We start from the raw sequence: 57,671 nt of genomic DNA on the forward strand, positions 1-57,671 counted from the left end.
GCGTCTTAGTCTCCCATTCCCCCTCAAATCCTGGGAATCTCAAATTAGGAACCTTAAAACCGAAGCTATCTGGGTGATTAAATCTCCTTAATTGTCTTTCTTTGACATTCTAAAAATTTAAAACAATATGAATAAACAAAAAAGACTTTCAGAAGTAGCTGAATTATGGAAATTAGACAAAAAACAATACGTTAAAAAATCCAGTTTCTCAGCTTATACACTTCTGATTGAAAATCATTTATTACCAACCTTTGGAGAACAATACGAAATAGAAGAAGCCGATGTTCAGAAGTTTGTCCTCCAAAAGTTAGAAGCAGGCTTAAGTCATAAAACAATTAAAGACATATTGATTGTTTTAAAAATGGTCTTGAAGTTTGGAGCAAAAAATAAATGGTTAAGCTATACCCCCTTTGACATACAATTCCCCACCGAACGTGACAAACAAAATTTAGAAGTATTGAGTAGAGCCGATCAGAAAAAAATAATGAACTACATCCAAGAACACTTTACCTTTAAAAACCTCGGCGTTTATATCTGTTTAAGCGCCGGAATACGCATCGGAGAAGTATGTGCCCTAACTTGGGAAGACATTGATACAGATAATGGTGTTATAAGCATTAATAGAACTATTCAACGCATTTATGTAATAGAAAACGGAGTGAGAAAAACAGAGCTCATATTAGATACCCCAAAAACAAAAAACTCTATCCGTGAAATTCCTATCAGTAAAGACTTACTAAGAATACTTAAACCTTTTAAGAAAATCGTTAATTCAACTTTTTTCGTATTAACAAACGACGCTAAACCTACCGAACCACGTACATACCGCAGTTATTATAAAAAATTAATGAGTGAACTTAATATGCCTGAATTAAAATTCCATGGCTTAAGACATAGTTTTGCTACAAGATGTATTGAAAGCAACTGTGATTATAAAACAGTTAGTGTCCTTTTAGGGCATTCCAATATAAGCACAACGCTTAATTTATATGTTCATCCCAATATGGAACAAAAGAAAAAAGCGATAGAACAAATGTTCAAAAATTTAAGATAAAATAAATATGATTATGGATTAGGAGAAATGAAGACAAATCTCTTTATTTTGTTAAATTTGTTTACAAATCAAATATTCACGTTTTAAACTCCTAATTCATAATTATTTTGAGCAAGCAGTCTGAACAGTTTTTAGAAGAGCAGTTATTAGTCCAATTACAGAAATTGGGCTATAAATATATTTCTATTAATGACGAAAAATCTTTAATAGGTAACTTAAAATCTCAATTAGAAAAACACAATCGCATTCAGTTTAGCGATAGCGAGTTCGAAAAGGTTTTAAACATACTTACGAAAGGCTCTGTATTTGAAAAAGCAAAGACATTGCGAGAAATGAAACACCATATCATAAAAGATAATGGTGAAAATCTATATTTTGAATTTTTAAATACAGAACACTGGTGTCAAAATGAATATCAGGTTACAAATCAAGTTACACAAGAAGGAAAATATGTCAATCGATACGATGTTACAATATTGATAAACGGTCTACCTCTTGTTCAAATTGAGTTAAAAAGAAGGGGCCTTGAATTAAAAGAAGCTTTTAATCAAATAAACAGATACCAAAAACACAGCTATGGTTCTGGTAAAGCATTATTTCAATATGTACAACTATTTATTATAAGCAACGGAATAAACACCAAATATTACAGTAATTTTGGAACTCACACTCCTGAATTCCTACAAACATTTCATTGGACAGACGAGTTAAATAATCCATTAAACAATGTTTTAAATGGCTTTACTGATCGTTTTTTAGAACCTTGCCACGTCAGTAAAATGATTTGTAAATATATCGTACTCAATGAAACTGATAAACGTTTGATGGTACTTCGTCCCTATCAATACTATGCAGTAGAGAGTATTATAAAAAAAGTAACTGAAAATGAGATTCTAAATGGTTATAACATTGAGAAAAATGGATATATCTGGCATACCACAGGAAGTGGAAAAACCTTAACGAGTTTTAAAGCCAGTCAAATTTTATCCAAAATACCAGCTATAAAGAAAGTAGTATTTGTTGTTGACCGTAAAGATTTAGATTATCAAACAAATCAAGAATACGACAAGTTTAGCAAAGGTTCTGTAAGTTCTGCTACTAACACAGATGATTTGATTAAAAAATTCATTGACCCTAATGTACATATCATTGTAACCACAATACAGAAATTAAATAATGCCATTTCGGGTAGAAATGTATCAAAAATGAAATCCATCAAAGCGTTGCGAATGGTATTTATTTTTGATGAATGTCACCGTTCTCAATTTGGAGATACACACAGAAACATTGTTCAATATTTTACAAACATTCAACTATTTGGTTTTACAGGAACACCAATATTAGCTGAGAATGCTAATGGAGAAAAAACAACTGCAAGTCTTTTTGGAAATTGCTTACATAAATATGTAATTACTGATGCTATTCGCGATGAAAATGTATTGAAATTTTCTGTCGAGTATATACAAACGTTTAAAAAGAAAGAGCATATCATTGATTTAAAAGTTGAACAAATTAATGAAACAGAAGTTTATGAAGCTCCTCAACGTAAAGAGGCTATCGTTGATTATATTGTCCAATACCACAACCAAAAAACACAAAACAAAAAGTTTTGTGCAATGATGTGTGTACAAGACATTGATTCTGTAATTCAGTATTATGAAATTTTTAAAAAGAAGAAAAAAGAAGGAGAACACAATCTAAAGATTGCTACTATTTTTAGTTTTGCTCAGAATGAAGAAGAAATGGAAGAACAAGTTGTAAACCAACTAAATATTGCTGCAGAGGCTCCTTCTGAATATAAAATAAATTACGTACCTCATCGCCGAGAACTATTAGAAAATTACGTTGAAGACTTTAACGAACAATTTGGCGAAAAACAAAATATAAAAGACACAGAAGGTTTTTATAACTATTACAATGCAGTAGCTAAAAAGTCCAAACAAAATGAAACTGATATTCTCTTAGTAGCAAATATGTTTTTAACTGGGTTTGACAGTAAATACCTAAATACATTATATGTTGATAAAAACCTACAATATCACGGACTTATACAAGCTTTTAGTCGTACCAATAGAACGTTAGACAAAAATAAAACACAAGGAAATATTGTGTGTTTTAGAAATCTAAAAGAAAAAACAGATCAGGCAATTGCACTATTTAGCAACAAAGAAGCGATTGATGAAATTATTGTAGAACCTTATGAAATCTATGTTGACAAGTTTAATGAGGCAACTCAAAAACTTATTGAAATTGTTCCTGAAGTTGACGCAGTAGATGGTTTATATTCTGAAGAAGAACGATTAAAATTTATCTTAGCATTTCGTGCATTGATTCGACTGCACAAAAAAATGACTCACTTCACAGAATTTAACTGGGAAGACTTAGAGATAGAAGAACAATTATTTGCTGACTACACAAGTAAATACTTAGATTTAAAAGAAAAATTAAATAAGGATACAGCTACACCTGAAAAAACATCAATTCTAAATGATATTGACTTTGAATTAGAATTAATAAGACGAGATACAATTAATGTTACTTACATCCTTCAACTATTAATTACATTCAAATCAAAGCAAACTACCAAAGACAAAGAAGCTATTGAAAAGGAAATATCTAATTTATTAAATACAGAAGTTTCTTTGAGGAGTAAACGAGAATTAATTGAAAAATTTATTCAAGAGAATTTACCTTTGATTGAAGATACAGATACAATTACAGAAGAATTTGATAAGTTTTGGGTTAAAGAACAACAATCTGCCCTTGAAAATTTAGTTGAAACGGAAAACTTGTATAAAGATCAAACTGAAAAACTAATAGAGAACTTCCTATTTTCTGAACGAGAACCTCTAAGAGACGACTTACTTAGTTTAAGAAAAGAAGGCAAACCGAGTGTACTTAAATTCAAAGAAACAGGAGACCGTATATTAGGAAAAATAATAGGATTTGTAGATACTTTTATAAATGGTTTTACAGGACATTAAACTCAATGCATTCAGATAAAAAAACAGTATTATAATGGTTATAAAAAGTGATTAATAATGTCTTTTTATAACCATATTATATTAATCAACTATTTCTAACACTGAAACATAATCTTTCTTACCATCTTAAAGAAAAATATTTTGTTTACTCCCTATTTATTATGTGATTCTACCTAATAAAAGCCTACCTACATACAAACACCCTAAATTCTGAATATCAATAACATACAAATAATATTCGCTTCTTTCTTTGGAACGGCTTTGCAATAGTGCAAGAATCCTTCGCAAAACACCCTCATTTTCCGAAGAAGTACTAAACAGTGGTGTATTCGTTCCCGATAAAAACACAAATAAGAATAACAACATTATCGCTTGTTCATATTCTGTTGCCTTTCAAAAAAATAAATTACTAAGAAATTAAAAAAAGCCCTTCAATTTTCATTGAAAGGCTTTTGTAATTTTATGATGTACTAACAATTAACCATCGATGCAAACACCATCGTCAAACTGTCCGTTAGCCATTTCTATCGTTAAAAAATGTCCGCCAAATAAATCTCCTCCTTCATACATAAACTCAACCGCTGTATCTCCCGTGAAATACAATGAAATTAAATTAAGCCCCTGCATAAATGCTTCATCCGTAATAGATCCGTCTTCGTTATAAGCATCGTAAAGCTCATCTACAATTAATCTCTTCCCTCTCTGATCAAATGCCTGTAAATCACTTACAATCGTATTTACATCGGCTAACAATCCGTCTAAATTGTCATCCATATTGTGAATAGCAATGGTGATCTCCTCTTCTCCGTGGGCTAAGTCCATTTGTAATACGTCTTGATCGTAATCTGCTACTTCAAAATCCTTTGCTGTAATTGTCATAAATAATATATTTTATTAATTAGCGTTCTGTATCTCTTACGCATACAAATATACTTCTAATACAAAAGAGAGAAACAGTAGTTTTATCTTTTCTCACAAAAAAAACGACAAATCCAATGTAGCGTTACAATGTGCCTCTTGTGTATTGCTTTTATAAATTGTACTTTAACTATATCTAAAAACAATAAATAGTATGGAAAAAACAATCAAAATACTTTTAGCTGTTATCTTGTTGCTCTGCTTACTTCCCTTGCCGTATGGTTTCTTTGAATTAGTTCGTTTTATTGCATTCATCGGTTTTGGGTATTTAGCCTTTATGGCCAACAAGAGAAATAATCAGAATGAAATGATTCTCTTTGGTGCTTTGGCATTGCTATTTCAACCGTTCTTTAAAATTGCCCTGGGTAGAACGCTGTGGAATATTGTAGATGTAGTAGTGGCCGTAGGTTTGTTGTTTACGATGAACAAGAAGAACATCTTTAAAAAGTAAATTATAGGGTATAAAAAAATCCTTTTAGAAAACGCTCTAAAAGGATTTTTTTATAAATAGTAGTTATGGATTATTGTTTAACGCCGATTAAACGAATTACGGCTGCTTCGCCAAGGTGAAATTGCCCTTCTTGTAATGTTACTACTTGCTCTTCGGCTAAGGTAAAGGTGAAGTCTTGAAAGTCTTCTTTTAACTCAGCAAGGTCAAATAACATACTTACTTCTCCCGGGCCACCAACAGCGGGATTCTGCTCTTGTTTGGCTTTGTGCTGTTTGCTAAAGCCCTCTAAGATTAGCGTACCTCCTTTTTTTACAGCTTGTGCCAATTTGCGGTGATACATGCGTCTGTATTCTTCTGGAAAGTGGGCAAAGATTAACCCCAATGTGTCAAACTCTCTTCTGTCAAGATCAATTTCTTTGACAGTAGATACTAAGTAGTTAATCACTACTCCCCTGTCTTGTGCTAACTGCAAGGCTTTCTTTTGTCCTTCTACACTCATATCAAATGCGGAAACAGTCCACCCTTGTTGAGCTGCAAATACAGCGTTTCGCCCTTCTCCTTCTGCAGCTAATAATACTGTGCCTACTTGTGGCAACTCGCTTAGCGCTTGTTCAAAAAAGCGATTAGGCGTTGTGCCATACGCGTAAACTTCTTCTTTATATCGGTTGTCCCAAAAATTGCTCATCGTTTATTTGTTTACGCTTTTTGCTACATTTTGCCAAGAACCTCCATTGATTACTTGCTCGTATCCGTTGTTGTTTAACACCTGCTTTGCTTGTCCACTGCGCATTCCACTACGGCAGAATACAACAATTGCTTTGTCTTTTGGCAATTTGTTTAATTGTCTTTCTAAAGTGTCTAACGGAATATTGATTGCTCCGGTTACAGAACCATCGTTAAATTCCCCTTGTGTGCGTACATCTACTAATAATGCTCCGCCTTTGATGTATTGTTCTAATTCGTCATTTGAACCAAAACCTGCTACTTTTTTAATAAAATCAAACATTGTGCTACAATTTTAGATTGCAAAAATACACTCACCTATTCCTATAGAGTGTAACTTAGGTTACACAGAACGGAAGTTTCACAGCATTTTGGCTGCTTAAGCGGAAAAAGGCAATGGCATTTTACAGAAAAAAATAAAAAACATACTTTTGCAAAAAATACACGAATGAATATCAAGTTAATTGCCATAGGAAAAACGGATAGTAAACCGCTACAGACATTAATGGATGAATACACTAAACGCCTGTCGTTTTACGTCAAGTTTGACTTGGAGGTTATTCCGGATATCAAAAATTCGAAGAATATGTCGGAGGCTCAACAAAAACAAAAGGAAGGGGAACTTATTTTATCTAAAATAACGCCTACTGATTTCTTGGTTTTGTTGGATGAAAATGGAAAGGAATTTAGCAGTGTTGGCTTTTCTGAAGAATTGCAAAAAAGAATGAATGCAGGGATTAAAACCTTGGTGTTTGTCATTGGTGGACCTTATGGTTTCTCTGAAGATGTGTACAAAAATGCAAAGGGAAAGATATCGCTTTCTCGCATGACGTTTTCTCACCAAATGATTCGCTTGTTTATCATAGAACAGATTTATCGCGGGTTTACAATTTTGCGCAATGAACCGTATCACCATCAATAAAAAAAAGCCTGTTTTTCAACAGGCTTTTATATTTTTAGTAGATTAAATCTGTCTTAGCAAATTTGTCTTGTACTTCTTTTTCAACTAAGAAAATACGCGTTTGTAGGTATTGTTCAAATGTCAGGTCTTTATTGAATCCTAACTGAACGCTGTCGCGGTCTTGAATTGCTTGTACTAATTGGTCTTTAGACACTGCATTTCCTTCAAACAAAATAGTGTTTGCATCTTTTACATACACCACGTTTGCCATCGTTGTTGGTCCTACGAATCCGTAGTCTAACTCCTTAATTGGAAAGAATGACAAGTGTTTGCTCACCGTATCCGCATAGCTTAAAAACACACCTTTTTCATCTTTGTGCATGTTTTCTTCGTTGTACTTGTGGTCTTTGATGCGCTTAATCTCCGTCAATACGTCTTTTACATTCAAATCGCGTTGCACAGAAACGATGTAATTTGTACCGCTAATTCTGTTGGCTTCGATTAATTCAAAGCTCTTACCTTCTTCTCCTGTTTCAAAATAAATAGGCGAATGGTCTTCCACTCCCTCTTCTACTGTAAAACCTGCACGAGGAATGTGCATTTCTTTTCGATTGCAACTGCCTAATAGTATCAAAGCAGGAATTAGCAATAATAGCTTTTTCATTTAATTATCTGTTTTAATATTTCTCTTGTTTGTACTGCTTCCTTAACATCGTGAACGCGCAAAATATTGGCTCCTTTTTGTAGCGCAATGGTGTTTAATACGGTAGTTCCGTTTAACGCCTCTTGTGCTGTGATGTCTAACAGTTTATAAATCATTGACTTTCTCGATATCCCAACTAATAGCGGTAGGTCAAACGAAGATAGTAATTCCATCTTACCCATTAGTTCGTAATTCTGCTCTAAGGTTTTTGCAAACCCAAAACCGGGGTCTAAAATGATGTCGTTAATCTTGTGTTCACGGGCTTTAGCAACGCGTTCTGCAAAGTATAGCTTTACTTCTTTGACCAAATCACTATAGGCAGTCAGCGATTGCATGGTTTGTGGGGTTCCGCGCATGTGCATCATAATATAAGGCACTTGCAACTGTCCTACTGTTTCAAGCATTGCCTCGTCTAAGTGGCCTGCTGCAATATCATTTACTATTGCCGCACCTGCTTCTACTGTTGCCTTTGCTACTGCTGCTCTGAATGTGTCTATGGATAAATGGGTAGTTGGAAACTCCTTTTGCAACATCGCTACAATCGGAACGATGCGCTGTATTTCTTCTTGTTCACTGACAAACTCAGCACTTGGTTTACTTGAATAAGCGCCTACATCAATAAAGTCTGCCCCTTGCGCAATCATTTCTTCTGCGTGTTTTAGAAATGCCGCATCGGACTTGTACTTTCCTCCGTCATAAAAAGAATTGGGAGTGATGTTTAGAATCCCCATTATTTTTGGAGAACTCAAATCAACCAATTCTCCTTTACAATTTATTGTCATTCCGCTCAATACCTTACTTTTTTTCGTATTTTTATATATTATTACGCTCCAAAAACACTTTCCCTCTTTCAAAGGGTTAGTATTATTACTATTTTTGGAAAAATATTACACAAATATAATTCAAATGAATACTACTTCTACTCAATTTGACCAAGTAATTGCCATCTGCAGGGATTTATACCAGAAAAAAATGCACGATTATGGATGTGCTTGGCGAATTTTACGTTTACCTTCTTTGACGGATCAAATATTTATTAAAGCACAACGCATTAGAAGTATTCAAGAAAATGAAGTGCGCAAAGTGGATGAGGGTGAAATGCCAGAGTTTATTGGTATTATCAACTATTGCGTTATGGCACTTATCAATTTAGAGAAAGGCGTAGCAACGCAACCTGACTTGTCAAGTGAGGAGGCAATTAAATTGTACGATGAGAAAATTGCGGAGACAAAGGCGTTAATGGAAAACAAGAATCACGATTATGGTGAGGCTTGGAGAGAAATGCGCGTGAGCTCTTTAACGGATTTAATCTTGCAAAAATTATTGCGCGTTAAACAAATTGAAGATAACAAAGGAAAGACATTAGTGTCTGAAGGAATTGCTGCGAATTACCAGGATATGCTTAATTATTCTGTGTTTGCTTTAATTCACTTAGACGTTGCTAATCAATAATAACGTTTTTTAAACAATCATTAAATTATGAAAATCATTGCTCAACTATCGCGCATATTTGTAGGTGTTTTATTCATCTTGTCAGGATTAGTTAAGTTAAATGACCCAATGGGGTTTTCTTATAAATTGGAAGAATACTTCTCTGAGGCTGTTTTAAACTTACCTTTTCTAATTCCTTATGCTGTTGCTTTAGCCGTTGTATTGGTTATTGCTGAAGTGGTATTAGGGGTGGCTTTATTGGTAGGATACAAGCGCAAGTGGACTTTGACTTTGCTTTTTTTAATGATTATATTCTTTACATTCCTAACTTTTTACTCTGCTTATTACAACAAAGTAACTGATTGTGGATGTTTTGGAGATGCAATTGCACTAACGCCTTGGGGCTCGTTTACCAAAGATGTGGTGTTGTTAGTCTTGCTTTTAATCATCTTAAGAGATAGAGAGGTGGTACAACCTTTATTCCCTGGTAAAACAAATGGTACTCTTGTATTCGCTTCATTGGTATTGAGTGGTTTTATGGGGTATTGGGTGTTAAATCACTTGCCTTTGAAAGACTTTAGAGCATATAAAGTAGGTACTGACATCATGAAGGGAATGGAGATTCCGGAAGACGCACCGCGTGCGGTTTACGAGATGTCATTCTACTATGACGTAAACGGTGAGGAACGCAAGTTTAGCGATAAAGAATTAACTAAACTGCCTGAAGGAGCTAAGTTTATCAGAAGAGAAGACAAACTTATTTCTGAAGGTTTCCAACCGGCTATTCACGACTTGTCTATGGATAAAGATGGTGAGGATTTCCTTGGTGAAATGCTTGCTGAACCTAAGTTAGTGTGGATTATTGCTTACGACTTAACGCGCGCTGACGAAAAAGGTTTAGAGGCGATGAAGGACTTTGCTAATAAAGCGATTGTCAACGGATACATCGTAGCGGGTATGTCTGCCTCTGCTCAAAACTTGGTGGAAGATGTTCAAAAGAAATACAACTTGCCTTTTGACTTCTACTCTTGTGATGGTACGACTTTAAAGACTATCGAACGCGGTAATCCAAGTATCGTTGTCCTTGAAAATGGCGTAATTGTAGAGAAAAAACACTGGAACGACAGAGAAAAAGTAACCCTTAAATAACATAAAACAATCTTGTTAAGCTATTTCCTTAAAAAACTGCTTTACGCTTTTTTTACCCTTTTTGGTGTAGTTACAGTGGTGTTCTTTTTGTTCAACGTATTGCCAGGTGATCCGGCGAGAATGATGCTTGACCAAAATGAGAACTCTGAACAATTGCTGGCTATTAAAAAGAAATATGGTTTTGACCAGCCGATTAGTAAACAATATGTGTTGTATCTAAACGACTTATCTCCTATTTCTGTGCACAGTAATACGGCTGATGACTACAGCTTTAACACAGATGATAAATATACTGGAGTAACCTTGCTTAACACAGGGAGCTATTCTGTAATGGCAAAAACACCTTATTTGAGAGAGAGCTTTCAGAAAAGTGGTAAAAAAGTGAGTAGCATCTTGGCAGATACCTTGCCTAATACGGTGTTATTAGCTTCTTTAGCTATCGCAATCGCCTTAGTGGTTGGGGTGTTTTTAGGAATCATATCTGCCTTGTTTAAGAATACGTGGATAGACAAGAGTATTGCAATTATCAGTACGTTTGGAATGAGTATCCCCTCTTTTTTTAGTGCTATTTTATTTGCCTGGATATTCGGTTATGTATTACACAAATACACCCATTTACCGATGACAGGGAGCTTGTATGAAGTTGACGACTTGGGTACAGGCCGACATTTAGCTTTAAAAAATGCCATTCTACCGTCTATTGTATTAGGGATTAGACCCCTTGCTGTTGTGATTCAATTAATGCGTAATACCCTGTTAGAGGTGTTGTCTCAAGATTACATCCGAACAGCTAAAGCAAAGGGATTAAGCACGAGTAAAATTATCCGTAAACACGCGTTGAAAAACTCCTTAAACCCAGTGGTAACTGCCCTTTCAGGTTGGTTTGCCTCTATGTTAGCAGGAGCGGTATTTGTGGAGTACATCTTTGGTTGGAATGGCCTTGGCAAAGAAATTGTAGATGCGTTGAATACATTAGACCTTCCGGTCATTATGGGGGCGGTACTTATCATCGCTACTTCTTTTGTAATCATTACAATTTTAGTAGATTTGATTTATGCGTATTTAGACCCTCGAGTTAAATTAAACTAACTTTTTAAAATAGAAATAACCCCATGAGAAAAACAGTAATCGCTTTAGCATTCGCGGCTATTTCATTCGCTTCTTGTAATCAGAAAACGGTAACGACAGAAGAAATTACAAATGAAGTGGAGCAACAAGCTGAAACAGCAAAAACAGAAGAAGTAGCAAAAGACACAACTGTGTTTGCTGAAAGAGCTTTAAAACAAGAGTTTGTTGGCTTAGATGGTAAATTCATCAACTTAGAACAAATATTAGCACAGTACAAAGATAAAGTTGTACTAATTGACGTATGGGCAGCTTGGTGTCCTGATTGTATCAAGGCTGTACCGACTATGCAAGAAATCAAAAAAGAGTTTACTAACGTGGTTTTCTTAAACTTGTCGTTAGATAAAACTCAAGACTCTTGGAAAGAGGCTATTAAGAAACACGAAATTGAAGGAGAACACTACTTCTCAATGGAAGGTAAAGGTATGAAAGGTGATTTCGGTAAAGCGTTAGACTTAAACTGGATCCCAAGATATATTGTTGTTGGTAAAGACGGTAAAATCGCTTTGTATAATGCAACAGAAAAGAACTTTGAAGAAATTAAAGAATTACTAAACAAAATTCAATAATATGAGACACACAATCGTTGCGGGTAACTGGAAAATGCACAAAACATATTCAGAAACGCACACTCTATTAGACGAACTTATAACAAAACTTCCAAGTGGAAAAGAGGTTGAAGTAATCGTTGCTCCAACTTTCACTAACTTAGCAAGTGCTGTAGCTCACTTAGATGGTACTAACATTCAAGTGGCTGCTCAAAATATGCACCAAGCTGAAGGGGGTGCTTTTACAGGAGAAATCTCTGCTCAAATGTTGTTGAGTGTTGGGGTTGAAACGGTAATCATTGGACACTCTGAAAGAAGACACTACTTCAATGAAACTGACGCTGTATTGGCTGATAAAGTAAACACTGCTTTAAGACATAATATGCGTGTTATTTTCTGTATTGGTGAGGAATTAAAAGACAGAGAAAGCAAACAATACTTAAATGTTATCTTTAACCAATTGACTGATGGGTTATTCCACTTGTCTAAAGACCAATGGAAAAATATCGTAATTGCTTACGAACCAGTTTGGGCTATTGGTACTGGTGAAACTGCTTCTCCTGAACAAGCGCAAGAGATTCACGCTTTCATCCGTCAAGAGATTGAAAGAAAATACGACAAAAACGTTGCTGAAAACACGTCTATCCTTTACGGAGGTAGTGTGAAACCAAGTAATGCAAAAGAAATCTTCTCTAAAACTGATGTTGACGGTGGTCTTATCGGTGGTGCTGCTTTGGTAGCAGATGATTTTATTGCTATTATTGAGGCTGCTAACTAATTGTAGTTATTCATCATAAAAAAATAGGCTATCTAATTGCAGATAGCCTATTTTTTTATGTTTATACCTCAACGGTAATATGTCTTCTTACTGATTTATGAGGGCTTGGGCGAATTATCTCTCCTTCTCTTTGCATTGTGTACTTCTGCTTATGTCACTCCCTCCTGCCCTTTGCTTTTGCGCTACATTATATTCTTCTTATTTCACTTAATTGCTCTTCCCGAATGCCTAAATATGAAGCGATATTCTTTTCTGATATACGTTCTATATTCTCTTGCAACTTGCGCAACAAACGATAGTAACGCTGTACGGGTGACATTAACTGCAACTGATAAGCGCGTTCTTCTAAAAGCATACAATAGTCCTCTGTAAAACGGCGTGCAATCATATTCAACTCTGGATATTCTCTGTAAAAACGCAAAAGTACTTGATTGGGAATAGCGTAAACAATACAATCTTCTATACATTGCACATACTCCAAGGAAGGCTTGCTCTTATACATCTGATAAGTTGCCCCTAAAATACTGTGTTCAAAAGCATACCAAACGTCTACTTCTCTACCTTCGTATAGATAATAACCGCGTACAGCTCCTTCTTCAATAACATATAAACTATCTGATTGATGCCCTTTCTGAAGTAGTAAGTCTCCTTTTCGCTTAAAGAATATTTGGGTGTTTTCTTCTAAAGCAACTTTACACAATGGTGATAGGTAACCATATTGTTCCAGTAACCTAACGAGTGTATTCATAGTACTTTTTCTTTTATTAGCTTGTTTTATTCGTAACTCTAATATACCAATAATGTTTAACATCTTGGTAATCAAAGGTGTTTTTATTTTGAAGCCTTTTCGTTTTAAAACAAGAGAATATACTGTGTTTTGTTGTTTAACATAGGTTATAAAAAAAGGTTCTCATTGAAAAAACAATGAGAACCTCTCTTATCCTACTTTCTAAGAAGTAGTATATAAAACTGACAATTAATACGCGTTGTCGATATCAGTAACACGGATAAGTTTTTCGTTTACAAATTCGTGAATACCATATTTCGCTTGCTCTCTACCATATCCTGAAAGTTTAGTACCTCCGAATGGTAACTCAGGAGCAATTCCTGTAACGTGGTTAATGTAAACCATTCCTGTTACAATCTCTCTCGCTACTGCAATTCCGTGTTCTTTATTTTCTGTGAAAACACTTCCTCCTAATCCGTAAGGAGTATCGTTTGCTAAAGCAATTGCCTCAGCATCGTTTTCAACAACATAAATCATAAACACAGGTCCGAATACCTCTTGAGAATAGATATCCATCTCTTTTGTGATACCTGTTAAAATAGCTGGTTCCATAAACCATCCATCTCTATCTAATTTTTTTCCACCGTGAACTAAAGTAACTCCTTGTTCAACAGCTTTCTGAACTTGTCCTAAAACATCCTCTCTTGCTCTTTCACTGCTCAATGGTGCAACTTGTGTATCTGCTTCTAATGGATCACCAATTTTAGCTGCTTTAACTGCTTCAACAACACCAGCGATAAATTCATCTGCTAAGTTCTTGTTTACAATTAAACGTTTTGGAGATACACATACTTGTCCTGCATTCCATAAACGCCCTTCTACAGCTCCTCTGATTGATTTTTTAACATCAGCATCTTCTAAAACGATAAACGCATCACTTCCTCCCAACTCTAACGTTGTTTTTTTGATGTGTTTACCTGCCGCTTCAGCAACACTTGCTCCTGCAAACTCACTTCCTGTGAAAGCAACTCCTTTTACTCTTGGGTCAGCGATAATCTTTTCGATTTGTGATCCTGGTACAAATAAGTTTGTATATACGTTTACTGGTAATCCACATTCAATAAAGATGTCCTCCATGATTTGAGCACATTGTGGAATATTAGAAGCGTGTTTTAATACCATTGTATTACCAGCCATTAAGTTTGGCCCTGCAGATCTTGTAATTTGGTAGAATGGGAAGTTCCAAGGTTGTACACTTAAGATTACACCGATTGGTTCTTTACTGATGAAAGCTTCTCCAAATGGCGTTTCGATTTTCTCGTCTGCTAATAAGCTTTCTGCATTTGTAGCGTAGAAATCAAAGATGTCTGCACATAACAATACTTCTCCGATACCTTCTTTTAATAATTTACCCATTTCACGAGTAATTAAGGCACCTAATTCTTCTTTTCTTGCGCGGAAAGTTTCTGCTACTTTGTGAATAATCTTAGCACGCTCGCTGATTGATGTTCTTTTCCATCCGTCAAAAGCTGCGTCTGCTTTCGTTAAGATTTGATCAATTTCTGTAGCTGACATTACGTCAAATACTTTCTCTTCTTTTCCTGTAGTAGGATTTATTGTTTTGATATTAGATTTATTCTGTGTACTCATATCTATTTATTTAATTTAATGTATTTACTAATATAATTAATCTAAAATCACTTTATACCCTATATAATGTTAAAAATAACCACCAGTGATGTATAATCCATAAAATGTGATAATTAACACAGCAACAGATTTGTGATTTAGAACAACGTACAATGCAACAGCATTGCAAAAACAAGAATTACCCTTTCTTTCTGTCGTCTTTTTTTGTCAAATATTCTACATTTGTACTATGAAACAATGCAACAACATACTAACACTACTGCTCTCGCTTATCTTCATAGCGATTAGTATGTATCCGTGTGCAGATAAGTATGAGCATATTGTTTCTACTAATGAACTTAGTTTTAAGCAGACAACCGTACAACAACACAGTGACAATACACCTCATCAAGATGCGTGTTCTCCTTTGTGTGCCTGTTCTTGTTGTGCCGTATCACTAACTGTTGCCAAACCCACGTCAATACTGACTTTCGAGGCAACTCCTATCAGTTCCAAAGTTAATTCTATTTACCATAAATCGGTCGATAATTTAGTCTATTCTATCTGGCAGCCCCCTAAATTACTGGTATAAATAATCTTATGTTGCGTATTTACTCTTTCTCTTGAAAGCGTAGAATACCGCCATTTTATACCTTAATTTAAACCATACTACAATGTTAGATAAAATCATACATTTTAGTATCCGCAACAAATTTATCGTGGGAATATTCGTCTTTGCCCTTGTGGGACTTGGCGTGTATGCTGCTGTAAATTTGCCAATGGATACACAACCTGATATTACCAATAATCAAGTACAAATCATTACTACCTCTCCTACTTTGGCTACGCAAGAGGTAGAACAATTTATCACCTATCCCATCGAATTAGCAATTAAGCCGATTCCGAATATCACAGAACTTCGCTCTATTAGTCGCTTTGGCTTAAGTGTGATTACCGTTGTCTTTACAGAAAAAACGGACATCTATTGGGCACGAGCACAACTATCAGAAAAATTAAAAAGTGCGGAAGAAGTAATTCCTAAAGGCGTTGGAAAACCAGAGCTTGCTCCTGTGAGTACAGGTTTGGGCGAGATATACCAATATGTTGTTTACGCCAAAGAGGGCTATGAGCAACAATACAATAGTATGGACCTGCGCACCATACAAGATTGGATTATCAAACCACAATTAGTAGGTGTTAAAGGAGTAGCTGAAGTAAATACCTTAGGCGGACAACTAAAGCAATATGAAGTTGCCGTTAAACCAGACCGATTGAAAAGTATGGATACTTCTATCATCGAGATATTTGATGCCTTAGAAGCTAATAACGAAAATACAGGTGGTGCTTATATCGACAAGAAACCTTATGCTTACTTCATCCGAAGTGTTGGAATGATTGGTAGTTTGGAAGACATTGAACGCATCGTTGTCAAAAATGTAAACGGAACCCCTGTGTTGATTCGCGATGTGGCTGATGTGAGAATCGGCAGTAGTATTCGCTATGGCGCTGTAACCAAAGACGGAAAGGGCGAAGATGTAAGCGGAATGGTGATGATGCTAAAGGATGCCAATACCCAAGAGGTAGTTCAATTAGTAAAAGAGCGCATGACACAAATTGAGAAAACACTCCCTGAGGGTGTGGCTATCGAACCGTTTATTGACCGAACGAAGTTGATTGATAAAACGGTGAGTACCATTCAAACCAACCTTGTAGAAGGTGCGTTGATTGTGGTATTTGTCCTTGTTTTACTATTGGGAAATTGGAGAGCCGGACTTATTGTAGCTTCTGTAATCCCCTTAGCCTTATTATTTGCTATTTCGATGATGTACCTGTTTGGCGTGAGTGGTAACCTAATGAGTTTAGGGGCAATTGACTTTGGACTAATCGTAGATGGTGCTGTTATCATTGTAGAGGCCATTGTACACCGACTACACAGTGGTCATAAGCGCAAACTAACCCAATCTGAAATGGATGAACAAGTTTTTAGTTCAGCCTCTAAAATAAGAACCAGTGCCTCTTTTGGTGAAATCATTATCCTTATTGTTTACCTGCCTATTTTAGCCTTATCGGGTATTGAAGGGAAGATGTTTGGACCAATGGCAATGACCGTAGCCTTTGCTATTTTAGGTGCTTTTATCTTATCGCTAACTTATGTTCCGATGATATCTTCTGTGTTTTTATCTAAAACAGCAGGAAAAGAAAAGCCAAACTTCAGCGACAAGCTGATTGATAAACTATACAGTTGGTACAAGCCTCTTTTAGAAGGTGCTTTTAAAATAAAACGCTTGGTGCTTGTGGTGGCCTTCGGACTTTTCGCCTTGGCGTTATTTGTCTTTAGTCGCTTGGGTGGTGAGTTTATCCCTACCCTTGATGAAGGCGATTTAGCGACGCACGTCATCATATCTTCTGGGAGTTCCCTATCACAAGAAATAGAAACAACAACCAAGGCAGAACAACTATTAAAAGAGCGCTTTCCGGAAGTAAAGATGGTTATCTCTAAAATTGGGAGTGCCGAAATACCAACAGACCCAATGCCAATGGAGGCTGCGGATGTAATCATTGTTTTAAAAGACAAAAAAGAATGGGTAAGTGCAAAGACAAAAGAAGAACTGATTGCTAAAATGGAAGAAACCTTAGAGGAGATTCCGGGTGTGAGTACTGAGTTTTCACAGCCTATTCAAATGCGCTTTAACGAACTAATGACCGGTGTTCGTAGTGATGTTGCCATCAAAGTATTTGGTGATGACTTGGACCGCTTAGCCAGTATAGGAGATGAAATCAACGGATTAATAACAACGGTAAACGGCGTGGCTAGTCCAAAACTCGAAAGAGTAACGGGACTTCCGCAAATATCTATTAAGTACGACAAAGACAAATTAGCCTTATACGGTTTAAAAATCTCAGATATCAGTCAGATTGTCCGTGCAGGATATGCAGGTGAAATAGCTGGTTTTGTCTATGAAGGAGAAAAGCGCTTTGACGTTGTAGTGCGCTTAGACCACGATGCCCGTCAAGACATTACAAACCTAAGAGATATGTTTATTCCCCTGCCAAACGGACAGCAAATTCCACTGGGACAAATAGCCTCTGTTGCTTACGAAGATGGTCCACAACAAATTAGTCGTGAAGACGGAAAAAGACGTATTGTGTTAGGTTTTAACGTGCGCGAAAGAGATGTAAAAAGTGTGGTAAACGACATTCAAGACAAGTTAGACCAACACCTCAACCTACCAGATGGGTACTATATTACGTATGGCGGACAATTTGAAAACTTGGTAGATGCACAAAACAGATTGATGGTAGCTGTGCCAATGGCCCTTGCTTTAATCTTTGTTTTACTGTACTTCACCTTTAAATCAGTCAAACAGTCGCTAATGATTTTCACTGCTATTCCCCTTTCAGCTATTGGAGGAGTAGCCGCACTATACCTGCGCGATATGCCCTTTAGCATCTCGGCGGGAGTAGGATTTATTGCTCTTTTTGGAGTAGCCGTTTTAAACGGTATTGTTTTAATCGGACAGTTTAATCAACTAAAAGCAGAGGGTATGAATTTATACGACAGAATAATTGAAGGTACTAAAATACGCTTGCGCCCTGTATTACTTACAGCGGCAGTAGCTTCTTTAGGTTTCTTGCCCATGGCCTTGAGTACAAGTGCTGGTGCAGAAGTACAAAAACCATTAGCAACCGTTGTGATAGGCGGACTTATCTCTGCTACTATCTTAACCTTAATTGTTTTGCCAATCATCTATTATTACGAGGAAAAAGGGTTTGGTATTCGCCAGAAATCAAACACAACAATCATTAGTTCTCTTCTCCTTTTAGTGAGTTTAGGGGCAAATGCGCAAGAGGTAAAACGCCTTTCTCTAAACCAAGCTTTGGAGATTGCACTTGAAAACAACCAAGGTATAAAAGCCGCTGATTTGTCTGTTCAAAGTCAGAAACAAATGACTAAAACCAGTTACGACTTAGCGAAAACAGAGGTTACAACAGGTTTTGGCTACCTCAACGGAAAAGGGCAAAAAGACATTAGCGTTAATGTTAGTCAAGCTTTTAGTCCGTTTACCTATGGTAAGAAGAAAGCGGTGTTAAACAAAAATTACGAAACAGCTATTTTACAACAACAAGGTACTGTAATAGCTACTGAATATGCCGTGAAGCAAGCGTGGGAGAACATCTTGTTTGCCCTTTCAAAAGACCTGTTATTACAAGAACAAGCAGTTTTGTTGAGAGACTTTTCTAAGTCTGCTAAGTTGAGATATGACACGGGAGAAACTACGTTAATGGAGAGTAATGTGGCTATTGCGAAAGAACAAGAAATCAATGTGATGATTACGCAAAATGCAACGGTACTTGAGAATGAAAAGTCTAAAATAAAGGCACTTCTCAATATCACATACGACTTTATCCCTGCTGAAACCGAACTGTATTACGATAAACACAATCCGCTTTCTACTTTAGATTTAAGTCAGAACAACACCTTGCAATTGGCAGCAAAGCAAATTGAGTCTATTGAAGCAGAACGCAAATTAGAGAAAGCTACACTACTACCTGATATTACTTTAGCTTACAATATTGAGTCTGAAGCAGGACCAGTAGAGAGCAACGGACAACTTATTGACAATTACGGCAAGGACCTGCGCATTCCGAGTTATTCCATAGGTATTTCTATTCCCCTTTTCTTTGGCAGTCAATCTTCAAAAATAAAGGCTAAGAAGTATGAAGTACAACAGGTAAGCATGCAAAAAGAGTACATTCACAAGCAATTAGAGGAAACCGTACAACAACAGTTAGACATTATTCAAGCGCAAGAAAAAGTGATTGATTACTATTTAGACAATGCTTTAAAAAATGCGGCTATCATCAAAGACCACGCAAGAAAGCAATACAATAATGGAGATATTTCTTATGTGGAATATATACAGTCAACAGAAACTGCTTTTACAATTCAAAACAATTATTTAGAAGCTGTATTGCAGTACAATTTAAGCCACAATACACTCCATTATTTAGTAAACCAATAAACAAACATCGACATGAAAAAGTCATTCATCATAGTAACTATTGCTGCTTCTCTCCTATTTTGGAACTGCAATAGCAAACAAGAAAATACAACAGATAAGCAAGCTAAAGATACTCCCCTTGCAAATACTGAAACTACGACTGAAAACGAAGCAGGCAATAAAGAAGTGGAGTTAAACAAAGCACAATTCACTACTGCCAACATCAAGTTGGGGGCAATAGAACAAAAAAACCTAAGCGATGTTATTCGCGTTAACGGCAAGACAGAATTACCCGCGCAAAACCAAGCAGATGTGTCTTCTTTTATGAGTGGTACAATTACCAACATCTATGTAAACTTAGGGGATAAGGTAAAAAAAGGACAAGTCATTGCATCAATCGATAGTCCGGAGTTCATCCAATTACAAGAAGAATACCTTATTTCTAAAAACACGTTGGAGTACTTAGAGTTGGAATACCAGCGACAACAAACTCTGCGTGCGGAGAATGTAAACTCGGCTAAAATATATCAAAAGACAAAAGCCGACTTAAACATTGAACGCGCCAGATACCAATCGCTTAGCAATCGCATAAAACTGGTTAATACCATACCCGGACAAAGTTCATCTTCCCTAAAGATAGTAGCCCCAATTTCTGGAAACATTGCTACTATTCCGGTTAAGATTGGAACAAATGTAATGGCAGGACAATCGCTATTTACCTTAGTTGACAACTCCCAAATACACTTGGATTTGATGGTGTATGAAAAAGATTTGGCAAGTGTTCACATCGGTCAGAAGGTTTCGTTTAACCTAACGAATATCGACAAGACAGAAGTAACGGCTACTATTTTCAGCATTGGCAAGTCGTTTGAACCTGGTACAAAAACAGTGGCTGTACACGCGAATATTGACAATATTCCGGATAATCTAATAACGGGATTATATGTAAATGCGTTGATACAAACTGGTCATAATACGGTTGATGTACTTCCGAGTGATGCTATTGTTAAAGCTGATGGTAGGGAGTTTATCTTTTACAATGAAAAAGAAGACGAGAATACAACCGCAAGTGAGCACTTTCACTTTGAACGCGTGGAAGTTAAAACAGGGGTGAGTGAGCTTGGATACACACAAGTAACCGTTCTTGGTACTCCTCCTAAAGACGGAGAAATCGTGGTTAAAGGAGCTTATTACTTACAAAGTCACTTGATTAAAAACGAAGGTGGCGGTGGTCACGAACACTAATCTTAAAACAAAAGCGGATGCCTACTATAGACATCCGCTTTTGTTTTATCTTGTTTATTGAATTACTCCTTTGCTGCATCATCTGCTATAAAGAGCACTTCTATTGTGCTATAAACTAATACAATTTCTTCAACTCTTTAATCAACTGCTCTACTTCTGCCATTGGCATTTTTACTGCACTATTAATTGGTCGCATATCAACCTCTACCGTTAATACACCTTTATTATCCTCTTGATAACCCATTTGTTTAGCTGCAAATTTCACTGTCTTTCCAACGTCGTATTTCTTTCTTTTGTCTTTAAACCATCCGTAATCAGCTTGGTAATAAATAACCTCTTTTCCGAAAGAAATCTCCTCTTTACCATAGGTATTCCATAGGGCTAAACGGAATACGAAATACCCTAAAAAAAGAATAAAGGCAAACAATACGATGCTTAGAATCGACATTCCCTCACCTCCTGACACTACACCACCTACAATTCCGACTATTGGCAAGGCCACACATAAAAATACTAAGATATACAGCACCACTCTAACCATAAGAGATGCTTTCTTTACTTCCAAAACAACCTCGCGATTGTTATACTGATATTGCGTTTTCATACTTAACTGATTCACTTAATTAAAGATAGTAAATTCAGCTTTTAAAAACAATGTAGAATAGTGTGCTTTTGAAAGATTCATCCTTTATATAGAAATATTTTAATACCTTTCTATTGCCTTACTACTTATGCTTTTTTAATCGCTTTAATCATACGGTCGTTTCCTACCATATCTTTTCTCAATTCAATAGCTGTAAACAGTAGCGATTGAAATAACGCAACCGTTTCCGCACCTAAGTATTGATTTATTTCATAGAAAAGCATTCCTCCTTCTTGAAGATTATCATTTGCTAAAGTTGCTATTTTTCGATAGAAAATCAACGCATCGTCATCTTCTACAAATAGCGCTAAATGTGGCTCGTAATCTAAAACATTCTTTTTAATCTCTACTTTTTCTAAGTTTCGAACATAAGGAGGGTTAGACACAATCACATCATACTGTGCAGGTAATTGTTCTAATGCCAAAACATCCTGTAAAATAGCTTGTACCTCAACACCGTTTTCCTTTGCATTGTGTGTTGCCATTTCTAACGCTTTAGGCGATACATCCATCAAAGTAACCTGTGCATTAGGCAACTCCTTTGCTAAGGTAATTCCGATACAACCACTCCCCGTACCAATGTCTAAAATGCGAATAGGCTTATCAGCGTCTACACTATTGATTATCCAGTCTACCAACTCCTCCGTTTCAGGGCGAGGAATTAGGGTATTTTCATTCACGTTAAACGTTAATCCGTAAAAATATGCACGACCAAAGATATACTGAATCGGCTTTTCTTGTTGTAAGTCGGCCAACACCTCATCCCAAGTAGTCAGCTTATCCGTTTGTAAATCGGGATTCATAACCAAGTCAATACGCGACTTCCCTTCTATTTCTTCTAAGGCAATTAAAAACAATTGCTCTGCTTCCATTTCATCATATAAAGGCGAAAGTACTTCCTTAAAGCGGTTTTGATAAGACTTGATTTGCATAGTTGTACACTAAAATTAATGAGTTTTAGCTAAAAAGCTTAAATTTGTTCAAAGATACAGTTTTATCAATTTTGGAAAAACACGAATTATATATTTCTCGTTGCCTACAATTAGCTAAACAAGGGACCTTTGCAGCGATGCCAAACCCCTCAGTAGGAGCTGTTGTGGTGTACAACGATAAAATCATAGGCGAAGGTTTTACTTCTGCTTATGGTGGACCGCACGCAGAACCCAACGCAATTGCATCCGTTAAAAATCAGGAACTACTTAAAGAAAGTACGCTTTACGTGAGCTTAGAACCGTGTAGTCACTTTGGAAAAACACCGCCTTGTTGTGATTTAGTCATCGCAAAGCAAATTCCGAGAGTGGTGATTGGTACTGTAGATCCATTTGCAAAAGTATGCGGTCGTGGTATTCAGAAAATGCGCGAAGCAGGTATTGACGTTGTTGTTGGTGTGTTAGAAAAGGAATGTCAAGAGAGCAATAAACGCTTTTTTACGTTTCACCAAAAACAACGCCCTTATATCATCTTGAAATGGGCAGAAACACCAGACCATTATTTGGCGCCTTTGACAAGGGATAACCAACGTCCTTTTTGGATATCAAATACGTATTCTAAACAAACCGTGCACCAATATCGCAGTGAAGAAATGGCGTTTTTAGTAGGTACGCAAACCGTGCTTGACGACAACCCGTCTTTAACTACAAGAGATTGGTATGGCAACAACCCTGTGCGTGTGTATTTGGATAGAACGGGTAAAGTAGATAGTAGCTTTGCTCTTCAAAATGGAGAGGCTAAAACGATATGCATCACTGCTAATGAAGCCTTGGTTACAACGGAGAACGTTATTTATGAGTATGCCGACTTTGACCAAGATTTGCTACCTCAAGTATGTGCAATTCTGTACCGACATAACATCTTGTCGTTAGTTGTAGAAGGAGGTCGTCAGACATTGCAAAGTTTCATTGACCACAATCTTTGGGATGAAGCGCGTATATTTGTAGGCGAAACCAATTTACACGATGGGTTGAAAGCCCCTGTTATAAGTAAATTTGACACAGAAGAAAAACACCTTATTTTAAACGATACACTACGAATTGTATTCCCGTAAACATGAGTGAAGAAATAGATTCATATAAAACAATAAGCCGACCAACGGAAGAGGTCTTGTATAAAGAGAAGAATAGTAAATTCTTTGGATACGCCTTTCCGATTCAGAAAGAAGAGGAAGTAAAGGAAATCTTAGAAGGTATCAAAAAAGTGCATTACAACGCACGCCATTGGTGCTACGCCTTTCAGTTGGGAGCAGAACAAATATATTACCGCGCCAATGATGATGGGGAACCAAGTAATACTGCTGGTGCTCCTATTTATGGGCAGATACAGTCATTTGAAGTTACAGATGTACTGATTGTTGTTGTCCGTTATTTTGGAGGAGTTAAATTAGGTGTGGGCGGACTTATCACTGCTTATCGAGCAACGGCTCAAATGGCAATGGAAGAAGCTGACATCATTGAAAAAACCATTGACAAGAAGTTTAAGGTTCGCTTTGAATACAAAGACATGAATAATGTGATGCGCGTGATAAAGGAAAAGAACTTAAACATCTTAGACCAAACAATGGAGATGAGTTGTGAAATAGAGTTATCTATCCGAAAAAGTGAATATCCCCAGGCTTTAGAGGCGTTTGTACCTTTTTATGAAGTCAAAGTGATTGAAGCTGATGCAGAAGATTATTAAAATATAAAAGAGCGATTGTCGCTCTTTTTTTGTGGTTTGTATTTTGTGTTGATACAACTGTTCTTTTTAGACCTTCCCCCCTTCGATATCTCCATACTTTTTATTGCTAATACATTTCAAAAGACAACAAAAACAAACTTTTTTTACTTCATTTTGACAATTAAAACTTCATTTTAAAACAAAAACATCTATCAATACTTCCGTTTTTACTTAAAAAAATATAGGATGTGATTATTTTCTTATTAAAAAAAATAGCCTAAAAAAACAACTAAAACACTGTAATACAAACAATTAAAAACAAAAAGACAGCACTAATACTATATAGCTATTCTTTTGATAATAGTAGGATTTACAAGACTTCACCACCTATTGTCTGACAATTGTCCGACAATTCACTGACAATACTCCGTCAACTCTTTGGTATCACTGGCCTGAGCATTATAAACTCGGACAATACTCAGAGAATACTCGGTCAACTCTCTATTGATTGTCTGATAATTCTAAGATTATATTTTAGTTTGACAATTACTACTTATTGGCATTTCAATTTGGAACTAATAATAGATAGGAAACCATCAAAACCCCATTAGACTATGTTTTGTTTATCGTTTACCCTCCAATACCTTAAAAAGATAATTAACTCTACATAAAGACATTATTTTATGATTTTTTATCCCAAAAGTATACTTTATAAAATTCAGCAAATATTATATTAGTACAATGATTATCAACATCTTAATCTTTTATCTATATGGCTGAAATTAAAGAAGGAATATTAGGTGGCTTTCAGGGAAAAGTAGGAACCGTAGTTGGCTTTCCGTGGAGAAATAAGAACTTGATGCGTTCTATGCCAAAAAAAACTTTTAAACCTCGTTCTGAAAAACAATTGACACAGCAGTCTAAATTAACGTATTGTACACAGTTTCTCACCCCTCTACGTAAATTCATAAATAAAAACATTGCTGTATCTAACAAAAGCCAAATTGGTTTTGACTTGTTATTATCCAAACTTATGAAGGAAATGTATATTGAAAATGATGAGACATTTCATATTGATTATTCACACTTATACTTAGCTTTAGGGGTATTACCTACTACTCTAAAAACCAATGTTAAGTTTTTAAAAAACGGAAAGCTTAAATTGCAATGGGAAGATAATAGTTGTCAGGGATTAGCTGAAAAGGAAGATAAATTAAGTGTCATCGCGTTAATGCAGGAAATGCAAAATTTTCACCTTTTTGAACGAATTGCTAATCGCGAAGATGGCAAAATTTCTTTAATACTACCAGATGAATGGATAGATGGTTCTATTCACCTTTGGTATATCTGGAGTAATGCAACAGATGATCTAAATAGTACAAGTATGTACTTAGGGTGTTTAGAGATTCCTGTTAAAGAGCAGGAATAGGGTGTTTTTGGATGTTTTATATATAAAAAAAGCTGTCCTAATTGGACAGCTTTTCTGTTTGTATTATCATACTAAGGTTTAATGTTTTTATTTTTAAAAAATACATTATCAAAATACCATTTATGTCGTCTCTCTATAGAGTGTGGTCTCAAACAAGTTTTATTATATCTGAAAATAGTTATTAAAGTTACTTTCCCTTTTTTCTTTAATATTTGTCTAGTTTTATTTTCATGTTTTTTAAACTTTTCCCCATTATTTAAAGCATATGCTTGTGGATATATATTGATTAAACATGCACTTCCTCCTATAACATGTGGTACTATATGACCTCCTTGATCATTATATCTATCTGTTCTTTGTAAACTAATCTGTGGGTAATTAACTTCTCCATCCTTAAATATAAGTGAATCTGTCTGTTTTGTATTATCTCTATAATTATTAACCTCCTCATCTTTAATCAAAGCTATATACTTAATTACCCTTCCTAAATTATCTGTATAAATTGTACTTTCAACATTATTCAAACAAAATTTATAGATGAAATTAGATAGTAATTTTGGGTGGTTTAATATCTCAATAAACCCTTGTTCTAAATACATTGTTCTTCGAGAAACTCGCCCAATATTTACAAAATTATTCTTATCATACACTCTGTTATTTTTACAAGTTATCCCTCTTCTTAATTCTCTTTCTACAACTTTACCAATAACCACACCTCCTTTTTGCCGACCTTGTACATATCTAATATTATCAAATAAATCAACTACATCATCCTCTTTTTCTGTATTTTCATTTTTCTTATCTTCCTTATTTTTATCTTGTTTTCTATTTTTCTTTATAGGCTTACTATTCCTAACAATTACGGTTTTACTAAAACCAAATCTTATTTTGGAAAAATAAAAACTTAAACTGATTATAAATTTTAATAATCCACTAATTACAAAAAATGCAATAACTAATAATAAGCTAAGAATAATTATCCATACTAACCAGAGCATAATTGGCCAACCAATCTCTTGTTTAGCTTTCCATACTCCAATTAAAACTTCTGAATCATTCATTATCCTATCATTTATAATATCAATATCCTCTGATAATAATACAATTCCTCCACCTAACTCTCTTTTTCCTAATTCAGGATTTATTTTAATTTTAATATTTACCTCTTGTTCTAACTTTTCGCTATCAATCGTAAATATATTATTTTCATAATGTCTATTATTAAAGTAAACTTTAACTCCGGAAGGAACATTACCTAGCGAATCTAAAAAAGCTAAAGCTGCCCTAGAATTATACCTTTTACTATCCTCATTAAAACCTATAACAAATTTTTTCTCTAACATTATAGTATCAGTTAGAAACCATTTAGGGGTGTACTCTAATGACTTAACTAAAAAACTAGGTTTACTAGGTAGAAAAGCAAAAGGTTCTTTATACTTCTCGACTCCAAAGTCGTACTTTTCTAAAGCATCTTTATTTGATTTACTTGAACATGAATACAAACAAATGGCAAGTAAAAAGACAAACACTAAACTTTTATAACTCATTTTTATTTAGCTTTAAAATACATTGAACGAATACCTACATTATCTATCTGAATATTTATCATATCCGGGGTAAAAAATAACAATGGATTCAACTCCTTATTATAGTTTATATGTAAACTTCCAGATACTGATAATGGAATATTTTTTCTTTCTACTTTTTCTTCAAAAAATACTTTTATTTTTTCTCCTTCATTTAAATGATTCTCAACTTTTATAATTCGGTAGTAACTCTCTATTTCTCCTTCTGCAACAATATTTAATCCTACAATATTTTTAAATTTCTTATTACTTATATCAAAAGTCAATGGTAAAGCATTATCTTTTATAATATTCATTCTATAAAAATTTTTACTCATCAAGAAAGAAACATTTACATCCATTGACTTAATCATCCATATTTGAGATGATGAATTAATAGCCTGTGCTATTCCAACCTCATTTGCATGTTCAGTTAACATCACATAAAAAGCAAAGAAATACTTGTTTTTTGAAAAATTTGACCATTTAGATATATCATTAAACAAAACTTCTTTATCTGGTCCTGTGTTATGTAACCCATCAGTTAACATGAAAAAATAATTCACTTTAGTAGTGTCAATTTGAGCAACACCTGCTTTCCAAGCATCAACTATATTTGTATCCCCTTTTTTAATTTCTAAATTATTTATATAATCAACAATCTCACTTTTATCTTTAATAATAAAGTTACTTATCCCGTGTACTTTATTTGTAAAAGGAATAAATGTAACCTCTGTATCATCTGATTTTATATTATTGATAGTATTTACTAAACTTTGTTTAACTTCTTGAAAGATATTCGGTGTATCCACACTTCCTTTTCCTTCCATAGAAGCTGTTAAATCAACTAAGTAAATTCTCTTCTCTTTTAGTTTTACTTGGGCATAAATGCTATTCAAGCTTAAAAAACATAAAATACAACCAAAAATAAATTTCATTATTTTTCTCATTTTTTTTAAATATTATATCACTCTTTTCATTTCTTTTACTTTATGCTCGATATATCGAATATCAACATATAGTAAAATAATTTTTATTATAAAAGCCCACATAAAAATCTTCATATGCCTCTTTACTAACATTGTAAAATCTTGTTGTAAATGAATATCTTTATAAAATTCTTCTAATATTTGCCACCTTTCTCCTATACCATATCTATTATCAAATTCCGCTATGAATTCTAATCTCTTTACTGTTTTTGAATCCATTTCTTCAAATAACTCAACTTGACTAAGCTCTTTTCCTTTTTGAATTTGTTCATTAATGTATAAAGGCGTTACTAAAATAAAAGTCCAAACAAATAAAACACTAAACCTTAATACATTAGATAGAATCGAAATTTGACCTAACTCCCTATTAGTATTCGTTCTTCTTATTAATGAAAAAATCAATACAAAATATAAACCTCCCAAAAACAATGAAACTCCTCCTATTAATAATTTATAATTAAGCGTTCTCACATAACCAAAAATATCATATCCATAGATATCTAAACTTTTGAAAGTAAAATATGTATAGTAGCTATAAAAAACAGTCAAACTTCCCCAGAGAATATATAGCACTCCATGATAAATTGACAACCAAAATCCTTTTGTTGCTTTTAACCGATAATCTTTAAAAGGAAGAAATTTTCTTTCTCCTGAAAAAAACACTAATGGTAATGATAAATAAACTAAAACTCCAACTATAAGCTTAATCAAAAACTTTGTAATTTTCCATAATAATTTTAATATTCTCCACGCATAATGAATAATTACAGCAATCATAAAAACACATTTTTTTCTTACTTACTAAAGACATTTCTAGCCTCTATATCTAACGCTTTTGCTTTATCAATACTATAATCAATTCCATTATCTCCCATTTTGCCTTTGTATTCGATAACTGTTTCTAGTAATCCTTTACCTTTTTTAAACTGTGTTATTTTCCCTGCTGTTGCTATACAATTATCTTCCGAATTGTATAAAATATCTATCTTATTTTCTGTATATCCTTTAGATGAAGTAATGTCCCTAATTGTGTCTTTACTCAATATTTTAACATAAGCATAATCATCTCCTTCAGCATAGTATCTTCCATCCACTAAAGCATCTGCAATTCTCTTTTTACTATCTAATACCATTGCTTTGCTTTGATTTTCATTTTCAACTTTATTTCCTTTAATTTTATTCATTTCTTGAGCATGACTTACTTCGTTGTTTTTTCTTGCATCAATTTCTTTTTCAAACCTTAGCGACTCTTCTTTTGTTTTCTTATCTAACAAAGCTTTATATATCTCAAGTTTCTTTGTATTGTAATCCCTATCCAAGTCTAATAATTGTTTTTGATACTCTCTTTCAATAATTAATCTATCAAATTCATTATCTTTCATATTACTCATCTTTTTTATCTCAATTTCTTCTTGAGAAAGTATTTGCTGGTGATGAGTATTCTTTAAAAGATTTCTTTCCAATTCAAATCTTTCTAATTCTTCTAATTGAGTTATGTATTCTTTTCTTTTTTGAAGATTAGCTAATAACATTTCTTGTTGCTCATGATTTATTTTTGAATTCAAATTACTATTATAATCGTTTTCTAAATCTAATCTTTGAACTTCTTCACTCTTTTTCGTTCTCTCCGCAATATTTGAGTCAAAAACTTGTTGGTTTATTTCTATCTTTTTTAAATCTTGGCGCTTATCCTCTTCTACTTTTTCTATATGAACATAGTCTTTAGCAGTTATCTCTCTTATTCTTTCTTCCTCTACTTGCTTTGCATTTCTACTTACATACTCCCCTCCTTCTTCTAATACTGTACTTTGACTTTTAATTACTTCATCTCTATCATACATTTGAAAATCATAAGGAGCTCTTTCCATCATCAATTTGAATATAATTGGTGTCAACTCTAATACGACAAATAATACTGTCAACGACCAAGAAATCACTGGGCTAATTTCATGAGCCAAACGAAGTTGATTTACAAAGCTTCCTTTAGCTTCTTTTATAGTAACACTCTTTTCTTCAAGGTCTTGTTCTATTTTTTGTTGACTATTTTTAAAAGTATTCTCTGCTTTTTTTATAGAAATATTTAAATCATCAACTTCCATTTGCATTTTAGCAACTTGCTTTTTATATTCATTTGCTATTGGACCGACTCCTTTATTACCACTATTTTGCCCTCCTAATTCTCTATTATAAAGTGTTCTTATTTCTTTTAACTCCTTTTCAGCTTTTACTAATTCTTCTTTAAGGTCAGCAATAGTAGTTTTATTGTTTCTTAATTCTGTATTAGTCTGAAATTCAATTTTTTTCAAGGCCTCTTTTCCACCAACATGCTCCAACTCTATTTTCTCTTTAATATCTTTTTCAAATATTTTTATCTCAATTGGTTTTGAAATAACAAAAGAGATAATTAATCCCATAATTATACGTGGAATTGCTTGCTTACATTTTGTCCAAGTCGATTTTCCAATATTAGCTGGAGTAGAAGAAACAATAAAACGATCAAGGTTAAAAATAATAAGTGCCCAAACTACCCCCATAAGATAAGGCCATAAACTCTCTGAATCAATTGGAAAGAAAATAGTACGTATAGCATAAGATCCAGAAATAAACGCAAGAAAAGCTGTAGCGTAAACTGTTCCACCCATACAAGCCATTTTTACTTGATCAGAATACGTTCCTTTTTTTAATAAATATGGATCTGCTCCAGCAGCGAACCACATTGGTCTTAGTAAAAATGTGTTTGCAGAATAATTTGCTTGTTTATTACTTGAAGATGAACTCCCTAAAATATCACTAATAAAGGACATATAATTTATTTATTTTTTAAACTCTATTTTTATAAGCTCTACGCTTTCTACAGCTCTTGTTACTCCCATGTACCATTCGTAGTTACTTGCCCTATTAGGTTTATCAACTATTAATACAATATGCTTTCTCTCTAAGCCCTTAAATTTTATTGGTGTTGTATAGTTTAACTCATCTATAGTAAAATTCTCATCTGTAAGAAATGTAACACCACATTCTTCTATAATTTGACAGATATCTTCTCTTCGATTGATAATACTTGCCTGTACTAAAACAATAATATCTTTTGCTCGTAAAGAAGACTTTGGATCTTGAATACTCGTTACATATCGCTTAATCGCTTTTTGAAACTCCTTTTTACCTCTTACAACATTCAAGCTCACTTGTTGTTTTCTACTATAATATGAAACATCAAGTATATCTTCTGGATTATATTTTACATCTAATGCGAGCTGATTAATTTCCCCTTCTGCAATATTTCTTCTCGACTTTCTCAATCTATAATGTGCATAATAATCTTTCAATAAATACGCATATTCACGAACATCACCTTCCCCTTGATTAAAACTTTGCTTAAAATCATATAACACCAATGAACGTCCTCTTTTTAACCCATCTCCAGTTACACACATCTTGTCTAAAAACACATCAAGATTTCTATCAAACAAATCTTGTGCTTCATCAATAATGATGTAGTCATATCGTTTTCCTCCCTTTTCTAAATAACTAACAATAGCTTCTCTTGCTTTTAACGAAAATTCCTCTGAGCTAAAACCATAACATTCTTGTTTTGTTAGATTCGGACAATGCGCAACTACAAAGTCAAAATAATTCAAGACATCTATATTAATGCCCCTAGCCTTAAAGCGCTCTTCATTATGTAATCTTAAAAAATGAGTCCAACATAAATATAATCCATTCAGATCCTTATTTAAATCAGCAAAAGCTAGAGCTAATGTCGTTTTTCCAGTACCTGGATCACCTTGAATCATCAGTCTCGAATTATCTTCCAATGCCTCTAAAACCCCAATACTATCAATCTGTAACCATTCAAGCGTATCAAATCCTTTCAATACATTCTTATCTTCAATGTTGACATTAAGTATGTTGCTAATACTTGCCATTAAAAGATTACTAACCGGTGTAAAATCAAAACTATGTGCTTGACTTAATTTTTCAATATGTCGGTCATAGACACTATTCAAAAAGTTTTCAATATTATTATAAATAAATCCCTTCTTATATTTGCTATAAATCAACTTATCGTCAAATCTTGGATGCTCGAAACGAATATTAACACTCGGAAATGCTACAGCATCACATATCAAAATATTACCATATTGCTGAAGAAACTGCTTTCTCAATATATGTTTATGTTGACTCGCCTGTCTAAAAGGATTTGTTATTTTTGTCCAATCCCCGTTTCCTTTACAATAAAATTGATTATTTTCAATCTTAATATTCCCTCCTTTGACTTCTAATACAATTATTCCACGCTTACCAATTATAATAAAGTCAACCTCTCCTTCAACTTTTTCTAATTCTTCAAAATCATCTGTAACTGCTACATCATAACTAAACCAGACTTGCCAATTCTCTTTACTTTGTTGCAATTGTTGTAATAATTCTCTATAAATAAGCCACTCACCTTTATTACCAACTTCTGTACTTGAAAATATATTTTCTTCTATAAATTGAATCGGGTATGATGGAAAAAATTGTACAGCCATAATTTTTATTCATTTCATAGGCAAACCCAATCTCCCTCTACAACCTTAGCAAAATTGCCGTATTTCTGTATTTGTTGTTGAAGCTCATAATTAGGTCTTACCCATATTTCTATTTGAAAGGTACTCTTACCTTCCTTGATTACACTTTGTGTGTGATGCAAAGGCAGACTTAGTACGTAAGGCTTTTGTGAAATGGCAAACTCAATAACAATACGCTGTCTATCCGAATCACTATGATTTAACCCTACTATCTCACTAAACAAAGCCTTGGCCTCATCTAACCTTGGTTTAAACTTCTTTTGTGTTAGTTCTACCTGTTTGATACGGTCTAAACCAAAACTCAAAAACTCCTCACCTACCTCTGCTATTAAATACCACCTATTTTGATATTGTTTAAAATACAATGGTCTTACTAAACTCTCTTTTGCCTTTATACTGCGGTAACTTTGATGTGTTAACTTGACTTCTAACCTCCTTTGTAAGGCAGTTAAAAGCGTGTTGAAAAAATTAATATTGTACAAACACGTTTGTTGTTCAAACTCGATATACTTTATTGCATCTATATCTTCACCTGCTTTTTTCATCAACAGACTAATCACTTCATAGTTTTCAATAAACTTATTTAAACTCAAAACGTCTAATCTCTCTTCATTTTCCTCTACCTCATTTAAAACATAGACCTTACTCAACCTATTGTAAACAATTGGTATATTAAGTTCCTCTATCAACTTTTTACGCAAGCGATTCCACGTTTCATAACTTATAGGTCCACCTTCATCTCCAAGTTGACTACATATATAATCAACCGTTAACTCTCCCTTTACCTTAAATGCCTCAAGTACTTTTTGAACCCTTATCAAGTCTTTCATCCTTTCACAGTATTACAATGACAGTACAAAGAAAACAGACTACACTGTCAAAACACGCAAGTCTATTTTATTTCTATTACTTCTATAAAACCAGGACTACAAGCAAAGCCTTTTTTCAAGTCTACACCATATACTCTTAAGAAAGCTTCTTGTATTGGTTTACCTTGTTCTACCATCCACGGGGGAGTAAAAGATACGAATTCAACACTCATCCCTTTCTCAATGTACATTTCACCTTCTTTATGTGTACGAAGTACCGTAGCTCTATATCTTGCCATAATTCTTCATTTTCTAATTAAACGTAACAACATTTTCAACCATTCAAAACAAAAAAAGGGTGAACACTACCTTTTTTTTAGTGAAAAAAAATTCACTCAAAAAAACATAGTGTTCACCCAATTTTACAAAGGCATTATCTCTAAAAATAACTCCCACGTTTATTATAAACTACATTCTCAAAAAAGCACAAAAAAAGAGGTTGATACCACAAAATGCGATATCAACCTCTTTTAAAACTATATTCTATTATGTAAAATTACAATCCTAAGAAACCTACAAAGTCAGCATACTGTTTTGCTAAATACAACTGATACTCTTCAGTTCTTTCTACTTTCACCTTACCATACTCTGGTTGTGCAACCACATAGTATAAGAAAGCATCTACTCTATCCTTAGGAATTTTCATATCCTCTAACAAATCACTTTTAGGGTATTCCTCAACAAACTCTTGAATACGGATATCTAATCTTTCGTATAAAATCGCTGTCTTATCCTTTTTCTTTCTTCCTGAAATCAAATTAGCTAACGCATCTAAACTAATACCCATTCCATAATTTGCCGTAGAAGCAAACACAGTATTGTTCTTTTTATATCTTCTTTCAGCAGGAGTCAACTTCTTCTTATTTCCTACTTCAAACAAATCATCATCGAAATTCTTGTGTAAAATAACAACCTCCTCTAACGTTTGACCTGGCTTAGTGAACACAACATTCACTCTACCTAATTTAAAATCCTCTGCTGTCATCACATAATCCACAGGAGAAATTCTTTTATTAGTGAACTGAATTGTATCACCAACTTGCGTATTGATCATAAAATAACCACGACCATCAAGTTTAGTTTCTTCATTACTATTTTTATTAACAATAGTAGCAGGTACTATTTTACCGTCATACATACGAGCACGTCCGTCAATAATCTTCGTTTCTTGAGCAAAAACACTCATAGAAAATAGACATCCGATACCCATTAGCCAATAAGCTGATTTCATAATATTTGTTTTATGTAAATATAATTATTTGTTTTTAGTAAAACCATTAATTACAAAAAGTCTTTTTTATACTAATTTTCTATTGCAGAAATCTTTTCAACAACATATTTTGGAGCAGCGATTGGACGACCCGTTTTCATATCAATAAACACCAATACAGAATTACCAGTTGTTAACAATTCACCCGCTTCATTATACAATTCATAATCGAATTCTATCTTCACGGAACTCAGCTTTTTAAAGACAGTTCTGATGGTCAAAATCTCATCGTATTTTGCTGATTTTTTATAGTTCATTGTCAAAGAGACAACGGGCAACATCACCCCCATTTCCTCCATCTTCTTATATGATACCCCAAGGTTCCTCAACCACTCAACCCTCCCAATTTCAAGGTATTGCGCATAATTACCGTGATAAACAACCCCCATTTGATCTGTCTCTGCATAACGCACTCTGACGTTACAATCAAAATATTTCATATTCCTTTTAATTATATTTGTTTCTTCTTTTTTTTATAGTACTTACCAAATTAATTTGTTTTATACAATGCCTATAAAGTTTTTTTATCCCAAAATTTGTTCACATATTTGTGCTCGCAAACAAAGGTAATTTTCACCCCCTGGAAATTTACCCAAAAGTAGTAACTGTTTTTATAATTCTAACCTAAAATGCACGAGTATACGATTAAGTCCGCAGAATCTGTATGGAATAATTGTCTTGAGTTCATAAAAGACAATATCCAAGAACAAGCTTATAAGACTTGGTTCATGCCTATTCAGGCAATTGAGCTTACAGAGAATGCTTTATATATTCAAGTGCCAAGTAAGTTTTTTTACGAGTGGTTGGAAGAACACTATGTAAAAATTCTTAAAGTAGCCTTAACCAGACAACTTGGCCCTGAAGCTAAATTGCTGTATAAAATTCAGATGGAAAATACATCTGGAAAAAAACAACCTTATACAGAACAATTACCGAGTGCTCAAAGAAGCCCTGTTAAACCACAAGAATTAGACGTACCTGTACAAAATAAGAATCCAGAATTAAAAAACCCTTTTGTAATTCCTGGAATTCGCAATGTTAAGATTGAGTCACAATTAAATTCAAATTATTCATTTGATAACTTCTTAGAAGGTGATTCAAACCGTTTAGCACGTTCAGCAGGTTTAGCTGTAGCTAACAAACCTGGAGGTACATCATTCAACCCATTATTAATATTCGGAGGAGTAGGTTTAGGAAAAACTCACTTAGCTCACGCTATTGGAGTTGAGATTAAAGACTTATACCCTGAAAAGACTGTTTTATACATCTCTGCTGAAGTATTTACACAACAATATGTTGACTCTGTACGTAAGCAAACAAGAAATGATTTTATTTATTTCTATCAGTTAATTGATGTATTAATTGTCGATGATATTCAATTCTTATCTGGTAAATCAGGTACGCAAGATGTATTTTTCCATATCTTTAACCATTTACACCAAAATGGTAAACAAGTTATCTTGACTTCGGACAAGGCACCTGTTGATATGCAAGACATCGAACAACGTTTATTATCTCGTTTTAAATGGGGATTATCTGCTGAAATTCAGCACCCAGATTTTGAAACGCGTGTTAGAATCGTTGAAAGCCTTTTATACCGCGATGGTGTTGAAATGCCGAAAGACATTATTCAATACGTTGCTAAAAATGTAAATTCTAACATCCGTGAATTAGAAGGTGCTATTATTTCATTAATTGCACAGTCTTCATTTAACAAACGTGAAGTTACAATTGACCTTGCAAGAAGCGTAGTTGAGAAATTCGTTAAGAATGTTAAGAGAGAAATCTCTATCGATTATATTCAAAAAGTGGTATCTGACTATTTCCAAATGGACACAGAAACACTTCGTTCTAAAACAAGAAAGAGAAACATTGTACAAGCAAGACAACTTGCTATGTTCTTTGCTAAAAAATACACAAAGTCTTCTTTAGCAAGTATTGGTTCTCAAATTGGAGATCGTGATCACGCAACTGTATTACACGCTTGTAAAACGATTGACAATCTTCTTGAAACAGACAAAGAATTTAAAAAATATCACGACGATATTAATCTTAAATTTAGTATGTAATGAAAGCTAAAGTTTTGATGGTTTGCTTAGGTAATATTTGCCGTTCTCCATTAGCAGAGGGTATCCTACAATCAAAACTTTCGAAAGAAAGTTTTTTTGTTGACTCAGCAGGAACGGGTGCGTGGCATATCGGACAACAACCTGATCCAAGATCTATAGAAGTTGCTTCGCATTATGACATTGATTTAACTACCCAAAAAGCTCGTCAATTTAGCATAAACGATTTTACTGAGTTTGACAGAATCTACGTTATGGACCAATCTAATTATGACAACGTCATTAAATTAGCCCCTAATGAAGAAGCTAAACAAAAGGTAAAACTCATATTAAATGAACTACACCCTGGTTCAAATAAAGAAGTACCTGATCCGTACTTTGGAGGTCCAGGAGGTTTTTACCACGTCTATAAAATGTTAGACGATGCTTGTAACGTAATAGCCAAAGATTTACAATCTTAGATATATTTAGTAAAAGGAAGAAAGTCATTTTCTTCCTTTTCTTTTTTGTACTATTCTTTATCTTTACCTTTGTACAACTATTTATAGAATACACTATTCATGACAAATCAATCACCAACAGGTACTTTATACCTTATACCAATTACATTAGGAGAAACAACTAATCCTCTTGATGTGTTACCACAAACAGTAAAACGCGCTATTGAAATGCTTGATATTTTCATCGTAGAAAATGAAAAGACAGCAAGGCGTTTTATCAAAAGTATTTGTCCTGAAAAGAAACAATCAGAACTTATTTTATTCCCGTTAAACAAGCACACGACAACAAGTGAATACAAAGATTACATCAAGCCGTTATTAGAAGGTAAAAGCGTTGGTGTAATGAGTGAAGCAGGATGTCCTGGAGTAGCAGACCCTGGTGCTGTAATCGTTGATTTAGCACATAAGCGCAATATCAAAGTAACACCACTTGTAGGTCCATCTTCTATCCTATTGTCAGTAATGGCTTCCGGTATGAATGGTCAGAGTTTTGCTTTCAACGGATACTTGCCAATTGACAAAGCAGAAAAGAAGAATGCGCTAAAAGGCTTGGAAAGATTATCACAAGAAAAGAACCAATCTCAATTGTTTATTGAAACGCCATATAGAAATAACCAATTACTACAAGATATGGCACAAATCTTAAACCCAAACACCTTAGTTTGCGTGGCTTGTGACATTACATTAGAAACAGAGTTTATCTCGACTAAACCTGCTTCTCAATGGAAGAATACAAAAGTAGATTTACACAAAAGACCGTGTATTTTCATTATACATAAAAACTAAAAAAGAGCAGCTTATAAAAGCTGCTCTTTTTGTATATATTCCGTGTGGTTTACAACCAAACACCTATTCTTTCTTTTCCTTAGGCAATATAAAGCCCATTCCCATACTGCGTAACATTTTCTTTACGAAATTCCAGAAAAACACGCGTTGTCCAAACAATGTACCAATACACAGCAATAAAACCTTGTAAACAGGTAATATCAAAACAATGTATAGAATCCAATAAAGAAACGGATACATCCCATCTCTTTCTATTCCAATATATGATAAAATAGGCTTAGATATGTAGGCTGATGTTGAACCAGTAATTGCGAAAACAATAAAGATAACTGTCAATTGAAAATTGGATGTTACCCCCCAGCGTTGCTTAAGTTTTTCCATTATTTAATTTAATTCTAAACAAAGGTAATTCATTTTGTCTAAGTAAAAAACTAAAATATCTTAAATAAAAAAGTCACTCCTTGCGGAATGACTTCTTATGCTATAATTCTAATTTTGAGAGTGCTTCTAATACATACTCATGCATTACTTCGCGATAATCTAAATGGGTTACCATTCGAAGCCATCCACCTCCCATATCACTAATAGATATGTTTTTTTGTTTCAACTTGTCTACAAACAACTTGCTTAGAACCGGTTCTTTTAGCTTAAAAACAACGATATTCGTTTGCACAGGCAAAACCTCACCTATCCAAAGTTTCTTGTTTAAAATCATCTCTATTTGCTTCGCTCTGAAATGATCTCTTTGCAATCTACCTACATTGTTCTTTAAAGCGAATAAAGCTGCTGCTGCTAAATATCCCGTTTGACGCATTCCACCTCCCATTAACTTACGGATGCGCAATGCTTTTTGAATATCTGCTTTTGATCCTAACAACACAGAACCAATCGGTGCTCCTAATCCTTTTGAAAAACAAACAGAAATAGTATCGAATAAAGCTCCAAACTGACTTGGGTGTTGTGATTTTGCTACTAAAGCATTCCACAATCTTGCCCCATCTAAGTGTAACTTCAATCCTTTATCATCACACACCTCGCGGATGCGTTCTAACTCTTGCATTTCATAACAAGCACCACCTCCAAGATTAGTTGTATTCTCTAAACTTACTAATGTTGTTTTTGGCAAGTGAATATTATTAGGTTCATTGTAGTGTTGTAACACTTGGTCTGCCGTAATTCTACCGCGAACACCATCTACTAAAGCACAAGTAACCCCACTATGTACAGCAACTCCTCCTCCTTCAAAAAGATTTATATGAGAAGTTTTGTCACAGATTAACTGGTCTCCAGGCTGTGTATGTAACTTAATTGCAACTTGATTTGCCATTGTACCTGAGGGAAAAAACAGCGCTGCTTCCATACCAAACAACTCTGCTACAGCTACTTCCAACTCATTAGTACTACCGTCTTGTTTATAAACATCATCACCTACCCTTGCTTTCATCATGTAGTTTAACATCTCAGGCGTAGGCTTAGTGATTGTATCACTTACTAAATTAATTTCCATAAATTGATAGGAATAAGTATTTTTGTGGTATAAAAGTATTAAAAATTATGGTAACCACAGAACAACAGAAGGATATTATTGATCGCCTTGGTGCGTTAAGGAGGTATCTTTGACGTCGATAAGAAATTAATTGAGATCACAAACGAGGAAGAAAAGACCTTTGCTCCTGATTTTTGGAACAACCCTAAAGAGGCCGAAGTAATCGTTAAAGCACTGAAATCCAAAAAGAAATGGGTTGAAGGGTATGAAAATGCTAAAGCAAATTTAGAGGAATTACAGATACTTCTTGAGTTTTATGCTGAAGGAGAATCTACCGAAGAAGAAGTTGTAGCACAATACAATAAAACTCGAGAAATCGTTGAGGAACTTGAGTTTAAAAATATGCTTTCTGACGAAGGTGACAGTATGAGCGCTGTATTGCAAATCACTGCTGGAGCTGGAGGAACTGAAAGTTGTGATTGGGCTGCTATGTTGATGCGTATGTACATCATGTGGGGAGAAAAGAATGGCGTAAAAGTAAAAGAGTTAAACTACCAAGAAGGGGAGGTTGCTGGAGTTAAAACAGTAACTTTAGAGTTTGACGGAGAGTTTGCTTTTGGTTATTTAAAAGGAGAAAATGGTGTTCACCGTTTAGTTCGTATCTCGCCTTTTGACAGTAATGCCAAACGACATACATCTTTCGTCTCTGTTTATGTTTATCCTCTTGCGGATGACACAATCGAGATTGAAATTAGTCCAGCTGACATTTCTTGGGAAACAATGCGTTCAAGTGGTGCTGGAGGTCAGAATGTAAACAAAGTTGAAACAGCTGTTCGTTTACGCCACCACCCTACTGGAATTATAATTGAAAACTCTGAAACGAGATCACAGTTAGATAACAAGACCAAAGCCATGCAGCTTTTAAAATCGCAACTTTACGAAATTGAGTTGAAGAAAAAACAAGCAATGCGCGATGAGATTGAAGCGAATAAGAAAAAGATTGAATGGGGTTCACAGATTAGAAACTACGTGATGCATCCATACAAACTTGTAAAAGATGTCCGTACGCAATATGAATCAACAGATGTTGACTCTGTGATGAACGGAGAGATTGACGAATTCTTAAAAGCTTATCTAATGATGATGGGACAACGAGAAGAAGAATAAGCAAGTACAAATAAAAAACGGAGTAGTCTTTGAAAGACTACTCCGTTTTTTTATATCTAATATATCCTACCTACTATAAAAATAGCGATATAATATAGTAAACTACCATTGCAATAATTGCAGAAACAGGAATGGTTAATACCCAAGCCCATAACAAGTTAATCGTTACTCCCCAACGAACTGCTGAGATACGTTTTGTAACCCCAACCCCGATGATAGAACCTGCAATCGTATGTGTTGTAGAAACAGGAATACCTAAGTGCTCTGTAACATATAAGGCAACTGCCCCTGCTGTTTCAGCTGCTACCCCTTCTAAAGGCGTAACCTTAGTAATCTTAGATCCCATTGTTTTTACAATCTTCCATCCTCCTGATAAAGTACCAAGACCAATGAATACGAATGAAGCTAAAGGAACCCACCACCAGTGTTCTACGAACAATTTGAATGTATCAACACCACTAACCATATAAGCAGGGTCCATATCTACATTAATGTGGTAAAAGATAACCGCAGCACCAATAATACCCATTACTTTCTGTGCGTCATTCCCCCCGTGTCCTAATGAGAACAAAGCAGAAGAAACTAACTGAAGACGTTTAAACCACACCTCACATTTATGAGGCGCTTGTTTTCTACATATCCACAGAATAGCAACTGTGATAAAATAAGCTAAGAACATCCCTAAGAAAGGTGCTCCAAAAATAAACAAGAAAATAGGCACTACTTTAGAATAAACGATAACATCTATTCCGTCAACGCTTAATCCACCAGCGTGAGCTACAGCCGCACCGATAAATCCACCTATTAACGTATGTGAAGACGAAGAAGGGATACCCAACTTCCACGTCATTAAATTCCAAATAATTGCTGCTACCAATCCGGCAAAGATTACTTCTAATGTAATGAAGTTCTCATTAATGGATTTAGCAATTGTATTACCAATTTTAAACTCCCCTATTATATAAAGAGAAATAAAATAAGCAACGAAGTTAAATGCAGCTGCCCAAATTACAGCTTGAACAGGCGTTAAAACACGCGTTGTTACAATAGTTGCAATAGAATTGGCTGCATCGTGAAATCCGTTTATGTAATCAAAACCTAATGCTAATACGATAATCGTAATCAGCATAATACCGCTTTGATTAGTTAGCATTTCATAGAAAAATTCCATAAGTAATGGTTATAGTTAATTAAGAATATTTTACCGTGATAGTCTCTAACACGTTAGCAACGTCTCTACAGCTATCTGTAGCAGTCTCTAACGCAGACATAACTTCTTTATACTTAATAATTTCTATTGCATTACTTTCATTTTCAAAGATATCAGCTACTGCTTTGTCAAATACCTTATCAGCTTTACGCTCTAAACGTGAAATATTCTTACAAACCTCAGCCAATGCAGGTAAGTTCTTCATATCTTTTAATTCTAAAAGACCACGAGAAACCTCACTACAAGCCTCTAAGTTAGCTTCTGTAAGCTTTCTTAATGGTTTTGTAATTTTATCAATTTGGTACAATCTCATACGAGATGCAGCATCTGATAAATGATCGGCTACAGCGTCAACTGCTGTAATTAGGTTGTGAATATCCTCTCTATCAAAAGGAGTAATAAAATTTTTACCTAATTCAATTCTCGTCGTTTGAGCAATTGCTTCGATGTCTTGTTTGATAACCTCTACATCTTTTAATAATTTCTCTCTTTCTTTTGCAGGAGCATTTACTGCCTCGTGCAATGTTTGTGAAAGTGACTTAATCTTAATAGATGCCTTTTCGAATAAAGGATAAAATACTTTATCCTTTGGCACCAAAAACTGAAAAATACTATTTAGCGACATTATATATAATGATAAAAAACGGAGACAAAAGTACATTATTTATACTATTCTATGTGTATCCATCACGTTATTTTTTTGTCAAGACCAAAAATCATACCTAATGTTTTATATGAACTATAATTTTGTATTTTAGCGAAACTGAAAGAAAAGCGTAGAAATAACCGATCAAACTATGGATATAAACTTCAATAAAAACGAAGACCACAACAAGCTTTTATTGTCTGATTTGAAACGCAAATTAGTCAAAGTAAAAAAAGGTGGTGGTGACAAAAGAATTGCCAAACTACACGAACAAGGAAAGTTAACCGCAAGAGAGCGCATTGATTATCTTTTAGATGACAAAGCGTCGAGTATTGAAATCGGAGCTTTCGTTGGTGAGGATATGTACCAAGAACACGGTGGATGTCCGTCTGGTGGTGTAGTTGTAAAAATTGGATATATTAAAGGTAAACAATGTATCGTTGTTGCCAATGACGCAACTGTAAAAGCAGGGGCTTGGTTTCCAATTACAGGTAAGAAAAACTTAAGAGCACAAGAAATTGCCATCGAAAATAAACTTCCGATCATCTATTTAGTAGATAGTGCAGGGGTTTATTTACCACTACAAGATGAAATTTTCCCAGATAAAGAACACTTCGGACGCATATTTAGAAACAACGCTATTATGAGCAGTATGGGTATTACTCAAATTGCCGCTGTAATGGGTAGTTGTGTTGCCGGTGGTGCTTACCTTCCTATTATGAGTGACGAGGCCTTAATCGTTGATAAAACAGGAAGTATCTTTTTAGCAGGTAGCTATTTGGTGAAAGCTGCAATCGGAGAAAATATTGACAACGAAACATTAGGTGGGGCTACTACGCACTGCGAAATATCTGGTGTTACAGATTATAAAGCAGCTGATGATAAAGACGCTCTGGATAAAATCAAAAACATCGTTGATAAAATTGGCGATTTTGACAAAGCAGGATATAGCAGAATCAAACCTAAGAAACCGGCTTTAGATCCTAAAGATATCTATGGTATCTTGCCTAAAGCACGTACGGAACAGTACGATATGCTTGAAATCATCAAACGATTAGTTGACGATTCTGAGTTTGAACAATACAAAGAAGGTTACGGACAAACAATCATTACTGGATATGCTCGCATTGACGGTTGGGCTGTAGGTATTGTGGCTAACCAACGTAAAGTAGTGAAAACGACAAAAGGAGAAATGCAGTTTGGTGGAGTGATTTATTCTGACTCAGCAGACAAGGCTACTCGCTTTATCGCGAACTGTAACCAAAAGAAAATTCCGCTTGTATTCTTACAAGACGTTACTGGATTTATGGTAGGTTCTAAATCTGAACACGGTGGAATTATTAAAGACGGAGCTAAAATGGTAAATGCCGTTGCTAACTCTGTAGTTCCTAAGTTTACAGTAGTTGTAGGAAACTCATACGGAGCTGGAAACTACGCTATGTGTGGTAAAGCTTATGACCCACGCTTAATCTTTGCTTGGCCAAGTGCTGAATTAGCTGTAATGGGTGGTTCGCAAGCTGCCAAAGTATTATTGCAAATTGAAGCTTCTTCATTAAAAGCAAAAGGCGAAGAATTAACTCCGGAAAAAGAACAAGAATTATTTGACAAAATTAAAGCGAAATACGACAATCAAGTTTCTCCGTATTATGCGGCAGCGAGATTGTGGACAGACGCTATAATTGATCCACTGGATACAAGAACGTGGATCTCAATGGGTATTGAAGCAGCTAATCACGCTCCAATAGAAAAGCCCTTTAATCTTGGAGTAATCCAAGTATGATGAATAAACCGGAAAAATGGGATACTGCAAAGTATCCTATTTTTTTTATCCCTACACCATCCATATTTAGAAATACTCATCACGTATCACCTTTCAATCATCACACTTCACTCATCACCTTTCACGTATCACCTTTCACGCATCACCTTTCACTCATCACCTTTCACACATCACCTTTCACGTATCACCTTTCACGCATCACCTTTCACCTTTCACACTTCACACTTCACGCATCACCTTTCACGTATCACCTTTCACGCATCACCTTTCACGTATCACCTTTCACTCATCATTCATCACACTTCACGCATCACCTTTCACGTTTCACGCATCACACATTATTCAAAACAAAAAGCACCTGTTAGAGTGTAACAAGTGCTTTCTTATAATTAAAAGTAATAAACCAACTACTTAGTTTATATAAAGTATATACAATAAAGAGGTAATTGATATAAACACCCATAACCCTACTCCTTCTAACAAAGGTTTCATTCCCACTGATTTTACTGTGCGATAAGACAGAGAAGTACCAATTAAAAACAAAGTCAATGTTAATGCCGCTTTAGAAACCTCTACAATATAAGGTCCTATTTGCTGTACAAACGGAATATAAGAGTTAGCTAACATCGCTAAAACGAAGAAACCAATGAAATAAGGCAACTTCACTTTTCCTCCTTTATTTTTGAAAAGTACAGTTGACAAGAAAGCAACCGGAATCACCCATAAAGCACGAGCTAACTTAACCGTAGTAGCTACTTCTAACGCTTCATCTCCATACTTAGCAGCCGCTCCTACAACCGAACTCGTATCGTGAATAGCAATCGCAGACCACAATCCAAAGTCAATCTGACTCATTCCAAGATAATGACCTATCGGTGGGAAAATAAGCAAGGCAATAGAGTTTAAGATAAAAACAATTCCCAAAGCAACAGAAATCTGCTTTTCATCTGCTTTAATCACAGGAGAAACAGCCGCAATAGCACTTCCTCCACAAATAGCAGTACCTGAAGAAATTAAATAAGAAATCTTCTTGTCAATTTTAAAAGCCTTTCCAAGAATAAACCCAAGACCTAACGTTAAGAAAATAGAAAAAACAGTTAGAATAAACCCATCCTTACCTGCTGATAATGCACTGTAGATATTCATTCCAAACCCAAGACCTACAACAGCTACCTTTAATAGGAGTCCCGTTGTCTTTTTAGTTTGTTTAGCATACGGATTTTCAAAAATTTGGGCGTATACAATCCCTAAAATTAAAGCTGTAGCAGAATTTACAAAAGGAAATAAACTTAAAATAGCCAATCCTATTAAAATTACTTTGCTCAGTGATGTATTTGTGTTTAAAGACATTTGTTTCGTTGTTTTACAGCCACAAAGGTCGGCTGTACAGCAACCAAAAGAAAATACATAATAGTTATAGGCTATAACTTCACGTTATGCGTTGTAACAAATCGCGTAAACAATTCCACCAAGGCACTCTCCTGCCCTTGACGCTGTATAACAGAGAAATTACGCGTTATTTCCAATCCCTCTACATCAATAACCGTCAGTTCATTATAACGCAATTCCTTCAATATGGCGTGTATTGATAAAAAAGCAACACTATCCGAATGCATTAAATACATTTTAATACTCTCCGTACTTGAAAAATTCATTTCATTATTCAAATCGTTGATGTTGATTCCCACTTCCTTTAACTGAGCGCCCACTACATCTAATGTACCCGAACCTGTTTCGCGCAATAAAAACGTCAAATCCTTTAATTCATCCGCTTTAATAACTCCCCTTTTCGCCAAAGGATTAGCGCTACCACACACCAAGACAATCTCATCTTTAATAAAATCAATATACTTTATTTGTGGGTTTTTAGAAAAGCCCTCAACAATTCCAACATCAATACTCTTGCTCAACAAAAGATTTTCAATAGCCGTAGTATTATCGGAAAACAAATCAAGGTGTAAGTCGTTTACCTTTTTTCGAAACTCAGCCAGTAAAGGAGGTAACACATATTGAGAAACCGTCGTACTGGCACCAACACACAAACTACCGTCCATTTTAGCATTCAAAGCGTGAATATCAAACTCTAAATTTCTATAAATAGAGAATATTTCTTCCGCATAACCAAACAGCAATTGTCCAGCCTCAGTCAGGCTAATTTTCATCCCATCTCTTAAGAACAATTTTGTCTGATAAGACGACTCAATTTCTTGAATATGTTTCGTTACAGCAGGTTGAGAAATCAATAATTCCTTAGCAGCTTTTGTAAAACTCCCCCTTTTGGCAACTGTGTAAAAAACTTTTAATCTAAAATCAAACATAATTTATATTATTAAGAAAGATAAAAAAGATAAAAAACCACGATTAGTGCAAACAATCCCACGATTAGTATAACATAAACACATTAGGCTTACTCTATCTTTGTATTACAAAAATAAGCTAACAAGTTAATAAACGGCAAATAATATAGCAAATAATAGGTATGAGCTGTCAAAGTTGTTAGACAAAGGTGGAAGGATTAAAAATACAAAGAGCTTAGTCAGGCTAATTGTCGTTCCCATAAAAACATTTTAAAATCTCCACAAATCAAATCCCAATAGAACTCGACAAGAGTTATATTCGATTTAAGTGATTTACAATAAGATTCCGTTGTAAAACTAAAAGTATCACTTAGAAAAAAAGCTGTCTCCGTAAAAAGAGGCAGCTTTAATTCTTTTATCTCGTTTTTAACCATCCTGTGATACTGTATCTCGGATAATTTACCATCTTAACTTCGTGTTCAATATACTTACTATCAAACACAACCAAACGCCCTGGCAAAGGCTGAACAATCTCTTCTCTTTCTGTTCCATCTTCATTTTGAAGATACAAAGCTAACTCCCCACCATTTGCAGGAGTCCAGTCTTGCTCATTCAAATACAACACCACTGAAAGGGTTCTACGTGTATCCGTATGAAAAACATCTAAATGTCTTTTATAAAATGTCCCTTTTGGGTAACAAGCATAATGAAACTCCCCTTCTTGAATTCCCAAATAGCAGGTGCGATTAATATATTCAATAAAGGTATTTACCTTATCAAAATACATCTTCTCTACTTCATCTGGTTTCTTTTCATCAAGCCATAAAATAGAGTCTCCACGGATTTCTTCCACTATTTGCTCTTCTGAAGCTTGCCCAATTGCTGCTTTTTTGAAATTTTCCAAATCTTGTTTCAAAAACAAATTTGCCCTAAGCAGATTGATCTCCTCTTCTGAGAAAAAACAATCAATAACTGAGTATTTACGATTTACTAAATCGTCTATAATTAACTCATAAAATGGATTTACTTCAAAATCACCCATACATTAATAAATAAAAAGTACGCAAATATATATTACAATAGAAAAAAAATAATACCCAAAATAAGATATTTTTTATTAACAAAAAGTTAAAAAACATATCCTATTCCCCCCTAAAAACATCCTAATATCTTTGTGACGTCCCACTATTGTTAGATTTTTTTTACAAAAAATTACCAAGTTTTAAAAAATAGGACTACCTTTGTTTTTAATTAATCTAAATAATGATGTATACACTATTGTTCGGAATAGCAGCATTAAGTTTTTTTATGCTGTACAACAGCTCTAAAAAAGTTAAGTTCAACAAACGTTGTCCGTTTACAGATTGGCTAAGAGAAAACAAAATCTTATCTAAGCGTATTGCTTATTCATTATTAGTTATTACACTATTAACAGAAATCGCTTACGAAGGTATTGGTGTAGGATCCCTTACATTTATATTATATCTGATGTTTATCGGTTCTGCTGTTGTAGCTATCTACCCTACCATTTCAATGAAATACACGCAAGTACTAAGCTTAATTGGTGTTTGTTTATTATTTGAATTTATACTCTTCTAAAATTATGCCAGCAAACAAAAAACATTTAGAAACTTCGCCTTGGCAACGATTTTTAAAGTTTACGGCAGGTTGTATTGGTGGATTCTTTTTAACAGTTACCTTTCACATGTTTTTCATGTATTTTTTAGATGCTAAACCCATATACACTACAATGTTTATAACAGGTTTTGTATTATGGGCAACACTATTTATCCTTGCTTTTATAGCAAAAAGTGGTTATAAAATTTGGGCATTGTATAGTGGTCTCGCTATTCTTTTTTACCTGCCTTATTTAATACAACCTATCAATATCTAAGACAATTACGCCACACCCCATATGAATATAAGAAACTACAATAAGTACTTTCACTTACATACCTTAAGTGGAATTATTATTACTGCAGTACTTTTCGTTTTCTTTTTTGCAGGTTCTTTTGCCTTCTTTAAAAACGAAATAAACAATTGGCAAAACAATACGCCAAAAGGAGCATTTGCTTCAAATACTCTTAACTATAATACTATTGCTGATTCCCTTAATAACCAATATGGTTTATACGGAAGAAACGTCAGCTTTAGACTTGGTGATAAAAGTCGCATAATCGGACTTGTAGTTTCTCCTTCAAAAGACACCCTTAATCCAAAAGCAGCTGAACGTGGGTTCGTAATGTATGATACCCTATCTGATGAAAGTAAAAGCTATGCAGAACAATACTCATTGGGTGAATTTCTATATCGTTTACACTTTTTAGCGCCTGTTAATAGTTTAGCAAACTTCAGTATACCTTTAGGATACTTAATTGCAGGAATCGTTGCTTTTACCTTTCTTATCGCTCTAATAACAGGAGTACTTGTACATTGGCAAAAAATAGTTTCTAATTTTTATGTTTTTAGACCTTGGGAAAAACTAAAAACAGTTTGGACTGATTTACACACAGCTTTAGGTGTATTAACTTCTCCATTCTTATTTATTTTTGCTATTTCTGGCTCTTATTTCTTCTTGACTTCTTACTTTTTTGCAAATGCGATAGCCTCGTTAGGATATGGAGGTGATACCCAAAAACTCCAAGCAGAAGTAGGTGGCAGAAAAGGCCCAAAATTAGAAATGTCTTTCACGAATACTCCCCTAAAACAACACGTTGACATCAATAGCTATGTACAAGAAACTTTACAAAAATGGGAAGATGGGATCATCACCTTTGTTGAAGTTAGTAATTATGGCGACCAAAATATGCAGGTTAAATTACTCGGAAAGGTTTCTGAACATAAACAATTCAACAGTAGAGGTGAAATCATTTATACAGTTGCAACCGGTGAAATAGAAGAAAAAGCTAATCCAAACGATAGCTCTACTTACAGTGAAATAGTTTCAAACTTGATGTATGTGTTACACTTTGGTTCATTTGGAGGATATGCAACTCGCATTATTTACTTTTTAATTGGAATAGCAGGTTGTTTTGTGATTATTTCAGGGGTTTTAATATGGTTAGTAGCCAGAGATAAAAAGAATGTACCTGAGAAAAAGCGCAAGTTCAACTTTTGGTTAACCAATATATACTTGTCGATTTGCTTATCAATGTACCCCGTAACAGCTTTAGCGTTCATTGCAGTTAAGCTAAACCCAACGGGAGGACAAACTTTTATCTATTCGTTTTATTTCTACACTTGGCTTGCCTTGACAATTGTATTAGCAGCAAGAAAAAGCTTGTATAAAACAAATAGAGACTGCTTACTGGTAGGAAGTGCAATCGGTTTATTGATTCCAATTACAAACGGAATTGTAACAGGTACTTGGTTTTGGACAAATTGGAAAAATCAGTATTACGATATTCTTATCATTGATATCTTTTGGATTATCATTCCTTGCATCACTTTATACGCTTGGTATTTGGTGCGCAAAAAACAAAATAAAGAAGTTTAAACAATCAAACTTTCCTATACCATCACTCCTATATTTGAATAGTGATCGATCAATAGTAAAAAGGGTTATTACGTCAAAAACAGTAATAACCCTTTTTATTTTCACCTTTTTTTATTTCCTAAGAGCAGTTCGCAATAATTACTACTTTACTTATAATCTTCAAAAACACTTGCGATAAGCGATTTACACCTAAGTGAATTCCCCTAAACCGAAACAAATCGATAAAGAATTAAAACACTAAATGCATAGTTGGCCCCTATTTCTCAAAAAGCCTCAATTTGGCTGTAAGTCAGTAACCACGCCACTTTCAATGGTTTCCTATGGGAATTAATCGTAAATGAGTCGTAAATAAGTCGTATTTCGTTCGCGAAAAAGGCCTTTAGGTGAGGTATCTACGACTTATCTCCGAGTTATCTACGACTAATGTACATATAAGGTTATGACAATCCCTTTGTTTATAAGGGATTGCGGACAGTTGGGTACAAAAGTGGGACAGAGTTAATAGTGCATTTGATGTCATTTGATAGCAAATGACATCAAAATAACCACGTTGAAAAAAAGTATTTGCAGTTAGTATTAATTTTGCTTTAGAAACTACAAACACAGGAATTATGATTCAATTTTACACAACACACCAAAAAACATTATATGCTCAATCCTCTTATAAACTCCCGATTACTTATACCACAAAAAGCCGTTGTGATTCTATGTTACTCCAGTATATTCAGGGAATATACGTCTTAGCCAACCTCCCTAACCCGAGTTTAAAAAGAATAACACAACAACGCAATACAAGCGCCCCATTCTTGGTTTAAATACAGTTACAGCCTACTTTCAGACAATACAACGTCCTATACTGTCCGTAACTGGTTCTAAACATAGACCACACAAATTCGACACTCCTTCGGAAAAAAGGCCTTTTTCCGAACTTATCCCGAACATATCTCGAAGATGTCCCGAACATGGTCCTATTAAAACTCCCCTTATTCTACTCTTTAATCCCAATTGAAAATCGCCTAAATCAGAGAAAATCGCCCATAAAAAAAGGATATCCTTTTGAGATATCCCTTCCTATTTTATTTAAAAAAACGTTTTTATCTAACGATATAATTGTGGTCGTGTGACAATAAGATAGGCGTTGGCATATCCGATATTTCACAAATTGAATACTCAATATTCGCGCACATTTGATCTAATGCTAAATCGTTTTCCTCTTCACCAAAAGGTTCTGCAATTTCAGCCACAACGGCATCTAACGCAATAAAGGTATACGCTACAAACGTTACGAAAAACGGCATTACCCAAATGATTAAATCAATCAATCCAAAAGGAAGAATAAAGCAGTAGATATACACGGTACGGTGTAGAATAACGAAGTAAACAAACGGAATTTTAGTATGTACAATACGCTCACAAGCCCCAAGTACAATAGACATTTGATCTAAATTCTCATCAATTCTTGTCAAAGTAATTGAATCCATACGCCCTTCTCTATGTTGCTTTGCAATCCAAGCAGTCAACTCATTCAATAAAAAAGTTGGTTTGAATTTTTTAGTCAACAAAGTATCATAAACCTCTTGCGACAAATATTTTTTTAAGATTTCATAATCCTGCTTTTCTCTCAATTGCAAGTTTAGCGCATAGCAAAAAGCAAAAATAAGTTTAATTCCCTCCTCCTTGTCTTTTTTGGTAAACTGTTCGTTTTCTTGAATATAGTTTTGAATTTGGAAAGCTAAGGAACGGGTGTGAATGACTAAGCTCCCCCACTGTTTACGACCTTCCCAAAATCGGTCATAAGCAGCGCTATTACAAAACCCTAAGAATATGGCTAATGAAATACCCACCAAAGCGAATGCTCCAACATTTAAAGGTATAATTACATCAGGAAATAGATAGTGACAGAAATAAACTAACCAAGAAAAAAGAAAGATAGCTAACAAAGTAGGGGCAATTTTTTTCAAAACAGACCCCTTCCAGATAAAAAGCATTTGTAAAATATGCTTCTTGTTACGAACGATCATATTGTTGTTTTTTTTAGTTCATACAAAGGTAGAGTGAAAACACAAAAAAAGCTACTTATTTTGTGGATAAGTAGCCTTTAGATGATGTCCCTCTAAAAACATCAAAACAACAATATTTTTATACCTATACGTTAATTTTAAATGACTAAAAAACGTAAAGTAATACTATATAAATTACTTTATAGTATTCAGTAAATATAATAAATAATTTGCTTTTTAACAATACTTTTTATTCTCATAAATTTATTTTCTGTAAATTATTTCTTAATAAACTAAATATCAACCTTCTACCCTAAATTATTTTCTACTAAAGATTACTATAATCTTTCTTTTTTTATTACATTAATCAATAAAATACGTACTTTCGCAAGTAAATATGATTTAATTTTAAATAAATGGAAAAAATTCACGACAAAGCAGAGAAACCAATCACATTACTTCAATCGCTAATACCTGTAATTATCTTAGTTGCCTTATTAGCTGTTAATGTGTTTGTATTCCGGGATGACGCGCTGTCGGGAACAAATCAGTTCATTTTACTTATAGGAGGAGCAATTGCTACAGGTGTTGGTTTATACAACAGAGTGTCTTATGACAAAATTCTGAACCAAATTACCAATAACGTTAAAGATACTTCTGGTGCTGTATTCATCTTATTATTAGTAGGTGCATTATCAGGAACGTGGCTATTAAGTGGTATTATCCCTAATATGATTTATTTCGGACTAAAAATATTACACCCTGCTATATACCTACCTGCGTGTGTTATCATTACTTCTATCATTTCTATTGCTACAGGTAGTTCTTGGACTACTTCTGCAACAGTAGGTATTGCGTTAGTTGGAATTGGAAACGCTTTAGGTATGCCTTTAGGGGTTATCGGTGGAGCTGTTATCTCAGGAGCTTATTTTGGAGACAAATTATCGCCTCTTTCAGATACAACAAACTTAGCACCAGTAATGGCAGGAACAGATTTGTTTACTCACATTAAATATATGCTGTACACAACAGTACCTACTTATGTTGTAACCTTGTTGTTATTCATAGGTTTGGGAATCGTTTATGGTACTTCTGGAGATGTAGATACAACAGAAACATTGAAAGCAATTTCAGATACTTTCTTAATCACGCCATGGTTATTTGTAGTTCCAGCGTTTGTAATCTTTTTAATTGTAAAAAAGGTACAACCTATTGCTGCCCTATTAATCGGTACTTTATTAGGAGGAGTGTTTGCTTTAATCTTCCAACCGTCAATTGTAATTGCAGTTTCAGGTGGAGACGAATTCAACTTCTACAATGCATATAAAGGAGTAATGCTTGCCTTAACGTCTGACATTAGAATCTTATCACCGCTTGAAAGTCTTAACGGATTATTTGAAGCAGGAGGAATGGCAAGTATGTTGAACACGGTTTGGTTGATCTTATGTGCTATGTTTTTTGGTGGTGCAATGGAAGCAATCGGAGCGTTACAGAAAATATCAATGGCCTTATTAAACATTGCCAACAATGTATTTGGGTTATTTGCAAGTACTGTTGCCAGCTGTTTAGCGATTAACGTGATGACATCTGACCAATACTTGTCAATTGTAGTACCTGGTAAAATGTTTTCAGAGGCATATAAAGCAAAAGGCTTAGCGCCAGAAAACTTAAGTAGAACATTAGAAGATTCAGGAACAGTAACATCAGTTCTTATTCCGTGGAATACTTGTGGAGCATATCACTCTGGGGTATTGGGAATTCCGACTATGACTTACCTACCATACGCATTCTTTAATTATTTGAGCCCTTTCGTAACGCTACTATACGCTGCGTTAAATTTCAAAATTAGAAAACTCGCAAAAAAATAAATTAGTATTATTATAACAAAGCCAATTTTTTAAATTGGCTTTTTCTTTATATCTTTCAGATGTCTTTTAAGGCTTGGGATAAAAATTTATTAGACAAGGGTAAAAAAAGTAAGCCATAGGTTTTCTTTATATGATTATAAAAAACAATAATCAAAAATAATTGATTACCTCTACTACTCGCCCTACATTTGTATCAGAAATCAAAACAAGAAATATTAACTTTAAAAATAAATATTATGTCTTTAGTAGGTAAAAAATTTCCAAACATTACAGTTGACGCAATGTCAGAAATGGGTGACGATTTAAAAATCAACATTTTTGAAGAAGCTACAAAAAATAACAAAAAAGTATTATTATTCTGGTATCCAAAAGATTTTACTTTTGTTTGTCCTACAGAATTACACGCTTTCCAAGCTGCTTTACCTGAGTTCGAAAAAAGAAACACAATGGTAATCGGTGCTTCTTGTGATACTAACGAAGTACACTTTGCTTGGTTAAACACTGCAAAAGATAACGGAGGAATCGAAGGAGTAACTTACCCAATCGTTTCTGACGCTCAAAGAAACTTATCTTCAGTTTTAGGTATCTTAGATATTGAGAACGAAGTTTATAACGAAGAATTAGATTCAGTTCAAATCGAAGGATCTAACGTAACTTACAGAGCTACTTACTTAGTAGACGAGTCAGGAAAAATCTTCCACGAATCAGTTAACGATATGCCATTAGGAAGAAACGTACAAGAGTACATCAGATTAATCGATGCTTACACTCACGTACAAACTCATGGTGAAGTATGTCCAGCTAACTGGGAAGAAGGTAAACAAGCAATGAACGCTGACAGAAAAGGTGTTGCTGAATACTTAAGTAAAAACTAAGGATAACCTCCTTTTAGTTATTAACGAAAAAAAATAAAAAAATGCTTTTAGAACTAGATAAAGATAATTTACAAGAGATTGTAAATTCAAATGAAAAAGTAGTTGTTCAATATGCAGCTTCTTGGTGTGGTAACTGTAGAATCATGAAACCAAAATTCAAAAAATTGGCTAATGAGAAAGAAGGAATGACTTTCGTTATTGCGGATGCTGAGAACTTCCCTGAGTCAAGACAATTGGCTGATGTAAGTAACTTACCAACTTTCGCTACATTTGTTAACGGAAAATTAGTGAACCAAACTCAGACTAACAAGGCTGAAGTATTGAACGAATTAGTTAACGAAATTGCTTAATTTCATAAAACCATAACCTATGAAATTACCTGTTATCAAGCATTTAACTCAATTTATTGAGGAGAATGACCAAGATTATGTAATCGAAACTATTGAGGTATTAGAAAACCTTACTGAAGTTCCTTCTTTGAAAGATGAAGAGCTTGACGTAATTGGTGAAATTATCTCTAATATGTACGGAGCACTTGAAGTTCAAAAATTAATGAAAGACGGTGCTACGCAAAAAGAAGCTTTAAATAGCTTTATGAAAAGAGTTTTAGGATCAATTGATAAATAAAACATTTCAATATATTTTAAAAAGAGACTACGTTTTGTAGTCTCTTTTTTTTTGCCATAACCTAAACTTATACAAATATTCAATTTTTGTGCACTTTGCTAAGATATCTAACAATACAAACATCTATTAATTATCAAATTTTATATATTTTTGTATGACTATAAATAAAAACAATATGGCAACAGTTACACTAAAAAATACTCCTGTTCAAACAGTTGGTGAATTACCAGCAGTGAACACAATTGCTCCTAATTTTGAATTAGTTGGAGCTGGATTAGCAGACAAAAAACTTGCTGATTACGCAGGAAAGAAAGTAATCTTAAACATCTTTCCAAGTGTTGATACAGCTACTTGTGCTACATCTGTTAGACATTTTAACCAAGATGCTGCTAAATTAGAAAACACAGTTGTATTGTGTATCTCAAGAGATTTACCTTTTGCACAAGGACGTTTCTGTGGTGCAGAAGGAATTGAAAATGTAGAAATGTTGTCTGACTTTAGAGACGGACAATTTGGAAAAGATTACGGTGTATTGTTCGCAGATGGTCCATTAAAAGGATTATTATCGAGATCAATCGTTGTTATCAATGAAGAAGGAAAAGTAATCTATACTGAACAAGTTGCTGAAACAGCAGATGAACCTAATTACGACAAAGCATTAACAGCTTTAAAATAAGCCGTTATACTCCTACACTGTTATTAATGTTTATATTGCTAAACGAATTAGTTTACTAAACATTAATAACAGTTTTATATTGTCAAAGAATTACTTTAGTAAAAACAATACGCCATTATTGTGAATCAAAATTGAAATGGAAAAAGATAATAAAACAAAAAAGAAAACAACTACAACAAAAGATCCTGTTAAAAAATATGATACTTCTGTTCTAAGAAACAGTAAGTTCCTTATTACTATCCTATTAATCATTAGTGGAATTGCTTTATGTTTAAGCTTTATCTCATATATAGTAACAGGAATTGAAGATCAAAGCAACCTTGCATTATTAGGTGATAGAGAAGCTGCAGTAGAAAACTGGTTAGGTAAAGTAGGTGCGTATTTTGCACATATTTTTATTTTCAAAGGTTTTGGTATTGCCTCTTTCTTCTTTGCTAAAATGTTAGTTCACAGTGGTGTTTATGCTTTCTTTGATATTGCTGCCAAAAGAATTAAGCGAATGATCTTTTGGGACTTATCTTCTATGTTGTTGTTCTCTGTATTCTTTGGTTTTTTCTGGAATAACAATCCTATTTTAGGAGGAACTGTTGGTTATGAACTTAATCATTATTTTACGGATTACCTTGGAACGGCAGGAACTGTATTGTTGCTACTATTCTTAGGGTTTTCGTTTATCCTTTTTCGCTTTAGACTTTCTCCTACTGCAATTAAAGAGAAACTTAGCGCATGGCCTGAAATGTTTAAAAACATTAGAAAAAAGCATTTAGAAGATCCAAAAACATTTGACGCTCCTAACACTGCTAAGACAACTGAAAAGGCTACACCTACCCCACA

General features: G+C 34.3%; 55 protein-coding genes (1 of these 55 running past the window's edge). 29 read left to right on the plus strand and 26 right to left on the minus strand.

What is annotated here, in order from left to right; translation table 11 throughout:
- The first annotated feature begins 127 nt into the window (after nt 1–127).
- Both AABL81_RS07165 and AABL81_RS07170 read left to right on the plus strand, forming a co-directional pair.
- Nucleotides 128–1,054, plus strand: coding sequence for a tyrosine-type recombinase/integrase (locus AABL81_RS07165; protein WP_090407278.1), 927 nt, complete (start codon nt 128–130; stop codon nt 1,052–1,054).
- Between the two features lie 107 nt (nt 1,055–1,161).
- Nucleotides 1,162–4,038 (plus strand): type I restriction endonuclease subunit R, encoded by a 2,877-nt coding sequence (locus tag AABL81_RS07170; protein ID WP_341340683.1) that lies wholly within the window; start codon nt 1,162–1,164, stop codon nt 4,036–4,038.
- Between the two features lie 477 nt (nt 4,039–4,515).
- Here the strand turns inward: AABL81_RS07170 and AABL81_RS07175 are convergent, their stop codons facing one another.
- Nucleotides 4,516–4,917, minus strand: coding sequence for a DUF2262 domain-containing protein (locus AABL81_RS07175; RefSeq protein ID WP_158211279.1), 402 nt, complete (start codon nt 4,915–4,917; stop codon nt 4,516–4,518).
- Nucleotides 4,918–5,110: 193 nt separating this feature from the next.
- Between AABL81_RS07175 and AABL81_RS07180 the strand changes: the two genes are divergently transcribed.
- Nucleotides 5,111–5,407, plus strand: coding sequence for a DUF6804 family protein (locus AABL81_RS07180; RefSeq protein ID WP_158211280.1), 297 nt, complete (start codon nt 5,111–5,113; stop codon nt 5,405–5,407).
- Between the two features lie 70 nt (nt 5,408–5,477).
- Here the strand turns inward: AABL81_RS07180 and AABL81_RS07185 are convergent, their stop codons facing one another.
- Nucleotides 5,478–6,092 carry a class I SAM-dependent methyltransferase gene (locus AABL81_RS07185; RefSeq protein ID WP_341340684.1) on the minus strand — a complete coding sequence of 205 codons (615 nt, stop codon included), beginning with the start codon at nt 6,090–6,092 and terminating at the stop codon, nt 5,478–5,480.
- Nucleotides 6,093–6,095: 3 nt separating this feature from the next.
- On the minus strand, nt 6,096–6,413 hold the full coding sequence (locus AABL81_RS07190) for a rhodanese-like domain-containing protein (RefSeq protein ID WP_158211282.1): 318 nt from the start codon (nt 6,411–6,413) through the stop codon (nt 6,096–6,098).
- Nucleotides 6,414–6,578: 165 nt separating this feature from the next.
- Between AABL81_RS07190 and rlmH the strand changes: the two genes are divergently transcribed.
- Nucleotides 6,579–7,052, plus strand: coding sequence for a 23S rRNA (pseudouridine(1915)-N(3))-methyltransferase RlmH (rlmH, locus tag AABL81_RS07195; RefSeq protein ID WP_158211283.1), 474 nt, complete (start codon nt 6,579–6,581; stop codon nt 7,050–7,052).
- A gap of 34 nt (nt 7,053–7,086) precedes the next feature.
- Here rlmH and AABL81_RS07200 read toward each other — a convergent pair whose 3' ends face one another.
- Nucleotides 7,087–7,695: a hypothetical protein gene (locus AABL81_RS07200; RefSeq protein WP_090409584.1), complete on the minus strand. Its 609-nt coding sequence runs from the start codon at nt 7,693–7,695 to the stop codon at nt 7,087–7,089.
- The gene (gene folP / locus AABL81_RS07205; RefSeq protein WP_158211284.1) at nt 7,692–8,516 is read right to left on the minus strand and encodes a dihydropteroate synthase; all 825 of its coding nucleotides are present in this window, start codon (nt 8,514–8,516) and stop codon (nt 7,692–7,694) included. The genes AABL81_RS07200 and folP overlap by 4 nt, the downstream gene beginning before the upstream one ends.
- 124 nt (nt 8,517–8,640) lie before the next feature.
- On the opposite strand from folP, the gene AABL81_RS07210 reads away from it, so the two are divergent.
- The 5 genes from AABL81_RS07210 to tpiA are packed head-to-tail and all read left to right on the plus strand — an operon-like array spanning nt 8,641 to nt 12,765.
- On the plus strand, nt 8,641–9,186 hold the full coding sequence (locus tag AABL81_RS07210; RefSeq protein ID WP_090409586.1) for a DUF1599 domain-containing protein: 546 nt from the start codon (nt 8,641–8,643) through the stop codon (nt 9,184–9,186).
- Nucleotides 9,187–9,213: 27 nt separating this feature from the next.
- Nucleotides 9,214–10,314 carry a BT_3928 family protein gene (locus AABL81_RS07215; protein WP_158211285.1) on the plus strand — a complete coding sequence of 367 codons (1,101 nt, stop codon included), beginning with the start codon at nt 9,214–9,216 and terminating at the stop codon, nt 10,312–10,314.
- A 12-nt stretch (nt 10,315–10,326) separates the two neighbouring features.
- Nucleotides 10,327–11,403 (plus strand): ABC transporter permease, encoded by a 1,077-nt coding sequence (locus AABL81_RS07220; RefSeq protein ID WP_341340685.1) that lies wholly within the window; start codon nt 10,327–10,329, stop codon nt 11,401–11,403.
- Between the two features lie 23 nt (nt 11,404–11,426).
- Nucleotides 11,427–12,008, plus strand: coding sequence for a TlpA family protein disulfide reductase (locus AABL81_RS07225; RefSeq protein WP_158211287.1), 582 nt, complete (start codon nt 11,427–11,429; stop codon nt 12,006–12,008).
- Nucleotide 12,009: 1 nt separating this feature from the next.
- The gene (tpiA, locus tag AABL81_RS07230; protein WP_341340686.1) at nt 12,010–12,765 is read left to right on the plus strand and encodes a triose-phosphate isomerase; all 756 of its coding nucleotides are present in this window, start codon (nt 12,010–12,012) and stop codon (nt 12,763–12,765) included.
- A gap of 187 nt (nt 12,766–12,952) precedes the next feature.
- Here the strand turns inward: tpiA and AABL81_RS07235 are convergent, their stop codons facing one another.
- Both AABL81_RS07235 and AABL81_RS07240 read right to left on the minus strand, forming a co-directional pair.
- Nucleotides 12,953–13,513, minus strand: coding sequence for a Crp/Fnr family transcriptional regulator (locus tag AABL81_RS07235; RefSeq protein ID WP_341340687.1), 561 nt, complete (start codon nt 13,511–13,513; stop codon nt 12,953–12,955).
- A 228-nt stretch (nt 13,514–13,741) separates the two neighbouring features.
- The gene (locus tag AABL81_RS07240) at nt 13,742–15,142 is read right to left on the minus strand and encodes an NAD-dependent succinate-semialdehyde dehydrogenase (RefSeq protein WP_341340688.1); all 1,401 of its coding nucleotides are present in this window, start codon (nt 15,140–15,142) and stop codon (nt 13,742–13,744) included.
- Nucleotides 15,143–15,431: 289 nt separating this feature from the next.
- Here AABL81_RS07240 and AABL81_RS13565 point away from each other — a divergent pair, with 289 nt between their 5' ends.
- The 3 genes from AABL81_RS13565 to AABL81_RS07250 all read left to right on the plus strand — a co-directional run bounded on the left by AABL81_RS13565 (nt 15,432) and on the right by AABL81_RS07250 (nt 21,369).
- Nucleotides 15,432–15,713, plus strand: coding sequence for a DUF6660 family protein (locus AABL81_RS13565; RefSeq protein ID WP_445929826.1), 282 nt, complete (start codon nt 15,432–15,434; stop codon nt 15,711–15,713).
- Between the two features lie 82 nt (nt 15,714–15,795).
- Nucleotides 15,796–20,145: a CusA/CzcA family heavy metal efflux RND transporter gene (locus AABL81_RS07245; RefSeq protein WP_341340689.1), complete on the plus strand. Its 4,350-nt coding sequence runs from the start codon at nt 15,796–15,798 to the stop codon at nt 20,143–20,145.
- Nucleotides 20,146–20,157: 12 nt separating this feature from the next.
- The gene (locus tag AABL81_RS07250) at nt 20,158–21,369 is read left to right on the plus strand and encodes an efflux RND transporter periplasmic adaptor subunit (protein WP_341340690.1); all 1,212 of its coding nucleotides are present in this window, start codon (nt 20,158–20,160) and stop codon (nt 21,367–21,369) included.
- A gap of 115 nt (nt 21,370–21,484) precedes the next feature.
- Here the strand turns inward: AABL81_RS07250 and AABL81_RS07255 are convergent, their stop codons facing one another.
- Both AABL81_RS07255 and prmC read right to left on the minus strand, forming a co-directional pair.
- Nucleotides 21,485–21,973 (minus strand): hypothetical protein, encoded by a 489-nt coding sequence (locus AABL81_RS07255; protein WP_341340691.1) that lies wholly within the window; start codon nt 21,971–21,973, stop codon nt 21,485–21,487.
- Between the two features lie 125 nt (nt 21,974–22,098).
- Nucleotides 22,099–22,944: a peptide chain release factor N(5)-glutamine methyltransferase gene (prmC, locus tag AABL81_RS07260; RefSeq protein WP_341340692.1), complete on the minus strand. Its 846-nt coding sequence runs from the start codon at nt 22,942–22,944 to the stop codon at nt 22,099–22,101.
- A gap of 44 nt (nt 22,945–22,988) precedes the next feature.
- Between prmC and ribD the strand changes: the two genes are divergently transcribed.
- The 3 genes from ribD to AABL81_RS07275 all read left to right on the plus strand — a co-directional run bounded on the left by ribD (nt 22,989) and on the right by AABL81_RS07275 (nt 26,093).
- Nucleotides 22,989–24,056: a bifunctional diaminohydroxyphosphoribosylaminopyrimidine deaminase/5-amino-6-(5-phosphoribosylamino)uracil reductase RibD gene (ribD, locus tag AABL81_RS07265; RefSeq protein WP_341340693.1), complete on the plus strand. Its 1,068-nt coding sequence runs from the start codon at nt 22,989–22,991 to the stop codon at nt 24,054–24,056.
- Nucleotides 24,057–24,058: 2 nt separating this feature from the next.
- Nucleotides 24,059–24,685, plus strand: coding sequence for an IMPACT family protein (locus tag AABL81_RS07270; RefSeq protein WP_341340694.1), 627 nt, complete (start codon nt 24,059–24,061; stop codon nt 24,683–24,685).
- A gap of 751 nt (nt 24,686–25,436) precedes the next feature.
- On the plus strand, nt 25,437–26,093 hold the full coding sequence (locus AABL81_RS07275) for a DUF6266 family protein (protein WP_341340695.1): 657 nt from the start codon (nt 25,437–25,439) through the stop codon (nt 26,091–26,093).
- A 71-nt stretch (nt 26,094–26,164) separates the two neighbouring features.
- Here the strand turns inward: AABL81_RS07275 and AABL81_RS07280 are convergent, their stop codons facing one another.
- The 9 genes from AABL81_RS07280 to AABL81_RS07320 form a co-directional block, all read right to left on the minus strand.
- Nucleotides 26,165–27,640 (minus strand): DNA/RNA non-specific endonuclease, encoded by a 1,476-nt coding sequence (locus AABL81_RS07280; RefSeq protein ID WP_341340696.1) that lies wholly within the window; start codon nt 27,638–27,640, stop codon nt 26,165–26,167.
- Nucleotides 27,641–27,642: 2 nt separating this feature from the next.
- On the minus strand, nt 27,643–28,596 hold the full coding sequence (locus AABL81_RS07285) for a VWA domain-containing protein (RefSeq protein ID WP_341340697.1): 954 nt from the start codon (nt 28,594–28,596) through the stop codon (nt 27,643–27,645).
- A gap of 24 nt (nt 28,597–28,620) precedes the next feature.
- Nucleotides 28,621–29,424: a hypothetical protein gene (locus AABL81_RS07290; RefSeq protein ID WP_341340698.1), complete on the minus strand. Its 804-nt coding sequence runs from the start codon at nt 29,422–29,424 to the stop codon at nt 28,621–28,623.
- Between the two features lie 17 nt (nt 29,425–29,441).
- Nucleotides 29,442–31,451: a DUF4407 domain-containing protein gene (locus AABL81_RS07295; RefSeq protein WP_341340699.1), complete on the minus strand. Its 2,010-nt coding sequence runs from the start codon at nt 31,449–31,451 to the stop codon at nt 29,442–29,444.
- Nucleotides 31,452–31,460: 9 nt separating this feature from the next.
- Nucleotides 31,461–33,179, minus strand: coding sequence for a nuclease-related domain-containing DEAD/DEAH box helicase (locus AABL81_RS07300; RefSeq protein WP_341340700.1), 1,719 nt, complete (start codon nt 33,177–33,179; stop codon nt 31,461–31,463).
- A gap of 14 nt (nt 33,180–33,193) precedes the next feature.
- Nucleotides 33,194–34,048, minus strand: coding sequence for a helix-turn-helix transcriptional regulator (locus AABL81_RS07305; RefSeq protein WP_341340701.1), 855 nt, complete (start codon nt 34,046–34,048; stop codon nt 33,194–33,196).
- A gap of 62 nt (nt 34,049–34,110) precedes the next feature.
- Nucleotides 34,111–34,326 (minus strand): DUF6140 family protein, encoded by a 216-nt coding sequence (locus AABL81_RS07310; protein WP_158211297.1) that lies wholly within the window; start codon nt 34,324–34,326, stop codon nt 34,111–34,113.
- Between the two features lie 257 nt (nt 34,327–34,583).
- The gene (locus AABL81_RS07315; protein WP_158211298.1) at nt 34,584–35,318 is read right to left on the minus strand and encodes a hypothetical protein; all 735 of its coding nucleotides are present in this window, start codon (nt 35,316–35,318) and stop codon (nt 34,584–34,586) included.
- Nucleotides 35,319–35,389: 71 nt separating this feature from the next.
- Nucleotides 35,390–35,797 (minus strand): acyl-CoA thioesterase, encoded by a 408-nt coding sequence (locus AABL81_RS07320; RefSeq protein ID WP_158211299.1) that lies wholly within the window; start codon nt 35,795–35,797, stop codon nt 35,390–35,392.
- Nucleotides 35,798–35,986: 189 nt separating this feature from the next.
- On the opposite strand from AABL81_RS07320, the gene dnaA reads away from it, so the two are divergent.
- From dnaA to AABL81_RS07335, 3 genes are all read left to right on the plus strand, one after another.
- Complete coding sequence (dnaA, locus tag AABL81_RS07325; RefSeq protein WP_158209112.1) at nt 35,987–37,426, plus strand: chromosomal replication initiator protein DnaA; 1,440 nt, start codon at nt 35,987–35,989, stop codon at nt 37,424–37,426.
- Entirely contained in the window at nt 37,426–37,884 is a 459-nt protein-coding gene (locus tag AABL81_RS07330; protein ID WP_341340702.1) for a low molecular weight protein-tyrosine-phosphatase, read from the plus strand. Before dnaA ends, AABL81_RS07330 begins: the two co-directional genes overlap by 1 nt.
- 99 nt (nt 37,885–37,983) lie before the next feature.
- Nucleotides 37,984–38,709, plus strand: a complete 726-nt coding sequence (locus AABL81_RS07335) for an SAM-dependent methyltransferase (protein WP_158209114.1) — start codon at nt 37,984–37,986, stop codon at nt 38,707–38,709.
- A gap of 63 nt (nt 38,710–38,772) precedes the next feature.
- Here AABL81_RS07335 and AABL81_RS07340 read toward each other — a convergent pair whose 3' ends face one another.
- Together AABL81_RS07340 and AABL81_RS07345 are read right to left on the minus strand one after the other, a co-directional pair.
- Complete coding sequence (locus AABL81_RS07340; RefSeq protein WP_158209115.1) at nt 38,773–39,090, minus strand: DUF6787 family protein; 318 nt, start codon at nt 39,088–39,090, stop codon at nt 38,773–38,775.
- 100 nt (nt 39,091–39,190) lie between these two features.
- Nucleotides 39,191–40,216: a threonine aldolase family protein gene (locus AABL81_RS07345; protein WP_158209116.1), complete on the minus strand. Its 1,026-nt coding sequence runs from the start codon at nt 40,214–40,216 to the stop codon at nt 39,191–39,193.
- 47 nt (nt 40,217–40,263) lie between these two features.
- Here AABL81_RS07345 and prfB point away from each other — a divergent pair.
- Nucleotides 40,264–41,362 (plus strand): peptide chain release factor 2 gene (gene prfB, locus AABL81_RS07350; RefSeq protein WP_143021889.1). Its coding sequence is split into 2 segments (ribosomal slippage): nt 40,264–40,326 and nt 40,328–41,362, totalling 1,098 coding nucleotides; the frame shifts between segments, so codons are not numbered across the junction.
- Between the two features lie 73 nt (nt 41,363–41,435).
- On the opposite strand, the gene AABL81_RS07355 is transcribed toward prfB, so the two are convergent.
- Together AABL81_RS07355 and AABL81_RS07360 are read right to left on the minus strand one after the other, a co-directional pair.
- Nucleotides 41,436–42,533, minus strand: coding sequence for an inorganic phosphate transporter (locus AABL81_RS07355; protein WP_090409638.1), 1,098 nt, complete (start codon nt 42,531–42,533; stop codon nt 41,436–41,438).
- Between the two features lie 19 nt (nt 42,534–42,552).
- Nucleotides 42,553–43,197 carry a DUF47 domain-containing protein gene (locus AABL81_RS07360; protein ID WP_090409640.1) on the minus strand — a complete coding sequence of 215 codons (645 nt, stop codon included), beginning with the start codon at nt 43,195–43,197 and terminating at the stop codon, nt 42,553–42,555.
- Nucleotides 43,198–43,369: 172 nt separating this feature from the next.
- Between AABL81_RS07360 and AABL81_RS07365 the strand changes: the two genes are divergently transcribed.
- Entirely contained in the window at nt 43,370–44,998 is a 1,629-nt protein-coding gene (locus tag AABL81_RS07365) for an acyl-CoA carboxylase subunit beta (protein WP_158209117.1), read from the plus strand.
- A gap of 411 nt (nt 44,999–45,409) precedes the next feature.
- Here AABL81_RS07365 and AABL81_RS07370 read toward each other — a convergent pair whose 3' ends face one another.
- From AABL81_RS07370 to AABL81_RS07380, 3 genes are all read right to left on the minus strand, one after another.
- The gene (locus AABL81_RS07370; RefSeq protein ID WP_158209118.1) at nt 45,410–46,348 is read right to left on the minus strand and encodes a YeiH family protein; all 939 of its coding nucleotides are present in this window, start codon (nt 46,346–46,348) and stop codon (nt 45,410–45,412) included.
- A gap of 71 nt (nt 46,349–46,419) precedes the next feature.
- The gene (locus AABL81_RS07375; protein WP_158209119.1) at nt 46,420–47,316 is read right to left on the minus strand and encodes a LysR family transcriptional regulator; all 897 of its coding nucleotides are present in this window, start codon (nt 47,314–47,316) and stop codon (nt 46,420–46,422) included.
- Nucleotides 47,317–47,710: 394 nt separating this feature from the next.
- Complete coding sequence (locus AABL81_RS07380; RefSeq protein ID WP_158209120.1) at nt 47,711–48,337, minus strand: 2OG-Fe(II) oxygenase; 627 nt, start codon at nt 48,335–48,337, stop codon at nt 47,711–47,713.
- 221 nt (nt 48,338–48,558) lie between these two features.
- Here AABL81_RS07380 and AABL81_RS07385 point away from each other — a divergent pair, with 221 nt between their 5' ends.
- From AABL81_RS07385 to AABL81_RS07395, 3 genes are read left to right on the plus strand one after another with little or no spacing between them, the layout of a single operon-like run.
- The gene (locus tag AABL81_RS07385; protein ID WP_233269286.1) at nt 48,559–48,894 is read left to right on the plus strand and encodes a hypothetical protein; all 336 of its coding nucleotides are present in this window, start codon (nt 48,559–48,561) and stop codon (nt 48,892–48,894) included.
- Nucleotides 48,895–48,898: 4 nt separating this feature from the next.
- Nucleotides 48,899–49,189 carry a hypothetical protein gene (locus tag AABL81_RS07390; RefSeq protein ID WP_158209121.1) on the plus strand — a complete coding sequence of 97 codons (291 nt, stop codon included), beginning with the start codon at nt 48,899–48,901 and terminating at the stop codon, nt 49,187–49,189.
- Between the two features lie 21 nt (nt 49,190–49,210).
- The gene (locus AABL81_RS07395) at nt 49,211–50,791 is read left to right on the plus strand and encodes a PepSY-associated TM helix domain-containing protein (RefSeq protein WP_341340703.1); all 1,581 of its coding nucleotides are present in this window, start codon (nt 49,211–49,213) and stop codon (nt 50,789–50,791) included.
- A gap of 1,094 nt (nt 50,792–51,885) precedes the next feature.
- Here the strand turns inward: AABL81_RS07395 and AABL81_RS07400 are convergent.
- On the minus strand, nt 51,886–52,812 hold the full coding sequence (locus AABL81_RS07400; protein ID WP_158209123.1) for a bestrophin family protein: 927 nt from the start codon (nt 52,810–52,812) through the stop codon (nt 51,886–51,888).
- A gap of 395 nt (nt 52,813–53,207) precedes the next feature.
- Here AABL81_RS07400 and nhaC point away from each other — a divergent pair, with 395 nt between their 5' ends.
- The 6 genes from nhaC to AABL81_RS07430 all read left to right on the plus strand — a co-directional run.
- Nucleotides 53,208–54,659 carry a Na+/H+ antiporter NhaC gene (gene nhaC, locus AABL81_RS07405; RefSeq protein ID WP_341340704.1) on the plus strand — a complete coding sequence of 484 codons (1,452 nt, stop codon included), beginning with the start codon at nt 53,208–53,210 and terminating at the stop codon, nt 54,657–54,659.
- A gap of 236 nt (nt 54,660–54,895) precedes the next feature.
- The gene (locus tag AABL81_RS07410) at nt 54,896–55,534 is read left to right on the plus strand and encodes a peroxiredoxin (protein WP_090410495.1); all 639 of its coding nucleotides are present in this window, start codon (nt 54,896–54,898) and stop codon (nt 55,532–55,534) included.
- A 41-nt stretch (nt 55,535–55,575) separates the two neighbouring features.
- Complete coding sequence (locus AABL81_RS07415; RefSeq protein WP_090410494.1) at nt 55,576–55,884, plus strand: thioredoxin family protein; 309 nt, start codon at nt 55,576–55,578, stop codon at nt 55,882–55,884.
- A 19-nt stretch (nt 55,885–55,903) separates the two neighbouring features.
- Nucleotides 55,904–56,161, plus strand: a complete 258-nt coding sequence (locus AABL81_RS07420) for a DUF6952 family protein (protein ID WP_090410493.1) — start codon at nt 55,904–55,906, stop codon at nt 56,159–56,161.
- A gap of 175 nt (nt 56,162–56,336) precedes the next feature.
- The gene (gene tpx, locus AABL81_RS07425; protein ID WP_158209125.1) at nt 56,337–56,837 is read left to right on the plus strand and encodes a thiol peroxidase; all 501 of its coding nucleotides are present in this window, start codon (nt 56,337–56,339) and stop codon (nt 56,835–56,837) included.
- Between the two features lie 136 nt (nt 56,838–56,973).
- Nucleotides 56,974–57,671 carry the beginning of an FtsK/SpoIIIE family DNA translocase gene (locus tag AABL81_RS07430; RefSeq protein ID WP_341340705.1) on the plus strand. The gene runs 1,801 nt beyond the window's last position, so the window shows 698 of its 2,499 coding nt (coding positions 1–698); its start codon is at nt 56,974–56,976; its stop codon lies off the right edge, out of view.

Origin of the sequence: Myroides sp. C1519, assembly GCF_038039755.1 — a bacterium.
In the GTDB taxonomy this organism is placed as follows: Bacteria; Bacteroidota; Bacteroidia; order Flavobacteriales; family Flavobacteriaceae; genus Flavobacterium; species Flavobacterium phaeum_A.

Excerpts from the sequence above, each read along its gene's own strand:
- AABL81_RS07235 (WP_341340687.1), bottom strand. The coding sequence starts at position 13,513 with ATGAATACACTCGTTAGGTTACTGGAACAATATGGTTACCTATCACCA.
- AABL81_RS07340 (WP_158209115.1), bottom strand. The coding sequence starts at position 39,090 with ATGGAAAAACTTAAGCAACGCTGGGGGGTAACATCCAATTTTCAATTG.
- folP (WP_158211284.1), bottom strand. The coding sequence starts at position 8,516 with ATGACAATAAATTGTAAAGGAGAATTGGTTGATTTGAGTTCTCCAAAA.
- nhaC (WP_341340704.1), top strand. The coding sequence starts at position 53,208 with ATGGAAAAAATTCACGACAAAGCAGAGAAACCAATCACATTACTTCAA.
- AABL81_RS07270 (WP_341340694.1), top strand. The coding sequence starts at position 24,059 with ATGAGTGAAGAAATAGATTCATATAAAACAATAAGCCGACCAACGGAA.
- dnaA (WP_158209112.1), top strand. The coding sequence starts at position 35,987 with ATGCACGAGTATACGATTAAGTCCGCAGAATCTGTATGGAATAATTGT.
- tpiA (WP_341340686.1), top strand. The coding sequence starts at position 12,010 with ATGAGACACACAATCGTTGCGGGTAACTGGAAAATGCACAAAACATAT.
- AABL81_RS07315 (WP_158211298.1), bottom strand. The coding sequence starts at position 35,318 with ATGAAATCAGCTTATTGGCTAATGGGTATCGGATGTCTATTTTCTATG.
- AABL81_RS07185 (WP_341340684.1), bottom strand. The coding sequence starts at position 6,092 with ATGAGCAATTTTTGGGACAACCGATATAAAGAAGAAGTTTACGCGTAT.
- AABL81_RS07365 (WP_158209117.1), top strand. The coding sequence starts at position 43,370 with ATGGATATAAACTTCAATAAAAACGAAGACCACAACAAGCTTTTATTG.
- AABL81_RS07290 (WP_341340698.1), bottom strand. The coding sequence starts at position 29,424 with ATGATTGCTGTAATTATTCATTATGCGTGGAGAATATTAAAATTATTA.
- AABL81_RS07250 (WP_341340690.1), top strand. The coding sequence starts at position 20,158 with ATGAAAAAGTCATTCATCATAGTAACTATTGCTGCTTCTCTCCTATTT.
- AABL81_RS07420 (WP_090410493.1), top strand. The coding sequence starts at position 55,904 with ATGAAATTACCTGTTATCAAGCATTTAACTCAATTTATTGAGGAGAAT.
- AABL81_RS07190 (WP_158211282.1), bottom strand. The coding sequence starts at position 6,413 with ATGTTTGATTTTATTAAAAAAGTAGCAGGTTTTGGTTCAAATGACGAA.
- rlmH (WP_158211283.1), top strand. The coding sequence starts at position 6,579 with ATGAATATCAAGTTAATTGCCATAGGAAAAACGGATAGTAAACCGCTA.
- tpx (WP_158209125.1), top strand. The coding sequence starts at position 56,337 with ATGGCAACAGTTACACTAAAAAATACTCCTGTTCAAACAGTTGGTGAA.
- AABL81_RS07245 (WP_341340689.1), top strand. The coding sequence starts at position 15,796 with ATGTTAGATAAAATCATACATTTTAGTATCCGCAACAAATTTATCGTG.
- AABL81_RS07240 (WP_341340688.1), bottom strand. The coding sequence starts at position 15,142 with ATGAGTACACAGAATAAATCTAATATCAAAACAATAAATCCTACTACA.
- AABL81_RS07200 (WP_090409584.1), bottom strand. The coding sequence starts at position 7,695 with ATGAAAAAGCTATTATTGCTAATTCCTGCTTTGATACTATTAGGCAGT.
- AABL81_RS07410 (WP_090410495.1), top strand. The coding sequence starts at position 54,896 with ATGTCTTTAGTAGGTAAAAAATTTCCAAACATTACAGTTGACGCAATG.
- AABL81_RS07415 (WP_090410494.1), top strand. The coding sequence starts at position 55,576 with ATGCTTTTAGAACTAGATAAAGATAATTTACAAGAGATTGTAAATTCA.
- AABL81_RS07175 (WP_158211279.1), bottom strand. The coding sequence starts at position 4,917 with ATGACAATTACAGCAAAGGATTTTGAAGTAGCAGATTACGATCAAGAC.
- AABL81_RS07380 (WP_158209120.1), bottom strand. The coding sequence starts at position 48,337 with ATGGGTGATTTTGAAGTAAATCCATTTTATGAGTTAATTATAGACGAT.
- AABL81_RS07305 (WP_341340701.1), bottom strand. The coding sequence starts at position 34,048 with ATGAAAGACTTGATAAGGGTTCAAAAAGTACTTGAGGCATTTAAGGTA.
- AABL81_RS07180 (WP_158211280.1), top strand. The coding sequence starts at position 5,111 with ATGGAAAAAACAATCAAAATACTTTTAGCTGTTATCTTGTTGCTCTGC.
- AABL81_RS07330 (WP_341340702.1), top strand. The coding sequence starts at position 37,426 with ATGAAAGCTAAAGTTTTGATGGTTTGCTTAGGTAATATTTGCCGTTCT.
- prmC (WP_341340692.1), bottom strand. The coding sequence starts at position 22,944 with ATGCAAATCAAGTCTTATCAAAACCGCTTTAAGGAAGTACTTTCGCCT.
- AABL81_RS07310 (WP_158211297.1), bottom strand. The coding sequence starts at position 34,326 with ATGGCAAGATATAGAGCTACGGTACTTCGTACACATAAAGAAGGTGAA.
- AABL81_RS07400 (WP_158209123.1), bottom strand. The coding sequence starts at position 52,812 with ATGATCGTTCGTAACAAGAAGCATATTTTACAAATGCTTTTTATCTGG.
- AABL81_RS07375 (WP_158209119.1), bottom strand. The coding sequence starts at position 47,316 with ATGTTTGATTTTAGATTAAAAGTTTTTTACACAGTTGCCAAAAGGGGG.
- AABL81_RS07295 (WP_341340699.1), bottom strand. The coding sequence starts at position 31,451 with ATGTCCTTTATTAGTGATATTTTAGGGAGTTCATCTTCAAGTAATAAA.
- AABL81_RS07210 (WP_090409586.1), top strand. The coding sequence starts at position 8,641 with ATGAATACTACTTCTACTCAATTTGACCAAGTAATTGCCATCTGCAGG.
- AABL81_RS07215 (WP_158211285.1), top strand. The coding sequence starts at position 9,214 with ATGAAAATCATTGCTCAACTATCGCGCATATTTGTAGGTGTTTTATTC.
- AABL81_RS07320 (WP_158211299.1), bottom strand. The coding sequence starts at position 35,797 with ATGAAATATTTTGATTGTAACGTCAGAGTGCGTTATGCAGAGACAGAT.
- AABL81_RS13565 (WP_445929826.1), top strand. The coding sequence starts at position 15,432 with ATGTATCCGTGTGCAGATAAGTATGAGCATATTGTTTCTACTAATGAA.
- AABL81_RS07385 (WP_233269286.1), top strand. The coding sequence starts at position 48,559 with ATGATGTATACACTATTGTTCGGAATAGCAGCATTAAGTTTTTTTATG.
- AABL81_RS07395 (WP_341340703.1), top strand. The coding sequence starts at position 49,211 with ATGAATATAAGAAACTACAATAAGTACTTTCACTTACATACCTTAAGT.
- AABL81_RS07280 (WP_341340696.1), bottom strand. The coding sequence starts at position 27,640 with ATGAGTTATAAAAGTTTAGTGTTTGTCTTTTTACTTGCCATTTGTTTG.
- AABL81_RS07275 (WP_341340695.1), top strand. The coding sequence starts at position 25,437 with ATGGCTGAAATTAAAGAAGGAATATTAGGTGGCTTTCAGGGAAAAGTA.
- AABL81_RS07285 (WP_341340697.1), bottom strand. The coding sequence starts at position 28,596 with ATGAAATTTATTTTTGGTTGTATTTTATGTTTTTTAAGCTTGAATAGC.
- AABL81_RS07390 (WP_158209121.1), top strand. The coding sequence starts at position 48,899 with ATGCCAGCAAACAAAAAACATTTAGAAACTTCGCCTTGGCAACGATTT.
- AABL81_RS07360 (WP_090409640.1), bottom strand. The coding sequence starts at position 43,197 with ATGTCGCTAAATAGTATTTTTCAGTTTTTGGTGCCAAAGGATAAAGTA.
- AABL81_RS07370 (WP_158209118.1), bottom strand. The coding sequence starts at position 46,348 with ATGTCTTTAAACACAAATACATCACTGAGCAAAGTAATTTTAATAGGA.
- AABL81_RS07255 (WP_341340691.1), bottom strand. The coding sequence starts at position 21,973 with ATGAAAACGCAATATCAGTATAACAATCGCGAGGTTGTTTTGGAAGTA.
- AABL81_RS07300 (WP_341340700.1), bottom strand. The coding sequence starts at position 33,179 with ATGGCTGTACAATTTTTTCCATCATACCCGATTCAATTTATAGAAGAA.
- AABL81_RS07335 (WP_158209114.1), top strand. The coding sequence starts at position 37,984 with ATGACAAATCAATCACCAACAGGTACTTTATACCTTATACCAATTACA.
- AABL81_RS07355 (WP_090409638.1), bottom strand. The coding sequence starts at position 42,533 with ATGGAATTTTTCTATGAAATGCTAACTAATCAAAGCGGTATTATGCTG.
- AABL81_RS07345 (WP_158209116.1), bottom strand. The coding sequence starts at position 40,216 with ATGGAAATTAATTTAGTAAGTGATACAATCACTAAGCCTACGCCTGAG.
- AABL81_RS07165 (WP_090407278.1), top strand. The coding sequence starts at position 128 with ATGAATAAACAAAAAAGACTTTCAGAAGTAGCTGAATTATGGAAATTA.
- AABL81_RS07225 (WP_158211287.1), top strand. The coding sequence starts at position 11,427 with ATGAGAAAAACAGTAATCGCTTTAGCATTCGCGGCTATTTCATTCGCT.